At 51.2% G+C, this 57,671-nt stretch carries 53 protein-coding genes (1 of these 53 cut by a window edge); 25 read left to right on the plus strand and 28 right to left on the minus strand.

What is annotated here, in order from left to right; genetic code table 11:
- Positions 1-532 precede the first annotated feature (532 nt).
- The gene (locus IMCC3135_RS13090) at positions 533-1,057 is read right to left on the minus strand and encodes a redoxin domain-containing protein (RefSeq protein WP_088918026.1); all 525 of its coding nucleotides are present in this window, start codon (positions 1,055-1,057) and stop codon (positions 533-535) included.
- A gap of 275 nt (positions 1,058-1,332) precedes the next feature.
- On the opposite strand from IMCC3135_RS13090, the gene IMCC3135_RS13095 reads away from it, so the two are divergent.
- The gene (locus IMCC3135_RS13095; protein ID WP_088918027.1) at positions 1,333-1,980 is read left to right on the plus strand and encodes a glutathione S-transferase family protein; all 648 of its coding nucleotides are present in this window, start codon (positions 1,333-1,335) and stop codon (positions 1,978-1,980) included.
- Between the two features lie 190 nt (positions 1,981-2,170).
- Here the strand turns inward: IMCC3135_RS13095 and IMCC3135_RS13100 are convergent, their stop codons facing one another.
- The 3 genes from IMCC3135_RS13100 to IMCC3135_RS13110 all read right to left on the minus strand — a co-directional run bounded on the left by IMCC3135_RS13100 (position 2,171) and on the right by IMCC3135_RS13110 (position 5,324).
- Complete coding sequence (locus IMCC3135_RS13100) at positions 2,171-2,947, minus strand: alpha/beta fold hydrolase (RefSeq protein ID WP_157735959.1); 777 nt, start codon at positions 2,945-2,947, stop codon at positions 2,171-2,173.
- 265 nt (positions 2,948-3,212) lie between these two features.
- Positions 3,213-4,286, minus strand: coding sequence for a C4-dicarboxylate TRAP transporter substrate-binding protein (locus tag IMCC3135_RS13105; protein WP_088918029.1), 1,074 nt, complete (start codon positions 4,284-4,286; stop codon positions 3,213-3,215).
- A gap of 261 nt (positions 4,287-4,547) precedes the next feature.
- A complete protein-coding gene (locus IMCC3135_RS13110; RefSeq protein ID WP_088918030.1) occupies positions 4,548-5,324 on the minus strand; it encodes a beta-keto acid cleavage family enzyme in 777 nt (258 codons plus the stop codon).
- A gap of 378 nt (positions 5,325-5,702) precedes the next feature.
- Between IMCC3135_RS13110 and IMCC3135_RS13115 the strand changes: the two genes are divergently transcribed.
- A complete protein-coding gene (locus IMCC3135_RS13115; protein WP_257790427.1) occupies positions 5,703-6,605 on the plus strand; it encodes a LysR family transcriptional regulator in 903 nt (300 codons plus the stop codon).
- A gap of 12 nt (positions 6,606-6,617) precedes the next feature.
- Here IMCC3135_RS13115 and IMCC3135_RS13120 read toward each other — a convergent pair whose 3' ends face one another.
- From IMCC3135_RS13120 to IMCC3135_RS13130, 3 genes are read right to left on the minus strand one after another with little or no spacing between them, the layout of a single operon-like run.
- Complete coding sequence (locus IMCC3135_RS13120; RefSeq protein WP_088918032.1) at positions 6,618-7,934, minus strand: TRAP transporter large permease; 1,317 nt, start codon at positions 7,932-7,934, stop codon at positions 6,618-6,620.
- 39 nt (positions 7,935-7,973) lie between these two features.
- A complete protein-coding gene (locus IMCC3135_RS13125) occupies positions 7,974-8,483 on the minus strand; it encodes a TRAP transporter small permease (RefSeq protein WP_088918033.1) in 510 nt (169 codons plus the stop codon).
- Positions 8,484-8,494: 11 nt separating this feature from the next.
- A complete protein-coding gene (locus IMCC3135_RS13130; RefSeq protein ID WP_088918034.1) occupies positions 8,495-9,616 on the minus strand; it encodes an LLM class flavin-dependent oxidoreductase in 1,122 nt (373 codons plus the stop codon).
- A gap of 606 nt (positions 9,617-10,222) precedes the next feature.
- On the opposite strand from IMCC3135_RS13130, the gene IMCC3135_RS13135 reads away from it, so the two are divergent.
- Complete coding sequence (locus IMCC3135_RS13135) at positions 10,223-11,164, plus strand: p-hydroxyphenylacetate 3-hydroxylase reductase component (RefSeq protein WP_205738027.1); 942 nt, start codon at positions 10,223-10,225, stop codon at positions 11,162-11,164.
- Positions 11,165-11,198: 34 nt separating this feature from the next.
- Here IMCC3135_RS13135 and IMCC3135_RS13140 read toward each other — a convergent pair whose 3' ends face one another.
- The 6 genes from IMCC3135_RS13140 to IMCC3135_RS13165 form a co-directional block, all read right to left on the minus strand.
- On the minus strand, positions 11,199-12,686 hold the full coding sequence (locus IMCC3135_RS13140; RefSeq protein WP_088918035.1) for a carboxypeptidase M32: 1,488 nt from the start codon (positions 12,684-12,686) through the stop codon (positions 11,199-11,201).
- On the minus strand, positions 12,683-13,687 hold the full coding sequence (locus IMCC3135_RS13145; RefSeq protein ID WP_088918036.1) for an ABC transporter ATP-binding protein: 1,005 nt from the start codon (positions 13,685-13,687) through the stop codon (positions 12,683-12,685). Before IMCC3135_RS13145 ends, IMCC3135_RS13140 begins: the two co-directional genes overlap by 4 nt.
- The gene (locus IMCC3135_RS13150; RefSeq protein ID WP_088918037.1) at positions 13,684-14,649 is read right to left on the minus strand and encodes an ABC transporter ATP-binding protein; all 966 of its coding nucleotides are present in this window, start codon (positions 14,647-14,649) and stop codon (positions 13,684-13,686) included. The genes IMCC3135_RS13145 and IMCC3135_RS13150 overlap by 4 nt, the downstream gene beginning before the upstream one ends.
- A complete protein-coding gene (locus IMCC3135_RS13155) occupies positions 14,646-15,584 on the minus strand; it encodes an ABC transporter permease (RefSeq protein WP_088918038.1) in 939 nt (312 codons plus the stop codon). The genes IMCC3135_RS13150 and IMCC3135_RS13155 overlap by 4 nt, the downstream gene beginning before the upstream one ends.
- On the minus strand, positions 15,584-16,558 hold the full coding sequence (locus IMCC3135_RS13160) for an ABC transporter permease (protein ID WP_088918039.1): 975 nt from the start codon (positions 16,556-16,558) through the stop codon (positions 15,584-15,586). The genes IMCC3135_RS13155 and IMCC3135_RS13160 overlap by 1 nt, the downstream gene beginning before the upstream one ends.
- Before the next feature lie 154 nt (positions 16,559-16,712).
- Complete coding sequence (locus IMCC3135_RS13165) at positions 16,713-18,284, minus strand: ABC transporter substrate-binding protein (RefSeq protein ID WP_205738028.1); 1,572 nt, start codon at positions 18,282-18,284, stop codon at positions 16,713-16,715.
- Between the two features lie 183 nt (positions 18,285-18,467).
- Between IMCC3135_RS13165 and IMCC3135_RS13170 the strand changes: the two genes are divergently transcribed.
- The 6 genes from IMCC3135_RS13170 to IMCC3135_RS13195 are packed head-to-tail and all read left to right on the plus strand — an operon-like array spanning position 18,468 to position 23,836.
- The gene (locus IMCC3135_RS13170; RefSeq protein WP_088918040.1) at positions 18,468-19,484 is read left to right on the plus strand and encodes a GntR family transcriptional regulator; all 1,017 of its coding nucleotides are present in this window, start codon (positions 18,468-18,470) and stop codon (positions 19,482-19,484) included.
- Positions 19,474-20,175 (plus strand): creatininase family protein, encoded by a 702-nt coding sequence (locus IMCC3135_RS13175; protein ID WP_088918041.1) that lies wholly within the window; start codon positions 19,474-19,476, stop codon positions 20,173-20,175. Before IMCC3135_RS13170 ends, IMCC3135_RS13175 begins: the two co-directional genes overlap by 11 nt.
- Positions 20,172-21,203 (plus strand): ketopantoate reductase family protein, encoded by a 1,032-nt coding sequence (locus tag IMCC3135_RS13180; RefSeq protein ID WP_088918042.1) that lies wholly within the window; start codon positions 20,172-20,174, stop codon positions 21,201-21,203. Before IMCC3135_RS13175 ends, IMCC3135_RS13180 begins: the two co-directional genes overlap by 4 nt.
- Positions 21,194-21,949, plus strand: coding sequence for an SDR family NAD(P)-dependent oxidoreductase (locus IMCC3135_RS13185; protein WP_088918043.1), 756 nt, complete (start codon positions 21,194-21,196; stop codon positions 21,947-21,949). Before IMCC3135_RS13180 ends, IMCC3135_RS13185 begins: the two co-directional genes overlap by 10 nt.
- 37 nt (positions 21,950-21,986) lie before the next feature.
- Complete coding sequence (locus tag IMCC3135_RS13190; protein WP_088918044.1) at positions 21,987-22,892, plus strand: polysaccharide deacetylase family protein; 906 nt, start codon at positions 21,987-21,989, stop codon at positions 22,890-22,892.
- Positions 22,889-23,836 (plus strand): isoaspartyl peptidase/L-asparaginase family protein, encoded by a 948-nt coding sequence (locus tag IMCC3135_RS13195; protein ID WP_088918045.1) that lies wholly within the window; start codon positions 22,889-22,891, stop codon positions 23,834-23,836. The genes IMCC3135_RS13190 and IMCC3135_RS13195 overlap by 4 nt, the downstream gene beginning before the upstream one ends.
- On the opposite strand, the gene IMCC3135_RS13200 is transcribed toward IMCC3135_RS13195, so the two are convergent.
- Together IMCC3135_RS13200 and IMCC3135_RS13205 are read right to left on the minus strand one after the other, a co-directional pair.
- Complete coding sequence (locus IMCC3135_RS13200; RefSeq protein ID WP_088918046.1) at positions 23,806-25,284, minus strand: AMP-binding protein; 1,479 nt, start codon at positions 25,282-25,284, stop codon at positions 23,806-23,808. The two genes, IMCC3135_RS13195 and IMCC3135_RS13200, sit on opposite strands and share 31 nt — an antisense overlap.
- 338 nt (positions 25,285-25,622) lie before the next feature.
- Positions 25,623-25,832, minus strand: coding sequence for a TOBE domain-containing protein (locus tag IMCC3135_RS13205; RefSeq protein WP_088918047.1), 210 nt, complete (start codon positions 25,830-25,832; stop codon positions 25,623-25,625).
- Between the two features lie 1,042 nt (positions 25,833-26,874).
- Here IMCC3135_RS13205 and IMCC3135_RS13215 point away from each other — a divergent pair.
- The 9 genes from IMCC3135_RS13215 to IMCC3135_RS13255 are packed head-to-tail and all read left to right on the plus strand — an operon-like array spanning position 26,875 to position 34,717.
- On the plus strand, positions 26,875-27,789 hold the full coding sequence (locus tag IMCC3135_RS13215; protein WP_088918049.1) for a flavodoxin family protein: 915 nt from the start codon (positions 26,875-26,877) through the stop codon (positions 27,787-27,789).
- Positions 27,789-28,940 carry a beta-ketoacyl-ACP synthase III gene (locus tag IMCC3135_RS13220; protein WP_269467050.1) on the plus strand — a complete coding sequence of 384 codons (1,152 nt, stop codon included), beginning with the start codon at positions 27,789-27,791 and terminating at the stop codon, positions 28,938-28,940. Before IMCC3135_RS13215 ends, IMCC3135_RS13220 begins: the two co-directional genes overlap by 1 nt.
- A gap of 10 nt (positions 28,941-28,950) precedes the next feature.
- Positions 28,951-29,361, plus strand: a complete 411-nt coding sequence (locus tag IMCC3135_RS13225; RefSeq protein WP_205738029.1) for a DarG family dialkylresorcinol biosynthesis protein — start codon at positions 28,951-28,953, stop codon at positions 29,359-29,361.
- Between the two features lie 13 nt (positions 29,362-29,374).
- Complete coding sequence (darH, locus tag IMCC3135_RS13230; RefSeq protein ID WP_088921832.1) at positions 29,375-30,364, plus strand: BtrH-related acyltransferase DarH; 990 nt, start codon at positions 29,375-29,377, stop codon at positions 30,362-30,364.
- Positions 30,364-31,278 carry an ABC transporter ATP-binding protein gene (locus IMCC3135_RS13235; protein WP_088918050.1) on the plus strand — a complete coding sequence of 305 codons (915 nt, stop codon included), beginning with the start codon at positions 30,364-30,366 and terminating at the stop codon, positions 31,276-31,278. Before darH ends, IMCC3135_RS13235 begins: the two co-directional genes overlap by 1 nt.
- Position 31,279: 1 nt before the next feature.
- Positions 31,280-32,452, plus strand: coding sequence for an ABC transporter permease (locus IMCC3135_RS13240; protein WP_088918051.1), 1,173 nt, complete (start codon positions 31,280-31,282; stop codon positions 32,450-32,452).
- Positions 32,449-32,718, plus strand: a complete 270-nt coding sequence (locus IMCC3135_RS13245; protein ID WP_088918052.1) for an acyl carrier protein — start codon at positions 32,449-32,451, stop codon at positions 32,716-32,718. The genes IMCC3135_RS13240 and IMCC3135_RS13245 overlap by 4 nt, the downstream gene beginning before the upstream one ends.
- 5 nt (positions 32,719-32,723) lie before the next feature.
- Positions 32,724-33,866, plus strand: coding sequence for a beta-ketoacyl synthase N-terminal-like domain-containing protein (locus IMCC3135_RS13250; protein ID WP_088918053.1), 1,143 nt, complete (start codon positions 32,724-32,726; stop codon positions 33,864-33,866).
- Positions 33,863-34,717: a hypothetical protein gene (locus IMCC3135_RS13255; RefSeq protein ID WP_088918054.1), complete on the plus strand. Its 855-nt coding sequence runs from the start codon at positions 33,863-33,865 to the stop codon at positions 34,715-34,717. The genes IMCC3135_RS13250 and IMCC3135_RS13255 overlap by 4 nt, the downstream gene beginning before the upstream one ends.
- Positions 34,718-35,032: 315 nt before the next feature.
- Here the strand turns inward: IMCC3135_RS13255 and IMCC3135_RS13260 are convergent, their stop codons facing one another.
- Positions 35,033-35,893: a hypothetical protein gene (locus IMCC3135_RS13260; RefSeq protein ID WP_088918055.1), complete on the minus strand. Its 861-nt coding sequence runs from the start codon at positions 35,891-35,893 to the stop codon at positions 35,033-35,035.
- A gap of 312 nt (positions 35,894-36,205) precedes the next feature.
- On the opposite strand from IMCC3135_RS13260, the gene IMCC3135_RS13265 reads away from it, so the two are divergent.
- On the plus strand, positions 36,206-37,042 hold the full coding sequence (locus tag IMCC3135_RS13265) for a sugar phosphate isomerase/epimerase family protein (RefSeq protein WP_088918056.1): 837 nt from the start codon (positions 36,206-36,208) through the stop codon (positions 37,040-37,042).
- Here IMCC3135_RS13265 and IMCC3135_RS13270 read toward each other — a convergent pair.
- From IMCC3135_RS13270 to IMCC3135_RS13280, 3 genes are all read right to left on the minus strand, one after another.
- Entirely contained in the window at positions 37,028-37,216 is a 189-nt protein-coding gene (locus tag IMCC3135_RS13270; RefSeq protein WP_169727457.1) for a hypothetical protein, read from the minus strand. The two genes, IMCC3135_RS13265 and IMCC3135_RS13270, sit on opposite strands and share 15 nt — an antisense overlap.
- A complete protein-coding gene (locus IMCC3135_RS13275; RefSeq protein ID WP_088918058.1) occupies positions 37,206-38,801 on the minus strand; it encodes a fibronectin type III domain-containing protein in 1,596 nt (531 codons plus the stop codon). Before IMCC3135_RS13275 ends, IMCC3135_RS13270 begins: the two co-directional genes overlap by 11 nt.
- A 310-nt stretch (positions 38,802-39,111) precedes the next feature.
- A complete protein-coding gene (locus tag IMCC3135_RS13280) occupies positions 39,112-39,399 on the minus strand; it encodes a hypothetical protein (RefSeq protein WP_157735961.1) in 288 nt (95 codons plus the stop codon).
- A 289-nt stretch (positions 39,400-39,688) separates the two neighbouring features.
- Here IMCC3135_RS13280 and IMCC3135_RS13285 point away from each other — a divergent pair, with 289 nt between their 5' ends.
- Together IMCC3135_RS13285 and IMCC3135_RS13290 are read left to right on the plus strand one after the other, a co-directional pair.
- A complete protein-coding gene (locus tag IMCC3135_RS13285; protein WP_088918060.1) occupies positions 39,689-40,528 on the plus strand; it encodes a type IV toxin-antitoxin system AbiEi family antitoxin in 840 nt (279 codons plus the stop codon).
- Positions 40,529-40,549: 21 nt separating this feature from the next.
- Positions 40,550-41,464, plus strand: coding sequence for a nucleotidyl transferase AbiEii/AbiGii toxin family protein (locus IMCC3135_RS13290; protein ID WP_088918061.1), 915 nt, complete (start codon positions 40,550-40,552; stop codon positions 41,462-41,464).
- 367 nt (positions 41,465-41,831) lie between these two features.
- Here the strand turns inward: IMCC3135_RS13290 and IMCC3135_RS13295 are convergent, their stop codons facing one another.
- Complete coding sequence (locus tag IMCC3135_RS13295) at positions 41,832-43,418, minus strand: gamma-glutamyltransferase family protein (protein WP_088918062.1); 1,587 nt, start codon at positions 43,416-43,418, stop codon at positions 41,832-41,834.
- Positions 43,419-43,800: 382 nt separating this feature from the next.
- Here IMCC3135_RS13295 and IMCC3135_RS13300 point away from each other — a divergent pair, with 382 nt between their 5' ends.
- The 3 genes from IMCC3135_RS13300 to IMCC3135_RS13310 all read left to right on the plus strand — a co-directional run bounded on the left by IMCC3135_RS13300 (position 43,801) and on the right by IMCC3135_RS13310 (position 46,397).
- On the plus strand, positions 43,801-44,847 hold the full coding sequence (locus IMCC3135_RS13300; RefSeq protein WP_088918063.1) for an RNA-guided endonuclease InsQ/TnpB family protein: 1,047 nt from the start codon (positions 43,801-43,803) through the stop codon (positions 44,845-44,847).
- 222 nt (positions 44,848-45,069) lie between these two features.
- Positions 45,070-45,354 (plus strand): hypothetical protein, encoded by a 285-nt coding sequence (locus IMCC3135_RS13305; RefSeq protein WP_169727381.1) that lies wholly within the window; start codon positions 45,070-45,072, stop codon positions 45,352-45,354.
- Complete coding sequence (locus IMCC3135_RS13310) at positions 45,351-46,397, plus strand: PDDEXK nuclease domain-containing protein (protein WP_088918065.1); 1,047 nt, start codon at positions 45,351-45,353, stop codon at positions 46,395-46,397. The genes IMCC3135_RS13305 and IMCC3135_RS13310 overlap by 4 nt, the downstream gene beginning before the upstream one ends.
- A 42-nt stretch (positions 46,398-46,439) precedes the next feature.
- Here the strand turns inward: IMCC3135_RS13310 and IMCC3135_RS13315 are convergent, their stop codons facing one another.
- The 6 genes from IMCC3135_RS13315 to IMCC3135_RS13340 form a co-directional block, all read right to left on the minus strand.
- Entirely contained in the window at positions 46,440-47,111 is a 672-nt protein-coding gene (locus tag IMCC3135_RS13315) for a cysteine hydrolase family protein (protein ID WP_088918066.1), read from the minus strand.
- A gap of 28 nt (positions 47,112-47,139) precedes the next feature.
- Positions 47,140-48,942, minus strand: a complete 1,803-nt coding sequence (locus IMCC3135_RS13320; protein WP_088918067.1) for an ABC transporter ATP-binding protein — start codon at positions 48,940-48,942, stop codon at positions 47,140-47,142.
- A gap of 6 nt (positions 48,943-48,948) precedes the next feature.
- A complete protein-coding gene (locus IMCC3135_RS13325; RefSeq protein WP_088918068.1) occupies positions 48,949-49,893 on the minus strand; it encodes an acetamidase/formamidase family protein in 945 nt (314 codons plus the stop codon).
- A 2-nt stretch (positions 49,894-49,895) separates the two neighbouring features.
- Positions 49,896-51,521 carry an ABC transporter substrate-binding protein gene (locus IMCC3135_RS13330; RefSeq protein WP_088918069.1) on the minus strand — a complete coding sequence of 542 codons (1,626 nt, stop codon included), beginning with the start codon at positions 51,519-51,521 and terminating at the stop codon, positions 49,896-49,898.
- A 40-nt stretch (positions 51,522-51,561) separates the two neighbouring features.
- A complete protein-coding gene (locus tag IMCC3135_RS13335) occupies positions 51,562-52,482 on the minus strand; it encodes an ABC transporter permease (RefSeq protein WP_088918070.1) in 921 nt (306 codons plus the stop codon).
- Positions 52,483-52,552: 70 nt separating this feature from the next.
- The gene (locus IMCC3135_RS13340) at positions 52,553-53,455 is read right to left on the minus strand and encodes an ABC transporter permease (RefSeq protein ID WP_236994782.1); all 903 of its coding nucleotides are present in this window, start codon (positions 53,453-53,455) and stop codon (positions 52,553-52,555) included.
- A 493-nt stretch (positions 53,456-53,948) separates the two neighbouring features.
- Between IMCC3135_RS13340 and IMCC3135_RS13345 the strand changes: the two genes are divergently transcribed.
- On the plus strand, positions 53,949-54,389 hold the full coding sequence (locus tag IMCC3135_RS13345; RefSeq protein ID WP_157735962.1) for an IS1096 element passenger TnpR family protein: 441 nt from the start codon (positions 53,949-53,951) through the stop codon (positions 54,387-54,389).
- Between the two features lie 433 nt (positions 54,390-54,822).
- Here the strand turns inward: IMCC3135_RS13345 and IMCC3135_RS13350 are convergent, their stop codons facing one another.
- Positions 54,823-56,163, minus strand: coding sequence for an IS4 family transposase (locus IMCC3135_RS13350; RefSeq protein WP_088918072.1), 1,341 nt, complete (start codon positions 56,161-56,163; stop codon positions 54,823-54,825).
- A 408-nt stretch (positions 56,164-56,571) separates the two neighbouring features.
- Positions 56,572-57,671, minus strand: partial view of a type IV toxin-antitoxin system AbiEi family antitoxin gene (locus IMCC3135_RS13355; protein ID WP_088918073.1) — the 3' portion only. 46 nt of this gene lie beyond the right edge of the window; 1,100 of the gene's 1,146 nt are visible here — the last part of the coding sequence; its start codon lies off the right edge, out of view; the stop codon is at positions 56,572-56,574.

Genomic DNA, 57,671 nt, shown 5'->3' on the forward strand with positions numbered 1-57,671 from the left:
AAGCAAGAAAGGAGCTGCGCAGGTGCAGGGTGAGGGCAGTGCGGGTGCAGAGTGGGTGCAGAGTGGGCGCAGCGCGGGCGCAGCAACGCAGCAACGCAGTTCATGCTTACGGGGCTGAAAAGCTCGATCAGGTTGTATGTATTCGGAAAACGGTCACTTCCAGACGATCACATACCATCCATCGCTAATCAAGAGCACTGATTAGGAGCACCGAGTTGACGGAAGCGCTCCCACAGATGTCTGGCTATTCCGGCGTGATGTCGGCTCTTTAATCGATCATCAGAAGGAAGGTCTCAAGAGCGTCTTCACGCACTTCACCGATGAGGTGATCTGCAGTTTGATTGCAACACATGCCTGCTGAGAAGCCTTTGCGTCCGGGTATTTCTATTGAGCGCGTGTGAGACTGCTATTGCGCGTGCTCCGCGTTGGTGACGTACGGTTTTGTCTCTTTCCGATGCGTGCTAACTATGGATGTTCCAAAATGACCGAATTACTATGCTTCGGTCAGATTGGAAGATATTAATGAGTCAAATTATCCTGCGTAAGTACCACGAGCGGGGTAGTCATTTGCCAAGGCATAATCGACTTTTGTAAGCAGGTTTTTCAGATCTGGCCGTGCCCATGGCATGTTCGAGATATCGGCAAGGTATAGCTTTCCGTCTGGGCGAATCCAGAACAGGCCTGGTTCTGTAAATATATCGGCCTCTACATCTTTGAATGCCTTTGAAATCCACAGACCCCAGTTCTTGGCGTCATCAACAGAAACACTATGCGCGAGGCGAAGACTACCGAGTTCCCATTCTGCAGCAGCCTTTTCAGCCAACTCGGGACCATTCATGGAAGCAGCAACGACACTGAAGCCTGCTTCCTCATAGCCGCTCAACAATGCTGCTAGTCCTTGAAGGTAGTTCTTGCACACGGGGCAATGATAGCCACGGTAAAACAACACCATGGTGAAGTTTTTGGGTGTTTCTGCGGAAAGGTCAAATGTTCCACCACCTACCAACGGTAGTTTTAAACCTGGTACCGCTGTGTCTGGTGTTAATTTTTCGCTCATTGCATTTCCTTTCAAGTGATTAACAGATCGTTACTCTGTTATGGAATGGTAAATCTCGCGATTCACTAGGAAGTGTATAGCAGGGCACATGCAGCGGTATATTATAAAAATTGATATTGCCAATCAAATATTCTTTTAGAGAGTTTGAAATTAGCGCATCATGAGAAAATTATAACAAGGGTTTTTCAGGTCAATTATTTAGTACTTTATAATATGGCGAATGATAATATATAAAACTATTTGGTTGTGATAGCTACTTGAGTTAAAGAGTCATAATGATAAAATTATTCGGGCGAAGTACGTCTATTAATGTGCAAAAGGTCATGTGGGTTCTTGCAGAGCTCAATCTGAAATATGACCGGTTCGATGTAGGTGGGGCTTTTGGTGGGTTGAATGATGCTGAGTATATCGCTCTCAATCCACATCAAAAAGTTCCAACCCTTGTCGATGACACCGTCGTTCTTTGGGAGTCAAATGCAATTTTGCGTTATCTCGCAGATGCTTATGGGCGGGATGTCATCTTTGGGACAACCCCGGCAGCACGTGGTACATCGGATATGTGGATGGAGTGGTATCAAAACTCCGTCTATCCGAATTTTCAAGCAATTTTTCACCAAAAGGTGAGGCTGCGGAGCACCGAACGTAGTTCTGACGTTCTCGCGCGGGCGCAGGATGTCGTTTTCAAGCAATTTTCTCTATTCGATTCGAAGCTTGAATCAACAGAATTTATAAACGGGGATCATCTTACCTTGGGCGATGTGCCAATGGCGGCATGCCTGTATCGTTATTTTACGATGGATATAGAGCGGCCAGATTACCCGCAAATCGCACGGTATTATGAAAGTCTAACGCAGCGTTCTACCTTTAGCGAGAATGTGATGATCAATTATGACAGTCTGCGCACGCCAGAACTAACGGATTGATTGTCAGCTGACAAATCCAGTCAAATTGAGCATGACAGCAGACTCCCGAAGGGCGAGTTTGTCAGCCGCGCTGCCTGCGTTGTTCCCCCTCGCAGTACTCCAGTGCGCCTTCGTGTGAACGCCTTGCCATCACGGCTGACAAACTCGCTGAGTATTACCTTATTTCCCGATCGACCCACTAGATCTGTATTTAACTTAGTCCGAGAAAATCGCTAATTGCAGATTCCAGGCCGCTTGTATTGTTCACAGCGACAATATGGCCACATTCTGGAACAAGCGCGAACTTTCCGTCCAGTGTGGCATCTGCCATCTCTTGCATTGTCTGTGGGGCTGCACCTTTGTCTTCTGAACCAGCTACAAAAAGTACGGGTACTTTCATCGTGCCAAGATCCTTGAGATAATCGAGTCCTTTCAATGCCGCTGCGCAACCTCTGAATCCTTCCGGGTTGGTCAACAGGAAGTCGTTTCTGAGTTGCTCAACTGAGTCAGGTTGTGCTTCTCTGAAGGCGGGTGTTAACCAATTTGCAAGCGAGCCTTCCCAGAGTGCAGAAATGTCGTTTTTATCCAGTACTGCAATTCTGTCATCCCAGCTTTGTTTGAAGGGTGCTGGTGAGTCTGCACGGGCAGCAGTACAAACGATACGTTCAATGCGCTCTGGACGGCTCAGTCCCATGCCTAATGCAGTCATGCTGCCCAGAGAGCAACCCATGATGCTTGCAGTTTCTAATCCGTGCTGATCCATGACCGCAAATGCATCATTGACCAGATCGTCGAAAGAGTAGGGGGCTGCAGGTGCCGGGCTCTTTCCATGTCCGCGTGTGTCATATCTGACAACTTTGAAGTGCTTCTCCAGAGCGGGCAGCAATGGGTTCCACATATTGACTGTCGTGGAAAGACTGTTGCTAAGCAGCAGTCCTGGACCATCAGACAAGCCGGAGACCTGTGAGTGAAGATTGATAGTGGTCATGAGCATTCCATCAGGTGTTTGACCCACTGTTTGCAGGTCGTAAGTGTAGGCATGAGCTTTTCAGCCATGAGCCTTATTGAATTGATTGCGTGTTCTCGGTCTTTCCGGAGATGATCAGCAAACGCAATTGCTTTGATCAAACCGATTTTCATTCGCCTGCCTGAGACCAGGCTGGAATGAAAACCGCTACCCTGTTGAGTCAAGGGCAGCGGTTAGGGGGAGGGGAGGAAAATGAACGAATATTGTTGGTTATCGGAATTATAGATTATTCAAGATCATATTCAACTGGCCACTGGTGGCCTACAGTCTTGGCAGCCTCCAGATAGGATTTCATGACTTTTTGTCCCGGTAAACCACGTGATTCTGCATCAGCGACTTGCCTTTTAGGGAAATCCACAAGACTCTCAGCCCACTCCACACGGACCTCTTCGGGCAGGGTTTTTATGATGGCCCCGTTTTCTTTCAATTTGGTCAAGCCGATATTCTGGACGTCGTCCATTATTGCACCGTTTTGAGCTTCCCATTCAGCGCCAACTTCGACGATGATATTGCGAACATCTTCAGGCAAGGACTCCATCTTGGCTTTATTGGCGGTGAGCGCAATCACTGGCATCGCACCAAAGCCGATCAAGGTGTAATAAGGCGCAGGCTCATAGAGTTTGAAGCCATTGTAGGCAGATGGCGTCATCAGCCAGCCAGTGTAAACGCCGGTTTTCAGCGCTAGATAACCTTCTGGTAGCGTTGATTGAACAGGGATCGCTTCAACATATTCAAGCCAAGGCAAGTTTGGTCCGGCACCACCGATTTTGATACCTTTGAGGTCGGCCGTGGTGTCCCATTCTTCTTTGGTTCCAAGGTGGTAGTTGTCCCAGGTTCCAAGTCCCAGGAATACCTGGTTGTATTCATCTTCCATGACTTGTTCAAGCCATGGGTTCTCATCGTAAACCTGGCGAGCTGCGGCAATAGCATCAGACGACTTTTGTGGGCCAAATGCCAGATAGTAGGGGAAATTGTGAAGGAACAGCTTTGAAGTCTCGAAGCAAACGCAATACCCACCGAAATCAAGGATGCCTTGTTGTACTGATTCCAGTGTGTCTGCAACACTGGCAATAGAACCGCCATAGGCTTCAATGAACTTGACCTTGTGTTCTGTTTGTTCTGCAACTCGTTTTTCAACTTCAACGGCAAAGAAGTCGGACATGGTAGTCACATAAGGGGCAGGCCCTTTTGGGTGTCCCGAGCCGATTCGGAATGTGAAACTGTCGGAAAATGCCGGGGAGGCCATTAGAGTTGAGCCTGTCAGGACAGCACCGGCTAATATCGTGTTTATTATTTTCATTATTCCTCCTTAGTGAATTAAGGACCCTTTTACTGTTGTACTACACAGTAGTAAAGGCTACTGATAATTCCTTATACAAATATTGTTAAGACATGTCTATGCACTTGATGGCGAATATTTTATATAAAATATAAATAATTTTAAGTGCAGTCGTACCTGGTTTACATGTTTGGAAGTGTTTAACTCCATAAGCGCGTGGTGGACGGCTCATTGGGGTGGATATTCACAATCAAACGTTTAAAAGAGCTAGTGGTTGGGCCGCTAGAGACGTGATGATAGCTCCGCGACTCGTTCTGCATTGTCTTTTGCCAATGATCCATCGGCATTCCAGAGAGAATTTTCAAAGCCTATTCGCGCCTTGCCGCCTAGCCTGATTGCCTCAACGAGACAGTCGGTTTCCTCTTTGCCAAAGGCGCAAAGCATCCAGTCAAAGTTGAGCTCCTTCGGCGCGGCTTTCAACATGTCTGTATAGACTGAAACCAGGCTTGGTTTACTGATCTCGCTCCCATCGTAGTTACCCAGTACAAATAGCAGAATATGATGGTTACCAGGAACGTCGCCCTTGCCGACAGCGGTCAAAAAATCTTGCAGCTCTTGCGGAGAGTAAAGGATGTGTTGAATCTGGACATTGTTGTCGCTTGCCCATGCGTAAAATGTAGTCGCGTTTGACCAGTCTTCCGGCTTGCGTACCATCTCTCGTACAGCCACCGAAACATAGCGCGGTTTTAATGCACGCATCATGTCTTGCTGTTGTGTCGTCTCATACAAACCAGCGGATTCAGAGGTAACTTGCAGGTACATTTCTGGAACGGCTTGGTCGAGTCTCTCGAGCAACGCTCGATAATGCTCAGCATCTATGATATGTGTGCCCTCTGCATCACGGATGTGGAGGTGGGCGCCTTCTGCACCAGCTGCCTGGGATGCAACGACGGTGTCAACCAGGGCATCGTCAGTCAGGGGGATACTTGGATGGCTTTTCTGATTGCGCCTTGCACCGTTGGGTGCAACCATGATTTTAGGTAAAGGGGTCGGGTTCATCAAAGTCTACTCGGCTCACAATAAGTGTTAGTCATGCAGTTAGACAACGGGTTTTGCTGGTGAGGCTTGTGCGTGGTAACGCTAAGGGTGCGCTTTCACAACGCCAGTCAACATCCTTTGATTGCGTCGTCAGAAGGTGGTAAAAAGTCGAGGGTTGCTTGTGTCGTCAGATTCATCACGAAAGTCCTATGGGCGCGGTAAGTAGAGGTAAAAGGCAGCCATGGCAACTAAATTCGAATCCGACTGTTGTTGTGTTTTGTAGTATTTCAACTTTGCTGCTGTAAGACAACTTATATTATTCTATGCCTTCCAGTAGAAATCATGATAGCTTGGCCGTAGCTTCTCACCCAGGTAGGGCCCGTTATCAAAATTCAGCAACTGAAGTTCTTTGTGGCGGTTTATGAGGAGGGATCTTTTTCTGCTGCTGCAGTGCGGGTGAACGCGACACAGTCCGGGCTTTCAATGCATGTGCGCGAATTGGAAAAACGCTACGATGTCGTGTTTTTTCATCGAAGCTCCACAGGCGTTGAGCCAACAGAGACTGGTCGACAATTCTATAAGGTCGCAATTTCTGTCTTGAATGCCTCTGCAGTTGCTGAAGACAAGTTGAGAGAGTTGTCAGGTGTTTTGTCGGACCACATTACGCTGGGATTGATGCCTGCCTTTGCTCGAGCAGTGCTTGGCCCAACGCTGCTTAGATTCGCGCGAGAACACAAGCATGTTCGTGTCTCTGTGCAGGAGGCATACTCAGGTCAGCTGTCGCAGGATGTGGCCGAGGGCAAGTTGGATTTTGCAGTCGTTCCTTTCTACAATTCAGAGCTGGATTTGAATTCGACGACCATGGGTGTCGATCAGGAATGTCTGGCGACTTCTGCGCAGACCAGCCTGGTCTTGGGCTCTGAGGTCGCACTGTCTGAATTACCGCCATTGCGCATGATTTTACCTACCAAAGGTAATGCTCGCCGTCCACGGATAGAACACTATCTATCCGTAAATGGCGTTGAAATCGAAGAGACCATGGAGCTGGACACCATGTTGGGGACGCTTGATCTTGTTGCCAACTCCGATTGGGTTTCGATTCTTCCTGCGGTATTGAGTCCGCCTGATAAAGACGGTCGAAAACGACTTTTCACCCCTTTGGCCAACCCGCCTTTAACTGTGGAATATATGCGCATCACACATAAGGCACGACCACTGAGTAGAGCTGCTCAAGCCTTTGCGGATGTGCTTCAAGAAGAGCTGAACAACGTTCTTGAAGCAGATCCTTTAAGTGCCCGCTGAATCAAGGTGCAATTACATCAAGTTCTGCGGTAGCCATGTGGTCAGAAATGGGAAGGCAAGAATCAGAATGGCCACTACCAGTATCATGATCCAATAAGGAATTGATCCTTTGAAAATCATGCCCAACGTTACCGACTGATCGGGCACCGCAGCCTTTACTGTAAATATGAGCAATCCGAACGGCGGTGTCAAAAGCCCAGCCTCAATAACGAGGATGCCAAAGATTGCAAACGCGAGCTCATTGACTCCCAGCAAAGTAGCAATCGGTGCAAAGATAGGCACGGTCAACAAGATGATCGATGTTGAATCTATGAACATTCCCAACACCAGCCAGATAGCAAAAATCATTGCTATCAAAACCATGGGGTCTTCGCTGATGGCAAACATGGTTTCATGGATGACACTAACGGCTCCGCCCATGGCCAGGAAACGAGAATACATCGATGCGGTGATGAGAAGGATCATGATGGGTGCGGTGGTTTTACCCGCACTGTAGATTGCATCTATAATTTCCTTGCGACGCATACCCTTCAGCAGGCCTACGATGAACGCACCCATGGCACCAAAACCTGCTGCCTCGGTAGGTGTTAGAAATCCACCCCAGATACCACCGATAACGATTCCAATCAGACCTAATATGGCAGTACCACTTATCAACTCGCTTCTACGTTGCGAAGGGCTGATGTTTTCTTCAGTGGGTATTGGGCAAGGTGGTGCTACCTGCGGATTCATTTTCGCGGTAATGATGCAGTACAGGATGAAAAATGTCGCTAGCAGCAATCCAGGCAACAGGCCTGCGATAAAGAGTGCTCCTATGGAAATTTCCGTCAAAACTGCCCAGATAATCATGAGAATACTGGGGGGGATAAGCATGCCTAGACATGCACTGCCCGCGATCACACCCAGGGCATAGCTTTTCTTGTAACCCAATGCGACCATCTCGGGGTATGCGATTCTTGAGAATGTGGCCGCGGATGCAATTGATACGCCTGTAATGGCTGCGAAAATGGAGTTGCCTGAAACGGTGGCGACTGCAAGACAGCCAGGTATTTTTCGAAATGCCCGGTTGCTGATTGTGTAAATGTCTTTGGCGGCACCTGAGTGACTGACAAAGCCTCCCATTAGAACAAACAGTGGAATGACGATGAATATGTCTTTACGAAGTGCTTCATAGGCTGTTCCGCTAAGTACTGAAAATGCAATATCAGGACTTCCCAGTAGAAAGTAGACGCCTAATGCGCTTGCGGCACCCAACGCCACTGCTATATGCACACCGAGTAAAACGAGAATGAGCAGCAATGTCAGGATGCTGAAAATAAGTGTTGCCATGGTTTGGCTTCCAATATGGTTGTTTTATAGTTGTTATAATTAGTAGTTTATGAGTGCCTCATTTTCGGGTAGGGCACCACGCCAATCTGCAACCATCAGCGTCAAGTAGGCAAATGCAGCAAATGCCCCGGTTATCACGATCAAAAACCTTATTGGCCAGGTGTAGATACGAAACGAGCCTTCTCCTTCATATTCACTTATTCTGTAGGCATCAATTGCTTCTGGAAAAGAGGCGTAAGCAATTGCCGCAAATAATGCAAACCCAGTGATATATGCAATTGTACGTAGTAGCTTCTTTACAAAGGGAGGCATTAGGTCGCTGATCAGGGTCGTACGCAACATTGACCCCGAATAGATGGCCAACGGGACCTGCAGGAAAGTAACCGCGATAACCGAGTTTTGAAGTATTTCCTTTGTCCCCGGAAGAGGTTGCAAAAACACGATACGCCCAAAGACATCTACTAAAATGACCGCCGCAAGGATGAACACCCAAACCGACGAAAGGATGTGCATGGACTTCGCAACATTAAGAATTTGAGCCGTTTTCACGATTAGTGCTCCTATTTGTTTTTGGTTTCTGGCTTCCAATCCTCTTCATGCTTTGTTGCTTCTTGCAGGATTGGTAGAACCTTTTCACCCATCAAGATCATGGATTTTCGACCAAGATTAATGTCCGTCCAGTCATGACCGGCATAAACGAGATGTTTGAATGGTCCAATTTCTTCGCGAACGGCCAGAAGCTGATCAGCAACAGATTCCACATCACCATGAATGACCAATTGATCGAGGACATAGTCCAGCGTCACATCGTCATCAGGCATGTTTTGATCATGTTTGAACAGATTCAAGCGTCCGCCTTTTCTCATCTTGGTCAGCAACTGGGAATAGTAGTACACATAAGGACTACCAGGGTCGCGAGCGTATGCACGGGCGGTTTTAGCATCATCGGCAACACAGATATTTTTAGCAACACGCCAGTCTGCGAAAGAGGGGGTGAACCCACCTGTCAGACAACCTTCCACATAATTTGGCCAATGAGTCGCTGCCCATTTAGGTAACAGAAAGTTTCCGGAAATTGGTTGCCAACCGCGCGCGGCCATTGCTGTGACGCCCTTGGAGAATGGTGCAACAGCAGTACCGATGATAGGAGGGTGGGGAGCCTGGAATGGCTTCATGATATCCCCTTGCCCGATGTCGCGCACCATTGTGCGCTCCGTGGAAATATCCCAGAATTCGCCCTTCAGGTTGTAGGGCGCATTGCCAGCCCATATTTCGAGCACCATGTTGATGCATTCCAGAAACATGTCATTGCGGTTCTTGTCTATTGAACCGAACACCTCGGCATCGGACATCAGACCACCAGGCGAAATACCGAAATTCAGTCTGCCTTCGAGCATATGATCCAGCATGGCTACTTCTGCAGCGACGCGTGCCGGGTGAGAATTTGGCATATTCACTGTGCCAGTACCCAGACGTATCTGCTTTGTCTCATAAGCCAGGCTTGCAAGAAAGGCAACCGTTGACGTGACGATTTCAGCCTGATCGGTTGTGTGTTCGCCGCAATAGGCCTCAGCATAGCCAAGCGAATCGGCGAGCAAAAAGGCTTCACGATCTTCTTTGAGGCTTTGGGCTATATTTTTGCCGACGGGGTGGATTGGCATTGTGAAAAACGAAAGTTTCATATATGTCTCCTAGCGAGTGAGGTCAGTATCCTGAAACACGAGCATTGGAAGTACCGATAATTTCTTGTGTCTGCCATCAAGAAAATATATGGCACGAAGGCAATGAGGACGGAAAACGTGATCATTGACGACTAAAGGAAGCGCTCTTGTCTGCGATCTCTGAACTTGAAATCGGAAATATTCAGATTCAATCGTGCACGATCGAGGTTGGGTTGCCTCGGGCATGGACCGGTACTCATCTATATAGGAGAGTGCTGGCAAGGTGGTCTTTGTACGCTTGTTGATCCCGGGCTTTGCACGGCTATATCGGTGTGCTCGCAGCATGATGGGTTTGACATCAAGAAAATAGATACCTTGCATCAGAAAACATCAGTTTTTCAGCTAGTGATAATGCTGCACACTGCTTGAAAATAAAGGGTAAACCCCTTGAAGCTTTCGTTCTTTACGGTCCTGGTCGTTGTCTGGGCCATCAGCTCAGACACCCTATCTGTAGCGCTCCAGGGAGTCGCCAGTGCCAATTGAACGCGAGTGGGTGATGCAGAGATTGACTATTACTCAGGGACGTACTTACTAAACAAATCGCAAAATCCGACCTGGAGATCAAGTGTGACTACCACAAAAATACATGACGAAATAGACCCGAAAGCCTTTCGTCGGGCGCTTGGCAACTTTGCAACTGGCGTGACGATTATCACAACTCGCGCTGCTGATGGCTCTAACGTGGGCGTCACAGCCAGCAGTTTCAACTCACTGTCGATGGACCCTCCACTGATTTTGTGGAGCTCCATCAAGGAGACTCCCAGCTGCAAGGTATTCGAGTCTGCTAGTCATTTTGCAGTCAATATCCTTGCTTCAGACCAAATGGAGATGTCGAACCATTTTGCCCGCCAGCAGGAAGACAAATTTGAAGGGGTTCAATGGGAAGAGGGTCTAGGTGGCGCTCCGATATTTCCTGATTGTGCCGGGCGATTCCAGTGTGAATCCTATGACAAGCTTGATGGCGGTGACCATTGGATATTTGTTGGCAAGGTTGTGAAATTCGATGATTTTGGCCGATCACCGCTATGCTTTCATCAAGGCTCTTATTCCATGGTTTTCAGCCATCCCGAGACCTACCCGAATGCCGGGCAAAACGAATCAGACAATGCTGATCAAGGTCGATTGGGCAATCACGCATTCTTCTTGATGTTGCGAGCGGTGCGGGCTTATCAGGAGCGTTATCGCCCCAAGCTGGTGACTCTTGGTCTGAATCTGATTGAGTCGCGAGTCTTGTTGGTATTAAACGATTTTCCAGGACTGGGCGCAGAGGGACTCGTTGTTCACCTGCACACGCCGATGACTGAGGCACGCGAAGCATTACTCAGTTTGTGTGATCGCGGCTTGGTGGCGGTCAAAGGAGAAGGATACGTTTTGACCAGTTCGGGACAGTCAAAAACCGACGAATGCTGGAATCTGGCAGAAGCGCACGCGAAGGAGACGTTCGAACGTTTCAGCAGTGCCGAAGTTGACACTTTCACTGACATCCTGCGGCAGTTGATTAGTCAATAAAGAATCGAGTCATGAAGCTTTCTGATGCCGATGACTAAGAAAATTTTCCCTTCAGATACGCCAGGTAGGGGGAAGCATCATTGGCCTTGAGGCCTGATGCTTCCAGTATCTGGGCGCGAGTCTTGCGGCGGCCCCATTGCCAGACCTTCTCCGTCAGTGCCTCATTCAACGGTGCAGTATCAGCACTATTCAAGGCGTGCCGAATCTGCGGGGATTGTTCATCGAGATGCGCCATCAGCTGGGCGGCGGTGGCATTGCCGATCGTGTAGGTAGGGAACGAGCCCAGATAGCCCGAGGACCAGTGCACATCCTGTAGGCAGCCATTGGCATCATCATCAATAGCAACTCCCAGATCGTTGTGCATGGCTTCGCGCCAGACATCGGGTATGTCGGCCACCGAGAGTGAGCCATCCATCAATCCCATTTCGATCTTGACGCGCAGCATGATATGCAGATCGTAACTCAGTTCATCGGCCTCCACCCGTATGGCTCCGGGCTCGACTCGATTCACTGCTGCCAGAAATTCATCCACGCTGACATCACGAAGTTGGTCGGGGAAAGTATCTCGCAGGCGGACATAATGTTTTTCCCAGAACGGTGCGCTTCGACCAACATGGTTTTCGTAAAGGCGTGACTGGCTTTCGTGCATGCCGAAACTCGTACCACCGACGGCATACAGACCGATCATGTCAGTTGCAAAGGCGCTGCGCGTCAACTCGGGGGCGATGCCTTGCTCGTAGAGCGCATGACCCACTTCATGGATGCTGCCAAAGATGGACATGGGCAGATACTGTTCGGGCCAGCGTGAGGTAATGCGGACATCATTTCGGGTAAAGCTGACTTCAAACGGATGTACCGTGGTGTCAAGTCGACCTCGTTCAAAATCGAACCCCAGGGATTGCGCCGTGCCGGTGGCGAATGCCTGTTGTCCTGCCTGTGGGTAATGGCGATAGAGGAAATCGGTACGTGGAACAGGGCGGCCGCGTGCCGTATCGAGGATAGGGAGAATGCCTGAGCGTAGCTCATCGAAAAAGCAACTCAGACTCGCAGCGGTTTCGCCAGGTTCATATATCCGGACCATCGGGTCATAGGGGTGTTTTTCATAGCCCAGTGCGTCGGCCGATTGTCGTGCAAGATCCACGACTTTCTCAAGGTGCGGCTGGAACAATGAGAAGTCGGAGCTGGCCCGCGCCTTCGCCCAGGCAGCACCGGCCACAGTTGCACTTTCAGATTGTGCTTTCAGCAGCTCGGCTGGCAATCGGCGATGATAATCGATGGCCTCTTGGGCTACCGATGCGGATGGATCATCTCCTGCCTCATCAACTGCGGCTTGCATGGCAGGATCGATAATCATGCTGCGAGCCAGACCCATCAGCGTGGCGATCTGCTGTCCGCGAGTTGTCGCACCACCAGCAGGCATCTGGGTACGTGCATCCCAGTTCAGGGTATTGACCGCGCACAGTACGTCGTTCAATCGTGCCAGCTGATCGGTCAGCTTGTTCGTTGTCAGATTTCTGCTCATTCGACACCGCCATCGTTCAGGTGACAGGCAACGGTGCGCAAATTGCCGGCTTCTGCCAGGCGTGGCACTTCACTGCGGCATCGCGCGCCTGCCAGAGGGCAGCGAGGGTGAAAGGCACAGCCCGAAGGTGGATTGATAGGCGACGGTATTTCACCTTTGATGGCTTCGAACACACGTTTACCGGTACCTACGGTGGGTACCGATGCAAACAAGGCCGAGGTATAAGGGTGCAAGGGGTTTTCATACAGCTCTTTTGCCGGAGCCAGTTCGACCAGGCGTCCCAGATACATGATGGCAACCCTGTCGCAGACATGGCGAACCACGGACAGATCATGGCTGATGAACAGGGCAGTCAGCCCCAGATCGCGTTGCAGATCCATGAACAGGTTCAGTACCTGTGCCTGTATCGATACATCCAGTGAGGCCACAGCTTCATCCAGAACCAGCAGTTCAGGTTCCATGGCCAGAGCGCGGGCGATAGCGATGCGTTGACGCTGGCCGCCGGAGAACTGATGCGGCAATCGATCTGCATAGGCGCCTTCAAGGCCGACTTGTTCGAGCAGGCTGCGTACGCGTTCAGGTACCTCCTTCGCCGGTATGATCTTGTGATAGCGCGGTCCCTCTGCGATGGTTTCACCGACTTTCATACGTGGATTGAGGCTGGCAAACGGGTCCTGGTGGATCATCTGCACCTGTGTTGTCAGCTTTTCCACGGTGCCTTGCTGGTCTCGTATGACGGGCTTGCCATCGAGCAATACGCTACCATCGCTTGGAGCATAAATGCCGGAAACAACCCGGCCTAATGTGGATTTACCGCAGCCAGACTCACCGACAACACCCAGCACTTCACCTCGTGCCACATCCAGCGTGACATCGGTCAGGGCGTGGACGACAACGGGTTCTCCGCCCCCGGTCAGTCGCCCGGCGAGGCGCTCTGCCAATCCGGGTTTACGGGTGAAGCGTTTTGAGACCTGATCGATTTTCAGTAGTGGCTCGCTCATGAGCCCTCCAGAGGGTGGTGACATAGAACGATCTGAGCGTTTCGGTTATCAATGGGTGGTTCGCTGCTGCATAGTTCGGTGGCACGGTTGCATCGTGTACGGAAAGGGCAGCCAGAAGGCAGTCGTGACAGCTGTGGCGTGGAGCCCGGTATTTGTGGCAGATGGCCTCCGGGTTCATGGCGGGCCGGGATAGAGTCCAGCAACCCCTGGGTATAGGGGTGGCGCGGATTCCCGATGACCTGCTCGGCCGTACCACGTTCGACAATGCGACCTGCGTACATGACGCAGATATCATCAGCCAGGCTGGATACAACAGCCAGATCATGGGTTACCCAGACGATGGCGGTACCCAGTTCATCGGCGAGTCTGCGAACCTCAGCCAGTATCTGCCCCTGAATGGAGACATCCAGTGCTGTTGTGGGTTCATCGGCAATGATGACACTGGGCCGGTGCAGTAGTGCCATGGCAATCGCCACGCGCTGACGCATGCCGCCAGAGAGTTGATGGGGGTAGGCTTTCAGACGTTCTGCGGGTGAGGGGATGCCGACGATTTCCAGAGCCTTGCGAGACTCTTCCAAGGCCTCACGTTTTGGCATCTTGCGATGAACACGTACTGCCATGGCCATCTGATCGCCAATACGCAAAACCGGATTCAAGGTCATCATGGGATCCTGGAATACCATGGCCAGCCGGCTTCCCCGCATCCGGCGCATGTCGTCGGGTAACAAACTGCGCAAGTCGATGCCGTCCACGATGACGGATCCTGCGACCACCTTGCCCGGTTCGTCGACCAGGTCGAGGATGGAGAATCCGGTGACGCTCTTACCCGATCCACTTTCACCAACAAGCCCGAGAATTCGCCCCGGCTCAACCGAGAAGCTGACATCGTTGACCGCCGTAACGCTTCCTGCGCGCGTGTCGAAACGAGTGGTCAGGCCGTTGACTTCCAGCGCGGCATTCATCGGCTATTCCTCGGGTCAAGTACTGTGCGGATCTGATCACCGACAAGATTGATTGCCACAACCGTGATCATCAGAAAGATTCCCGGATAGATGGATAGCCAGTAGCGACCGGCATGGATGTACTTGAAGCCGTTGGAGATCAGTGAGCCCAAAGAGGGTTCAGTCAATGGCAGACCGACACCCAGAAACGACAGAGTGGCTTCGAGCGAGATCGCGCTGGCCACTTGCACGGTTGCCACGACGATCAGGGGGGGCAGTACATTGGGTAGCAGGTGGCGGAACATGATTCGTCGCGTGGGCAGTGGTGTCGAACGCGCCGCCTCTATATAGTCCTTGCGCCGCTCTACCGATGCGGCCCCATGGGTGGTCCGGGCGAAATAGGCGTATTGCGCCACAACCAGTGCCAGAATGATCTGCGGAACGCCTTGTCCCAGCATTGCCACCAGCACCAGAGCCAGCAAGATGGCAGGCATTGATAGTTGCAGATCGACGATTCGCATGAGCAGCGCTTCGAGTCGACCGCCGAAATACGCAGCACTCAGTCCGACGGTAATGCCCACTGCCAGAGCAAGGGTGCCAGCAGACAAGCCGATTACAAAGCTGGTGCGCAGGCCGTAGAGAATAGCTGAGAGCATGTCGCGTCCGGCGTTGTCAGTCCCCAGCAGGAGCGTATAGCCACCGCTTCCTGTTTCACCGGGAGGTAGAAATGCATCGGCCCATTCCAGTGTGGAAAGATCATAGGGGTCCTGAGGTACCAGGTACGGTGCACCAAAGGCACCGATGGTCAGGGCCATAATGACTAACAGAGCTAATAAGGCAACTCTGGACTCACAGAAGTCGAACCAGAAATTACGCAGACGCGTAGCCATTGTTTCCCGATCGATAGCAGCTGATGGTTCGCCCGCGTTGCCACTACCTGTTGATGTGTTGCTCATCAGGAATCTCCTTTGAGTCGCACACGTGGATCAAGGCGTGCGTAGATCAGGTCAACGATCAGGTTGATCATCACGAACAGAATCACCACCATGACCAGATAGGACACCATGACGGGGCGATCGAGTTGCAGAATGCTGTCGATAATCAGCTTGCCGACCCCTGGCCAGTTGAACACCGTCTCGGTGACAACGGCAAAAGCCAGTGTTGAACCCAGTTCAAGGCCAAAGACTGTCACGATGGGAATCGAGATATTGCGCAGGATATGACTGAAGACGATTTGCCGGTCGGGCAAGCCCTGAGCGCGGGCGAATCGCACGTACTCGGCGCCCATTGCCTCTACCATGCCGGCGCGAGTCAGCCGTATCAGCAATCCCATCTTGAACAGTGAGAGATTGATGGCAGGCATGATGACATGCGCCCAGCCATCGGAGGTGGCCAACGAGGTGTTGAACCAGAGAAATTCTGCCACTTCTCCGCGCCCTCCTGAGGGCAGCCAGCCAAGTTCGACGGCAAAGCCCATGATCATCAGCATGCCGATCCAGAAGGTGGGTACCGAGAAACCCAGAACAGAGAGTGCCATGATCAGCTTGGCGCCCAGACTGTTGGGCTTGTAACCGGCATACAGTCCAGCTGGAATACCGATAAGCGATGCAATGACGACCGACACCAGGACCAGTTCGACGGTGGCTGGCAATCTGGAAAATACAAGGTTGGTAACCGATATATTGTAGATCATCGATCGGCCAAGGTCGCCGTGGAAAACGTTGCTGACAAAGGTGAAATACTGTTGCCACAACGGTTGATCAAGGCCATATTGCCGGATCAGCTTGTCGCGTATTTCCTGGGTGGCACCGGGATCGATCATGACATCGATCGGGTTGCCGATGGCATAGACGCCAACGAACACGATTATCGACATGGCAAAAACCACGACGACTGCTTGTGACAATCGACCGATCAGATATCCGAACATTGAAACCTCGCGCTCTTTCCGGTGCTTGTGATGATGGGCATTGGGCAGGTGGGATCAGAAGTTGAGCGCCACGTTTGTCGTAAAGACAGAACGGGTACGAGTTTGAAAAAAGAGGATAGAGGCGCGCCCATATCGGGTGCGCCCCCGGGCACTTCTACTCAGGCGTGATTTCGTAGGCCCGGGTTTCCTGGTCGACCCGTGGTGGGAAGTCCAGTGTGCCGGCCTTTGATGCCCAGACGGTTTGCAGGATGACGGTGGGGATCAGGGCGCGATCTTCCATGGCGATGTAGGAAGCCTCTTCATAGAGTTCGCGACGCGGCTCGGCGTCCAGTAACTGTGAGCCTTCATCGAATACCTTGTCAAATTCAGGGTTCGAATAGCCACTGCGATTGAAGTTTCCAAAGCCTTTTTCAGCATCTTTGCTGCGTACCATTGCACCGTATGTATAGGCGGCTTCGCCTGTCAGGGTGCCCCAGGCGGACATGGTCATGGTGTATTCCTCACGAGCTGCAGCAGGGAAATACACGGTGCCGTTGAGTGCCTGTGCATTGACTTTCAGACCCAGTTTTGACCACATTTGAGCCAATGCTTCACACACGACGGCATCGCCTGGAACGCGGTTATTGGTGCAAGTAAAATCGATTTCAAAACCATCCGGATAACCGGCTTCGGCGAGTAATGACTTGGCTTGTTCAATGTCGTATTCACGCTCGCCCAGTTTGTCTGAATAGCCAAAGAAGCCTTCAGGCATGAGCTGGTTGGCTGGTGTTCCCAAGCCTTCGAGAACGACGCGTACCAGTGTCTTGCGATCGATAGCGTAATCCAGTGCCTTGCGTACTCTCAGATCCTGTAGTGGGTTGCCGTCTACCTCTTTACCGTTGACCTTGATAGGTTGGGGTTCTTCATCTTTAACCGAAGGCGCGATATTCAGAATGTAGATAGAGTCGGAGACAGATGTCTCCAGGCTGGAGTCGTTCTGCATCGACACATAATCGGTTGCCGGTACGTAATTGATCAGATCGACCTGGCCGGATTTGAGCGCAGCAACGCGTGCTGCATCGTCAGGGATTTCCCGGCGCGTAACTTTCTCCCAGGCTGGGGTTTCTCCCCAGTATCCCTCATAACGCTCCATCACCATGTCGCCCTTGGGCTGCCAGCTGATGAACTTGTAGGGTCCTGTGCCAATGGCTTTTTCGCCTGAGTTGAATTCTTCGTTACGTGCGTCCATGCCGGTTTCGGATGGCACGACAAACAGGCGAGTGAAATCGTTGGGCAGAGAAGGGGCGCGACCTTTCGTCTTGATATGTAGCGTGTAGTCGTCGACCACCTCAACCGAGTCAACGTACTTGGTGTACAGCGTCATTGGCATGGGGCCTGTGACTTCTGGAATGCGTTCGATGGAAAATTTCACATCGTCGGCCGTGAAGGGGCTGCCATCATGAAAGGTGACGCCTTCGCGTAGCTTGAATTCCCAAGTGGTGTCATCAATCGCCTCCCAGCTCAGTGCCAGGCCTGGCTTGAGTTGCAGTTTGTCATCGACGTCTACCACTGTATCGAAGACATGACGCAAGGCTTCGGCCTGACTACCCAGAGTGGACCAGTGCGGGTCAATGGAATCAGGCCCGGCACGCAGGCCGATCATGAGATCTTGCGCCATGACACCGGGGGCTGCAGTCAATAACGCTAGCGCTGCAATGCCGGGTCTGAGAGTGGTCTTCAACATCATGCTTCTCCGATTGTTATGGACAGCTGTAACACTAAACTGTGATCATATAAGGGTCAAGGCATAATTCAGGATTAATTACGCATTAAAATTCACAAATCGAATGGTTAATGCGGAATATAGCGCCTAAGATCAATCAATCAGATCTTGTTGATACTAAAATTGATATGCTACATTGATACGATAATGACTCAAAATGAATCACAAGCAATAGGCAATGCACTAAAAAGGATCACGGATGCTATCGACGTTAATTCGTCGGTTCCCGTTTCTGTGCAGCTGCGAGGTGCTCTGGAATATGGCATCGCTACTGGCGAACTGCCAGCCAGTTCGCAGTTGCCGTCGGTGCGCCGATTTGCAGCCTATCTTGGTTTGTCACCGGTAACCGTCAGCGGTGTGTATGCGGTGTTGCAAGAGCGTGGGCATATTGAGGGTCGTGTCGGCTGTGGCACCTTTGTGGTGGATCGTGGCAAGCCTTCGGCTTCAGAAGCACTGCAAATGGCCAGGTTTGAAAAACAGCTCACCGAACTGATTTGCGCGGGGGAGGCATTGGGTTTGTCGTGTCAGGACATCGCGTTCAGGGTGTCTATAGCCAGTGCCCGTCAAACGGTTACGCCGTTGCGTGTGCTGATGTTGGCAACTTTTCGTGAGACCACCGAAGCCTACGCCGAGGATTTGCGACAGTTTCTCGACAGTGGTGACGAAGTCGTGGCATGGAGTGTTGATCGGCTTGAAGAAGGCGATCCGCCTGTGGCGGACCTGGTGTGCTGCCCGCATACCATGACCGGGGAGGCCAGCCGCCTGTTTCCGCAGTTACCGGTTGTCGGACTGACACTGATTCCCAATGGAGAAACTCGGGTTGCCCTGGCAACGATGCCACCTGAGGCAACGGTGCTGGTTGTGTCCTTCTTCGACGATTTTCTTGCACTGATGAAGAGCGGTGTCGCGCGGTTCGCCCCGCATGTCAATGAAATCATTGCGGTGCCGTGCAGCGATAGCAATCTTGAACAGGCACTCAAAATGGCCGACGTGGTCATCTATTCGAGCGGTGCCGGTTATCTGCGAGACACGTTGCGAGCGAATCAGAACGCCATTGAATACAGACATACTCCGGACAGCAATTCGGTTAGACGCGAGTTGTTACCGGCCATTGAATCTGCGCGCTCCTGCGCAGTGCCCAAGGAGATAGACCGTGAAGATTAGTGACTGCAACTGGTTCGAGGTCGAACGCTGGCTTGAAACCGATGACCGTTGTGTGTTGCCGCTGGGCAGTACCGAGCAACATGCGTATCTGAGCCTTTCTGTTGACTCGATATTGTCGGAGAAAATGGCGGCAGATGCAGCAGAGCCGTTGGGAGTACCTGTGTTCCCGGCAATCCCCTATGGCCTGACGCCTTATTTCATGGCATTTCCCGGTACTGTCTCACTGAGTCTGAGCACTTATGCAACTGTGGTACGCGAGGTTCTGGACAGTCTCTATGCGACAGGTTTCAGGCGTATTCTCATTGTCAACGGGCATGGCGGCAACAGTCCCGTGCAGCCGGCCTGCGCCGAGTGGATGCAGGCAAATGAAGGTGCCCGTTGTCGCTTTCATGATTGGTGGCGAGCCCCTAAAACCTGGGAGGCTGTGCAGTCCATTGATCCTGTCGCTTCACACGCCTCATGGATGGAGAATTTTCCCTGGACTCGTCTTGAAGATCGACAGATGCCCAGTGAGCAAAAGCCCTACGTTGATTTCGATCGCTTGCGTGATCGCAATGCCCAGGGTGTACGCGAATTGATCGGTGACGGTAACTATGGTGGCTTCTACCAGCGCCCTGATGAAGAGATGCATCAGTTATGGGATGTGGCGGTTAACGAGACGCGCGAGCTGATGGAAGGCGACTGGCTATGACGACAGGTGTTGGTGGCGATCCGATACTAATCTGGGGCGCCGGTGCCATAGGTGGCATTTTGGGTGCCTATTTTGCCAGAGCCGGACAGGCCGTGCAGATGGTCGATATTGTCGAAGACCATGTCACGGCAATGAGCACGGATGGCTTGCTGATAGAAGGGCCTGTGGAAGAATTCAGACAGGTTTTACCGGCGGCCACCCCTGAGACTCTGACTGGTAGCTATCGACGTGTGATCCTCGCTGTCAAGGCTCATCACACCGAACTGGCACTTGATATGTTGATGCCACACTTGGCCGAGGACGGTTATATCGTCTCTGCGCAGAATGGTATGAATGAGCGGCAAATCGCCTTGCGCGTGGGAGCGCATCGTACCGTGGGTTGTTTCGTGAATTTCAGTGCAGACTGGCTGGGGCCCGGACGCATACTCTATGGTAATCGCGCAGCAGTGGCGCTGGGAGAGCTGGACGGTAGCATGAGCTCCCGTTTGCAAGAGATGCATAGTCTGTTCAGTCTGGTGGAACCCAAGGCTGTCATGACAGACAATATCTGGGGGTACCTGTGGGGCAAGATGGGCTACGGATCATTGCTGTTTGCAACGGCGTTGACGCCTGAATCCATGTCCGATGCCATGGATCCGGCAGTGCATCGGCCGGTTTATGCCATGCTGGGTGGGGAGGTCATGCGATTGGCTGCGGCTGAGGGTGTGCAGCCTATTGGTTTCAACGGTTTCGATCCGCTGGCATTCAGCACCGTAAATACACAGCAGATTGATAAATCGATTGATACGATGGTGGCGCACAACCGCAAGACTGCCAAGACTCATTCGGGCATTTATCGTGATCTGGCCGTGCGCAAACGCAAGACCGAAGTGGATGCTCAAATTGGTATTCTTGTTGAGATTGGTCGCTTGCACGGGATCGCAACGCCTGCGCTGGAATGCCTCTACGATATGATTCGCGATATTGAAAACGGCAAGCGGGAGCAATCCACCGAATTGCTGGATAGGATGGTGCCACTATGCAGCTGAATCTTGATCAGCGAGTATTTGCAGTTACCGGTGCTGCGCAGGGAATCGGTGCGGCGATCGTGGAATCGCTGGTGGCAGAAGGGGCCATTGTTGCCGCAATCGATATTGATGCTGATGGTCTGAGCCGGCTCGAGATGCTGCAGGGTGTGACCTGTCACAGCGGCGATCTGGGCTCGCCCGACAGTGCGCATGCCATCTGTAAAGAGATCATTGATCAACATGGCCATGTCGATGGACTGGTGACCGCTGCAGGCGGCGTGCGAGGTCAGATTGGCAGGCCATTGGAAGAGATCACGCCAGCGGATTGGCAGGCCATTTTTGCGGCCAACGTGGATGCTGCCATGTGGTGTGCACAAGGCTTTGCACCTGCCATGAAGCAACGTGGCTGGGGGCGAATCGTGACCATATCGTCGGGGGCTGGATTGAAACCCAGTCTGACGGGCATACAAGCCTATGCCTCGGCAAAGCACGCCCTGGTAGGTCTGACCCGGCAGCTTGCACTGGAGCTGGGGCCGGCGGGTATTACTGTCAATTCGGTTGCACCCGGCTTTGTCCTGTCCAATCCTTCAACTGAGCGACAGTGGCAAGCTTTCGGGGCCGAGCGACAGGCGCAGATTGTCAACAGTATCCATACACGCAGGCTTGGCCGGGCGGAGGATATTGCTGATGCCGTGACGTTTCTATGCTCGGACAAGGCTGGCTGGATCACGGGGCAGATACTCCAGGTGGACGGAGGTCATGCATGAGATTTTGGGAAGTGTTGCACAGTGAAGGAGATCGATAATGACTGAGCCTCATGAGTGGGATGAAGCGACATGGCGTCAGAAAGTCAATGCCGTCAGAGCAGGGCGCTCTTTGTTGCCCAAGACTTGGCCCGGTGGCGCCCGGTGTGCCGTGGCCTTGTCCTTTGACAGTGACCATGAGACCAATGAGCTGCGTGATGGTGCTCAGTCGGTAGCGCGACTTAGTTGGGGAGAATACGGATCAAGACGCGGCATTCCGCGTATCCGGCGTGCGCTTGATCGCCACGGTGCCAAGGCCAGTTTTTTTGTGCCAGCAGTATCAGCCTTGTTGCATCCCGAAGAGCAGCGTGCATTGGCCGATGAGGGTCATGAGATTGGCCTGCATGGCTGGATTCATGAGCTGAATACCAAGCTCGATGCAGTTACCGAACGAGAGCTGATGCTGCGCGCCTCTGACACCTTGGAGAAGGTGTGTGGCGTGCGCCCGCAGGGAATGCGAACGCCTTCCTGGGACTACAGCCCGAATACGTTGAACATTGCACGTGAAATGGGATTGTTGTATGACAGTTCGCTGTTCTCCGATGATGATCCGTATGAAATCATGGCTGAAGGCAAGCCGACAGGTATTGTCGAGCTACCGGTCGAGTGGATTCGTGATGATGCGGTGTATTTCATGATGAACCGTTTCGGTGCGCAGCGACCGTATACGCCGCCTGCTGATGTGCTGGATATTTTCCTGCGCGAATTCGAAGGTGCAAGAGAGGAGGGCGGACTTTTTCTGCTGACCATGCATCCGCATGTCATTGGCTACCGCAGTCGGATCTTTATACTAGAAAAATTGCTTGAACATATTGTAGCGACGGGTGATTGCTGGATAGCCACCCATGCCGAGATCGCCAGCTACTGTCTGGCTGAATCTGAACACTCAGGAACCCCATCATCATGACTCGTTTTTCTCTGGCAGTACACGGCGGTGCCGGCACGATCAATAAAGCCACTCTGACCCCGGAGCTGGAGGTTCGTTACCACGAGGGTTTACGCACCGCTCTGCGAGCCGGGCATGCCATCTTGAAAGACGGCGGTAGTGCGATGGATGCTGTTACCGCAGCGGTGTGTGCTCTGGAGGATGAGCCGCTATTCAATGCGGGTCGAGGAGCCGTATTTACCAGTGAAGGTGTGCAGGAAATGGATGCTGCCGTCATGGATGGCAAAACACGCGAAGCGGGAGCTGTTGGTGGGATCTTCGGGCCTCGAAATCCGATTCTTGCCGCACGAGCCGTGATGGAGAGTACAGAGCATGTCATGTTGATCGGCCCCAATGCCCTGCAGGTTGCCAGAAACGCTGACTTACCTTTTGAAGAGGCGCCGTATTTTTTTACCCAGTCACGCTGGGATGCTCTGCAGTCGACATTGGCGATGCGTGCGACGGGGCAGGTGGACGATGATCCTGCCCGACGTCACGGTACCGTGGGTGCCGTCGCTTGTGATGCGCAGGGTAATCTTGCGGCCGCAACCTCGACCGGTGGCATGACCGCCAAAGCGCCGGGGCGAATAGGAGACACACCTATTATCGGTGCAGGTACCTATGCTGACAACAAGACCTGTGCGGTGTCAGGAACCGGGCATGGCGAGGTGTTTATCCGCTTTACCGCTGCCGCAGAAATTGCCGCTCGCATGCGGCATGCGGGAGAGTCTCTGGAGACGGCTGCAACTCATGTGGTGATGGAAGACCTGGGCAAGAACGACGGTTCAGGTGGGCTGATTGCGGTTGATGCTCAGGGTCATATCGTGATGCCCTTCAACTGCGAAGGTATGTATCGGGGCATGGTCAATGAGAACGCAGATTTTGAGACCTTTATCTATTCAGAAGCGGGGCAGGTCGAAACGTGATGGTCGACCCTTGAGCGGTTGTTCACTTGATTCAACTTGCCACTGACTGCATTTCGTTGTGGCGGTCGAGGATCATGTTGAAGCTTTACGGGCAAGGTGCCCTGAGACTCAAAGTATTGCTTCAGCGGTGCACGAATTTTATCAAACGCTTCTCTACGGGACTGTATGTCATCGCCTTGTGTCCGGATTGATAGTTCTTGCGCTCCGATCTGGTTGATCTGGAATCCGAATTCATTTGCCATTTCCTCTATTACGGTGTTCAAGGCAAGTGGCAAAATTGGAATATGGTCGGCCTCATTGGCAGGCAGCCATAAAGTGTCATCGTTGCGACCCTCAATGCTGAGGGTAGGTAGGGGATTTCCACAGTCACAGGCGTCGGTATGCAAGGTTATGCTGTCGCCAATATCATAACGAATGATGGGCTGTAGTCGACTGGCCAGGTTTGTCACCAGCGTGGTTGCCGATTTCTCACCTGCTGGTAGCACTTGCCTGTTCTCGTCCACCGGTTCCAATATGAACCAGTCAGTGTTGATGTGCAGCCTTCCATGATCGCAGCCAAAGGCCATATTCATCGCTTCGGAGGCGCCGTAGTCCTCGACGATGTTGCATCCGAACGCGGCCTCTATCTTTCGTTTCTGTTGTTCCCCGAGTTGTTCGCCGCCACTCCACAGGCTATTGAGGGATAGTTTCAGTCTGCCAGATTTCTGTTCATTGGCAAGCACTGCCAGCATGCTCGGGTAGCTGGACATAAACCCTGGCTGCCAATCATTAAGCCTTTCAACCAGGGTGGCAACAGGTTGAAGAATCGAAAAGGTTCGAGTTCGACTGGAAAGCCATGGGTTCAGTCGTGCCGCCCATTTCCAGTAAACGGTTCCTGCAAAATGGCCTTCCAGGGCGGCAATCATGGCCATTCGATCTGAATTCAAAACCAGATGCCATGGGTCGGTAGAGGCAGAAGCGTGTCCACTCTGCTGATACCTGACGGATATCAACGATTGATAGATAGACATTGCGTTCTTGTCCTGCACGTAAATACCCGGTTCGCCACAGGTGCCACTGCTGGTCCAGACAAGGTAGTTATCAAGATAGCGTTCGCCAATGGTGTCCGTGGACGACAGAAAATGGTTTACGGACTTCTTGTCTATTCGTCGATCGGTTGCCCATTCATCGAAATGATCCATGAGTGTGGAGCGAGCGACAGGAGGATAGGCTTCCAGAGGTGAGTCTGTGGGTATGGATGAATAGTATTTTGCGTAGAAGGGAGAGTGCTGCCGAGAGTGCGCTAGCAACTCAGAAGCACGTTTAAAACCTTTTTTTCTGGCTGAGGCTGCGCTCACAACCGGTTCGGATTGCAACCGGTATACAGCCTGCCAGCAACGTATACCGTCTGCCCAATCCGTCATGTAGTCGAGTGGTGTTTGCATCCTGTCGGATTCCTTCGTCTTCATGCGTGACACCGGAATCGCCTGAATAACAGGGATTGCGACAACCCCAAGTGAGCGAATACCCGGCTGGATTAGAACCTTAAGCTCTTCAGCTTGCCATGATATTGATGTCGATCAAGTGGCATTACCGATAAACAGGCAGTGCAGGGTTACATGTGGCGTTTCAAAATATCCATGACAGGCAGTGGAAGTATTCGATATTGAAGCGACTTGAACGCTGGTCAGCGGCTCTACAGAGAGCTGACGGTGATATAGCCGCCCGGATGTGAACAAGTCCGGGCGATTTCTGACGTCAGGGGATCAGCAAGCACTAATGAGCTGTTGATCAAAAGAGCGCTGAATCAGTCGACACCGATCATGACGTTGCTGGCCTTTGTCAGTGCGTACACTTCCTTGCCTACTTCCAGCTCAAGGCCTTCACAGGATTTTTTGGTGATGATGGATGTCAATAACACGCCAGGTGCGATTTCCACTTCCACTTCGGCGTTGACAGCACCGATTTCAATCGATGTGACTTTGCCTTTCATGACGTTGCGTGCACTGAGTTTCACTATGTATATCTCCAGGATGTGAATTGCCGGATAGTCAATCTACCCGGTCAACAGCGTCAGTATAATGCAGCGATAAAGCTATAGACGAAAGTTGTCGGGATCCGCTCACTTCAGAAATTCACCGGATGTTGCTGGCAGTCTTCAGCGACTTCTTTCATCAGAGCGCTGAGTGTGGAGCATGCGTCAGTATTCAAAATATGCCAAAATATTGACACGTTCAGGCTAGCCAAAGGAAGCTCAAAAACACAGATATCTTTCCAGAACGAGTTAGAGCTCGACAAGAATGCTTGCCTGAAATGGTCTGCAGGGATAAATCGGCAGGAGTTATTAGTCGTGGAATTAGCGGAGTAACACGGTGCTACGAAGCTTCTTTGCCATTGTAGGGAAAGAGCTGATCCCCTGGTTCCAAAACAGATAAATTCGAATAGCCAGAAGTGTTGGGCAAGCGCGCTCGCAAGTATTCCCGACTCGGTTACACTAGCTCTCTGGAGTTCAGGAAGAACAATCAACCCGTTGCTATGACAGCATGACCCTGGTGTCTATCTGCCAAATCGGGGAAGTTTCACGTTGTAAGTGCTGAAGATTCTCTTTTTCGAGATGTGTGTCTCACTTGGGAGTGTCAGATCAAGTAGGTGAGCCAGGATATATAAGCCAGGTCACACTCCACTGTTAGCACCTATCAAGGCTGAAATGGCATAGAGGCTGTTTGTCAACCTGACTTCGGACGCACGCCATCCGAGTTTATCTCTTTTTCAGGGCCATAGTCAGGGAGTCAGAACCAATGCCAAAGTCTTGCAAAAGCAGTCTGCCCGGGGCTGAAGTCGTGCGCGGCGAAGTTCTGGAGAAGTGCCTCCGGCGTAGCTTGATAGCTCGGCTCGCACAAGAACCAATCCGACTGTATAGCTATGTGTTATTGAGATACTCAGAATACAGCTGTATGTACGCTTTCTATAAAAGCGACCTTAGGGTCGTTTTTTTATATGTCAAATAATATAAATAAAATATCAGGTTGTTACTGTATTTATTATGAGTTGAAGGAATTATGAAAAATGTATTAGTTATTTATTACTCGCAAAGCGGTCAGTTGTCAAAGATGGCTGAATCAGTAACGGCCTCGCTTAATGAGAGTGAACACGTAAAGGTTGATTATTGCCCTATAAAGCCTGTAACTGCCTATCCTTACCCATGGCAATTTTATCCATTTTTTGATGCCTTTCCTGAATCCATATATATGAATGGCTGTCCTGTGGAAGCAATCGAGCCGCAAGAAAAAGAATATGATCTGATTATCCTGGCTTATAGCGTATGGTTTTTATCACCGGCTATTCCAATAACGGGGTTCTTGAAAACAGAACAAGCCAAACAGTTACTTAAGGGCAAGCCAGTAATTACCTTGATTGCCTGTCGTGATATGTGGGTGATGGCCCAGGAGAAAATGAAGTTATTGTTGGTAGATCTGCAAGCTACTCTCATTGATAACGTCGTTTTAACTGATCAAGGTGGATCGCTTTACGCGTTTGTGACCACTCCGCGTTGGATGTTTACGGGCAAGAAAAGTCCGTTTTTATTTTTCCCAGCTGCTGGTGTGAGTGACCATGCGTTTCAGGACAGTCGTCGCTTTGGAGATCGATTACTTGTTGCGTTGGAAAATGACGAAGAAAAAACAGGTAAACCCTTGCTTACCAACATGGGGGCAGTATCGGTAGATGGCAAACTAATTGGTAGTGAGAAGGTAGGAACTCGCTCATTCATGATATGGGGGAATCTTATTAAAAAATCAGGTAAGCCGGGATCGGTTGCAAGAAAAGTGGTGATAACCATTTATGTGGTATTTCTTTTCGTACTGATATTGACCGTTGTACCTTTGAATATACTAATTCGTCGTCTGATTTATCCGTTTACCAAAAAATCGATAGAAGAAAGTGTCCGCGAATATGAGAAGCCGTCTGGACGATAATGATGACTAGAAACGTATATATTAACGACATTCAAGCTTTCATGCCTAACGAGGCGGTTAGCAATGATGATATGGAAGCGCTCTTGGGTCAGGTAGGTGCGCGACCTTCACGTGCTCGTAAGATGATATTGCGTTCCAACAAAATTACCTCCCGATACTATGCGATAAACAAAGAAACAGGATTGGCGACACATACGAATGCGCAGTTAACCGCTGAGTCTGTCCGTCAGCTAAATACTGAATCATTTAGTATTTCTGATATTGAACTACTTGCCTGTGGAACCTCAGTACCAGATCAAATGTTACCTAATCATGCCTTGATGGTGCATGGCGAGCTTGGAATTCCTAGCTGCGAGGTTGTTGCTACTTCGGGAATCTGCTTGTCGGGAACCATGTCGCTTAAATATGGCTATATGTCGATTTTGAGTGGATTAAGTAATAACGCGGTGGCAACGGGGTCTGAAGTGGCATCTGCAGTGATGCGTGCCAATAATTTCAAAGAGGAAGTTGAAATTAGAAGTGAAGCATTAGAGTCTAAGCCGGAAATTGCATTTGACAAGGATTTTTTGCGTTGGATGCTTAGTGATGGAGCCGGTGCTGCATTGATGAGTGCAAAGCCTAATGAAGAAGGACTGACAATAAAAATTGACTGGATAGTACAAAAGTCCTATGCCAATGAACATGATACTTGTATGTACGCTGGTGCGGAAAAGCAAGTAGACGGTAGTTTGAAGGGCTGGATGGCATATGACAGCAAGGAATGGTTAAACCAATCTATCTTTAGTATAAAACAGGATGTTAAGCAGCTTAATGAGAATATTGTTGACTACACAGTGACCAGGCCGCTTAAGGAGTTGGTTGATAAAGGCCAGGTAGATGCGGATAGTATTGACTATTTTCTGCCACATTATTCTTCTGGTTATTTCCGAGACAAGCTCTACCAAGGGATGCAAGAAGCAGGGTGCGATATCCCACAAGACAAATGGTTCACCAACCTGGCAACAAAAGGCAATACGGGGGCTGCTTCAATTTATATTATGTTGGCAGAGTTGTTTCATTCAGGAAAGTTGAAAAAGGCCGACAAGTTGCTTTGCTATGTTCCTGAGAGTGGCCGGTTTTCTACAGCATTCATGCAATTAACAATTGTGTGACCAGGGGTTGATGATGGAAATTAATGATGTTCCGCAAGATGCCATTTCTACCTATGCTGAGAACAAAAAGGCTGTCTACGCAACGGACAAAAACGGTCAGTATGCAGTTGTCAGCTCTTCGGGCTGGGATGTAGAAGAGGAGGTAACAAAGCAGGCGTTGACAGAGCTACAACGGCAGGCTGATTTGGCCTATCAAGCCGTTGTTTCAGGTTCCAAGTCGCCACTTTATTATCATATGTATGCGCAACGTATGGATGTGACGGTCTTGGCTCAATCCATGGGCATGTTCAAATGGCGGGTCAAACGCCACTTGCAACCGGATACTTTCAAATCTCTCTCTGCCGGTATGTTTGCCCGTTATAGCGATGCATTGGGTCTTGATGTTGAGCAGCTGAAAAAATTACCTGAGTTGAAATATTAATAGAATGGAAACAATGCAATTCAAACATCAGCATGCAGCACATTGCGAAAGTGGTGTTATGTCATCTATGTGCACTAATCATGGTCTAGTGCTTTCCGAAGCGATGGTGTTTGGTTTGTCTAACGCACTCTCTTTTGTTTATTTGCCCTTCGTGAAAATTGGTGGCATGCCATTAGTTGCCTATCGTTCTATGCCGAAGTCGATTATTAAAGGTTTGCAGAAAAATATTGGCATGAAAATGAAAGTAGAAAAATTTTCAAACCCGGAGCAAGGCGGCAAGCGGCTTGATGAGTTACTTGCACAGGGTAAAATAGTCGGAGCGCAAACCTCGGTCTTCTGGTTGCCTTATTTTCCTGAAGAGATGCGTTTTCATTTTAATGCTCATAACCTCATGATCGTTGACAAGACTAACGATACTTATACGATCAGTGATCCGGTGTTTGAGCACCTGGTTGAATCAGATAGTAAGTCTTTGTTGAAAGCACGGTTTGTGAAAGGGGTGATGGCACCCAAGGGTGCGTTGTATTACCCCACATTTGTGCCCGAGAGCATCGATTATCAAAAAGTACTGCCAAAGTGTATCAAGAAAACTGCCAAAACCATGCTTAAAACACCAGTGCCTATTGCTGGTTTGAAAGGGATGCACACACTGGCCAGACATATACGTCGGTTGGAAAAAAAGGATGAACATTCCAACAAGTTATTCCTGGGCAATATAATTCGCATGCAGGAAGAGATCGGTACTGGTGGTGCGGGATTTCGGTTTATCTACGCCTCCTTTTTACAGGAATCAGGCGAATTGATTAATAATCAGGATTTGATCAAAGCTTCACAAATGATGACAGCAACGGGAGATGCATGGCGTGAGTTTGCCCTGCTGATTGCCAAGTCAATTCGGTCGAAAAATAAAAAAGCGATAGATTACCAGGCTATTGCTGAAAAATTGGAGTCTGTTGCTGATCTGGAAAAGAAGGTATATACATTTTTATTACAGGCGTTCTGATGATCAGAATAGACAAGCTCTGTAAAAAGTACGGTAAGAAGAAAGCTCTGGATGATCTTTGCCTGGAGATTAAGGGAAATACGATCTTTGGTCTTCTTGGGCCAAATGGGGCAGGAAAAACGACACTTATCTCTGTTTTGAATGGCCTGACGACATTTGATAGTGGAGAGGTGTCTGTTTTTGATAAAGCGCTATCTAAAAATATCAGAGAAATACGCAGGCGTTGCTCTCTGATCCCTCAAAGTCTGGCTTTTTACGACAAATTATCCGTTAAAGAGAATCTTGACTATTTTTCTGCTATTCAGAAAATATCACCTGCAGATGTAAAAAAGAATATCAGTTATGCGGTTGAAGTCAATCGCCTGGGTTCAATGTTGACGCAGAAAGCGTCGACTTTGTCAGGTGGTCAAAAGCGTCGTTTGAATATTGCTATTGGATTATTGAACAATCCAGACATTCTTTTTTTGGATGAACCTACCGTTGGTATTGACCTGGAATCACGTAACGAAATACTGGAAATGATTCGCTCGTTCAAGCAGCAGAATAAATGCGTGATATATACCTCTCATTATATGCCTGAAATTGAAAAGATATGTGATCAGGTTGCGATTATTAATGACGGACATATTGTCAAGCAGGGAAGCATTGAAACAATGCTTGAGGATGAATCCAACAATCAGGTGATGATTGAAATATACGAAACGCCCCTAGCTGTTCTTCAGGAGTGCAGTGAAAAATTCTCTCTATTGACGGTGCTCGATAGCCAGAGGTTGCAACTGGCTTCTAAATCCACGAATGATGTTTCACAGTCAATATCTGTATTGGAAGGCAATGGGGTCAAGATCAAGCGAATAAATTACGTGACCAGCACACTTGAATCTGTATTTGTCAATTTAACATCGAGAGGGATATAGCATGTTTAAAGCGATGTTAATCAAGGAGTATTTGCTGGTTTTTCGAGACAAGCACGCATTGGCCGCTTTGTTTGTCATGCCGGCTGTTTTTATCCTGATCATGTCTCTGGCGCTGAAGGATACTTTTAATGAGGAAAGGTCGGTGCTTTCAATGGCCATCGCTGACCAGGCTGCTAATGACAGTAGTAGGCTGTTTGTTGATTCCATTCAAGGCAACAAACAACTCAATAGCAAATTGCTTGTAAGTGATGATACTCATGATGTAGAGCAGCAAGGCGTGCAGTTTGTGATTGTGCTTCCTGATGGGTACGGGGTTGAGCAAGACAAGAAATTACAGATACAGGTCGCCTCTGATGTTTCGCAGGCGGTTTTGCTTTTATTTAAAGCACAGGTCATGCAAATCATCATGCAGCAAAAAATGGACTCACTTCACGCAAGGCAGGTGGAACGCGCGAGCCAGGCAGGTTCGCCGATTCCAGAGGCTAACTCATTGAGTGAGAAGGATCTTATGAACATTCAATACGTCAGGTTGGATGAAGATGTAAAGCCGACATCAACTCAGCAGAGCGTGCCTTCATGGATTGTATTTGGTCTGTTTTTTGTCGTGATTCCCATGTCGACCATATTCATCAGTGAACGTAAGCAAAATACATTGATGCGTTTGACTGTCATGAATGTCACGATTCCCGCACTGTTTGCTGGAAAAATAATACCTTACATGATTATAAATCAGCTGCAGGTATGGCTGATGATTGCCGTCGGCATGTATGTGGTGCCCATGTTCGGCGCTGATGCTTTAACGTTGGGAGGTTCGTTGCCCGGGTTGATTCTTCTGTCGCTCGCACTGAGCCTGGCAGCTATTGGTCTGTCTATCTTGATTGCAACTGTTGTTGATAGTGTTGAACAAGCGACTACAATTGGCGGAATTATCAATATATTGCTGGGTGCTATTGGTGGGGTGATGGTACCTAAATATATAATGCCTGAGTTTATGCAGAATTTTGCAAATATATCCCCTATGTCGTGGGGCTTGGACGGTTATCTGGACCTGTTTTTACGTAATGGAAGTTTGGCTGATGTTGCGAATGAGATATTGGCATTAACCTCATTTGGTCTGCTTTTGCTTTTGTTAGCGGCTATCATTTTTAATATTAAAATAAGGACGGTTTCATGATTGGATCACAAGATGATGCGCTTAAATTACGGTTAAAGACAATGATCATTGAAGAGTGTGAAAAAGAAGAATTCACACCTGATGATATTAGCGACGAAGTGTTACTGTTTTCTCCCGAAAGTGGTTTGGAGCTTGATTCTGTTGATGCCTTGCAATTGTCCATGAGTTTGCAGCAAGAGTTCAATGTTCGTTTGACTGATCCCAAGGCATTTCGGCGGGCTGTTACCAGTATCAATGGTCTCGCTGATTATTTGCAAGCTGAGTAAGACTAATGATCACTATTTTGGGCGGTGATATTATTTGTGCTCTGGGTGATAAGCAGCAGCGTCTGCAACATCTTGAAAACGGTACCTATGAAACCGTTGAAAAACAGATGGATGTTTTTGGTGAGATGCGCAGTTATCCCTACTATCAGCTGGCTGGTAGGCCAGTATTGCCGGAATATTTCGATCCGATACCCATCATCATTCCACTTATACAAACTCTAATTGACAAGCACGAGATCGATGCTGATGCATTGGGTCGCTGTGGTTTGTTTTTGGGTTGTTCTGCAAATGATCTGTCTATTTCTCACTCAATCTGGTTGAATGCAAAAGATTCTACGTCAGTTGAATTTGATGAGAAACGAGTAGGGAATGGAGTCTATGCAACCCGTTTGATAGAGCATTTCGGACTGAATGAATTGTCTCTTACCTATAACACGGCGTGTACTTCCAGTGCCAATGCTGCGCTTGATGCTGCAACGATGCTAGAAGCCAATGTTATTGATTATGCCTTGGTCATTGGCTTGGAGACGTTTGCCAGTCTTTCATTTGAAGGTTTTGCTTCGATGCAATTACTGGCTGATGATCAAGTGTCTCCATTTTCAAAGGATCGTCAAGGCATGGTATTAGGTGAGTCATTGGCTGCTCTATTCATGAGCCGTGATGATGTATGTGAAAGTAGTTGGAAATATAGAGGTGGTGTTAATCGTAGCGAAATCGCTAGTGTTACCGGCGCCAAGTTGGATGGCAGTGGTATCAAGGAGGTGATTGATCTGACGCTAGCCAGTTGTCAGCTTCAGGCGGGACAAATAACGTCGATAAAGACGCATGGTACCGGTAGTCCGATGGGGGATCTAGCAGAAATTAGAGGGATGCAAAGCGTATTCGAACAGCAACCAGATTTCTTTTCTTTTAAACCTTTTATAGGTCATACCCTTGGTAGTTGTGGGGTAAGTGAGATGTTACTTTTGATAGAGTGTGTTGATCAAGGGTTTATTCCAGGGACGCCCAATTTCGAAAATATTGATCCAGATCTGCGATGGGCGCCGATGGAAAAAAGCAAAAGTTGCGAAGCAGGAAATTTTTTACTTAACTATTTTGGATTTGGCGGTAACAATGTTTCCATGGTTGTCGAAAAGGTAGCCTTGTGATCTATATCCAGCAAACTGCAATAGTTAATCACAACGAACCAGAACAAGTTGATGTAAAAGCTCTTTGCAGAGAAGTTGCTGCAAAACATGTTCGTCGTACAGATCGCTTTATTCAACTCGGTATTTTGGGTGTTGAGAAGATCCAGAGAAAGCAGGACGTCAAGGAGAATACGGCTTTATATATAACGTCTGGTCAGGGGAATATTCCTTTATTCAAGTACTTGTGTGATCGTCAATTGGTGGATAAAACCCCACCCAAGCCTGTTGATTTCATTAACTCATTGAGTAGTTCGGCGGGTTTTTATATTTCCCAATACTTGGGGTTGAACAGTAAAAATACGAATATATTCAATCATGGATTTGCTGTGGAAATGGCACTTACATTGGCCGATTGCGAATTGAAGCTGGGCAAGGAAGAGCAGATATTGGTAGGCGGCATTGATCAGTTGTTTGAGCCTGAAGATATTGCCAGGCAGTATCTTGGATTAAAGCCTGATGTCAATTTGGGGGAAGGCAGTAACTGGATGCTGCTCAGTAACGAGAGTAAGGGTTCGCTCGCTTCTATCAATGTTGTCATTCAAGCGATGACTGTTAGCCAACTAGAGGGATATATCGATAATATTGGTAATGATGCTCAAGTTGCGTTTTCACTGCGTTGTCCCGAGGCAATTATTGAAAAATTGCTGGCGGGAAATACATTGGTCCGATTTTGTTATGAGTCCCAGGTCAATTTTTATGAAACAGTTGTGCTTTATGCGCTTAATCATTTCGTGCAAACTGAAAAGGGCAAGTTGATATTTATTGATTATTTTGAAGGCACTTCAAGATTGATTGAGCTGGATGTTTATTGAATGAAGCAGAAGATAACAATGAGATGATCGCCTGCAAATCAGAAATTGGCGTTTTAGCAAGAGCGTCTGAATGAGGCATAGACCATGTACTTGCCTTCTGCTGTGGTGCATGAGGCGTTCGGGCGGTTGGTGGTATCGTTGCCTTGACGTGATCCTGGCGGCAGACTGATCGTTCATGAAGCAATTTTCAGGAATTGATCGATAACGTCGCAAGCCGTGATGACAAAGGAGTCCCCCCAGTGCATATCCTGGAGGGACTCTTTACTGATCATATGCACGGCAACACCCATCGACGACAGGTGGTGCCGCCAAGAACTACTGGCGAGTGAGCAGGGCTGTGAAGTTGTTGGCGTCACCTTCGGCACCGAATCCGTTCAACACCAGTTGGCTGCTAGTACGGTTGAAGAACAGCACACCCTCGCGGTCGAAGTCATTCCAGTTGTAATCGATCGCCAGATACAGGGAGGAGTCCGCAGCGGCTTCGACAGAACCTGTCAGAGGGATGCCATCAACACCATCGGGAATGCTGCCACTGGCGTAATCAGTGAATCCGCTGACTGTACCATCTGCTGAGATGGTCATTGAAAGCACCAGATTGTCGTCTTCACTGAAGGAGGTGAGTGCGACCCAGGTACCGGCAATGTCTGCCACGCTGATGGCACTGACGTCATCGCTACCGGCGAAGGTCAGCGAAAAGCTGCCGGCATCGCCCGTGTTGTCCAGTTGCTGGCCATCATTGGTGACAGCGAGGTTGTAGGTAACGGAATCCGCTCCAGCGTCGAACGTCGTGATGGCCGAAGGCACATCACCCACCAGCGTGAAGGAATCGCCGTGTGCCGGATTATCACTGTCACGATGGATAAATCGGCTTGCCGCATCACCCACACTGCCAAAGGCAGCTTCGTAGTTACCGCTACCAGCGCTGTAGCTGTAGATATCATTGTCTGGCTCGATCACGACTACCGCTTCGCCGAAGCCGTTGTTGCCGAACCACACACCAGAGGTACCGCCGTCCACGTTGTCACCACCGGTTCCATTTCCGGTATCAGTTCCAGTGTCAGTTCCGGTATCAGTTCCGGTATCAGTTCCGGTCGTGCCACCATCGGAGTCATCGCTGCTTGAACAGGCTGTCAGACTGGCGATCAGCAGCAGTGGCAGAAGGGTTCTTACTTTCATATCAGGCTTCCATTATCTGTCGAAACGACCATGCAATCGTACCGCATCCAGAACCCTGTCTCACAACGACGCCCCACAAACAGGGCATCATTTTACGCCTCATGCTATGCAAGTATCATTTCCACGGCGTTCCTCTACTTCATTGGCCTGGGAGTCTGTCCGAGAAAGCTGATCTGCTATGCAATATTCTGCGCAAGTCAGGCCGCTACCCGGCAAATCGTGAATTTTGTGTTGCGCGTAGTCTCAATTAAAGCGTAGTACACTCACGCCACTCACCGGATCGTCGGCAAGCTCAATCCAAAGGAATTCCTTATGCGTTTCGCCCTGCATGGCATGTGCTCCCTGCACAGCAATATTGTAAGTGACATTCGTTTGGCAAAAGAATCAGGCTATCAGGGCCTTGAGATTCACACCGAGAAGCTCTGGCGGTATATACAGGCTGGTTTCACCAGTCAAGATTTGAAATCCCGACTCAATCAAGCTGGCATCACCCCGACTGCTATCGACATCATTGGCTCGGTGGAGGCCTCTGACAAGTCCACACAGGCCGAGGTGTTCAAACAAGCCGAGACCTTGTGTGCTTTTGCCCAGGACATTGGTGCCCCCACTATTCAGCTGAACGCCTTTGAAGCACTGAACGGTTTATCGGTTGAGGAGAACATTCAGATCACGGCTCGCAACATTCAACAGATTGCCGATATCGGCAAGCAGGCCGGCATTCGCTTTCAATACGAAGGTGCAGCCTGGACACCCATTGCCAAGCTCAGTGATTATTACCGACTGCATGATGCGGTTGGGCGCGATAACTTTGGTTTCGTTCTGGACACCTGGCACTTCTGGGCAAGTCGCGGTGCCACCCCTGAAGACATGGCAGGCATTGACAAGAGTCTCATCTATAACGTGCACCTCTCCGATGGAAAACGCCCAGCAGTCAATGAACCCTGGGTTGATGAAAAAGAGCTGCGCGGCTACCTTCTGGGTGAGGGTGAGATCCCGCTTCAGGAGTGGGTAGATGCCATTGAAAGCACCGGTTACGAGGGCTTCTATTCTGGAGAGTTTCTCAACGACCAACTGTGGGAAGCCGACCACTACGAAATTGCTGAGAGCATGCTGGCAGGCATGAAATCACTGCTCTCAAGCAAAGTCTGACAGATAACGGGATCCTTGATCTTTGGCTATGGTCGAACCCAGCGACAGGGCTGCCGCAGAAACGCCAGCGGCACCTGCCGCCATGAAAAAGGAGCGGCGGGACTGATTCGAGCTCAGTGAATCCAGCGGGTCGTTGAACCGTAGCGGCTTGAAATCGGCCCATTCATCGGCCAAGCACATGTTGCCAGACAGTCCATTCTGGCAACCAGGATTGCTGGAATTCTTCCACTTCAGTGCCGTTCACCAGTTGAATGTTGACTGTATCATCGTCGCCAGTTCCGGCATTCAGGATCAGTTGACTGCCGTCCTCTGCTGAAATATTCAGTATGCCAGAGCTGTAATTCCAGTCGGTACTGTCGCTTAGTAACTGATTGTGGTTGAAAGAGCTGGGAGTGTTGACATGAATGAGCTCATTGTTCGTAATCTGCGAACGAAGATCAAAGCTTCCAGAGAAGGAAGTGTTGAGGAATGGTGTGGAGTGCATGAGATGGGCGAAAGTGTATTCCAGGTTAGCGTTCTGCAGCTGTAATTCACTGTCAGGGGTAATAACTGAAATATTCATATCCACGGCGCTGTAGAAGCCGGGGGTTGGATGTATTGCTCCGTCCAGGCTGCCAGAGAATTGGAATTCCGTATTCAAGTCCGAAGTGATTGTCATCCCGGAGGAAGATACCCTGTCGGTATCGCCATAGTATTCATGTACATTGAAGTTTCCGTGGTACACGGCATCGTCGATGCGACAATCGTCAAACTCGATAGTGAACGGTCCTTCGAACAAGGCCTCACCGCCGTTGATACAGGCATAGGGGTTACTGGCACTGAAGTCTTGATTAACCAGGCTTCGCAGCTCGGACATCGTATTGTTGGCAAGATCGGAAAGCTGCTCGCGATATTGCCTACCAAAATAGAGGCCTAATACCTCCGCCAACAAGGCTTCGTGATTGTCCCGACTAATCGTCGGAAAGGGCAGGGCCTGCGCCTCTCCGGGTGTGATGATAGGGACACTGCGTGAGGCGGATTCAGTCCCATCGGCATAAATAGCCTGAACGCGTATTATCGTTGTGCTGCCAGCTGTAAAATCATCCGAGAACCAACTGGTGCCGTTCGTCTCAGTGACTGACTCAGCACCCTTGCTGACTCGGTAGCTAATGCCGCTTCCCGGCAATCTATCCCAGAATACTTCTGCAGCTGTTTGGCTGTAGACATCAGATCTCAGGCCAGTGATGACATCTTCTGGCGCCCCCGGGTTGCTGATTGTAATCGTTTCTGACCGTGGCCAATTCTGCCAGAGCCCATCATTGGTCGCGACCAGGAAATAATCCCCGAACTGCTCAGGTTGCCAGTTGGTTGCGTCTCCGGCTAGAGATTCGATAAAGGTGCCATCACCCTGGTGTACATTAATGCTGAGAGCGGAAACCGCGGGCCAGGCGAGTTCGATGAAATTGACAAATGGCATGGGGGCTCCGCTGGTGGAACCATCCTGTACCGTCACGGCATCCGAACGTGGCCAGTCCCTCCAGTCACCTTCGTCTGCAGCGACCAGGTAATATTCGCCGGCCTCAGGCGCCGTCCACGAAGTAGCACTTCCAGGTAACGACTCAACGTACGAGCCGTCTCCTCTGTGTATGTTGATGGTTGAGGCTGTCAGAGAAGACCAGCTGAGTTCACTGCCGTCTACGTCCGGTGTGGTCAGGTTGGCCCATGCTCCCGTCGTGACTGACGCTAATGTTGTTACCAGCAATACGAAAGGGATTCTCATTGCAACTACCTCGCTGATTACTTGTCCTTTCCAATTGAACGGCGCTGCATCTCTGCATGTCTTCTATACTATTCAGAACCCAAACTCAGTGAGATGCAAGCCAGGATTGCGCATGCCTGCAGGTAAAAGTACCCCTGTTGCAACCAGCTTGGACCGGTCGGCCACGTTTGACACAAGGTCATGGGAGAGGCTGTAGCGGACAAACTCTGCAAACCCGGCATGGGAGACTTCGCCAGCTAACGGTTATCCCCAAATCCTGTGGATAACCATGTGGATGAACCGCGTATAGATCGGTGGATCAGTGTTGCTGTCATGCTTTCGTCTTGCGACGCTTTGCCGAGCAGCGTTTGCAGGCGTAGTGTTCGGCAGTTTCCTGAATCGTACTGCTGCCAATATGCTCGAACTGCTTCGAGGCACCCACCGTGTAAGCAGAGAAGTCAAATCCGGACATCCACCGACCACGCTCCCGAATCATACGATCAGACAGCTCGTTGCAGTAGTTCCATACCTGATTGACTTCAGTCGCCATGCTGCGCAAAAGCGGCGCGTGGCGATCTTTTACCTTGACTTTGAGAACCTTGATGCATGTTGATTTCACGGCTCGATTGTATATCCGTTCCGCCCCTATTCACCCAGAAGGGCCAACAAAAACTGGCTATATATACAGCATTCCAATTCCTCCCCGCCCTGAACGACGGGGTATCCTTGGAATTTAAGGGATGAATGGGTTTGCTAAGGTTTGGAATTGTGCGCATATACGGCGAATGCCGCCGTGAAAAACACATTTGGTAAACTATTTGCTACTATGTTGGTTCATCAATCATCGTATTTACGGCGAATATCGCCGTAAATCATGTTGTTCATAAACTTGTCGAGGAATAGGGTGTTTGTCTAAAAGTACGGTTTCATCCAATGAGGCGGCCAAAGGTGCTTATAAGCCGCTACTCAGGAAGCTACTTCCCTATGGCATGCTCGCGACTAAAAAGTGGCTGGCAGAGAATGGCGTAAGCATTCATGCGTTGGATAACGCCGTCAAAACGGAAACCTTGCTGCCTCTGGGGACCGGTGTGTACAGTCAGTATTCACGATCGCTTGGCTGGGAAGGTGTCGTGGCCTCGTTGCAGCGAATGGAGACATCTGATGCCGTGAAACTCCCGCCTGTTGTCGTGGGAGGATTGTCGGCACTGGCTCTGGCCGGGTTGGCGCACTACCTGTCATTGGGCGGCAAACCGCATATCCATTTGTATGCCCAAGGCAGCCTACCTGCCTGGTTGACGCGTTTGTCGTTGTCCATGGAATTCGAAAGACATGGGACGAGCAGGCTATGGCCGGTATGGTTGTTACAGGACAAGAAGTTTATGAAAGTGCATGAGTGGCAAGAGGGTTTGCCACCGGTATATTTCTCCTGTCCGGAAAAAGCGATACTGGAAGTTTTGATGGACCTGCCAGATGCGGTTACTTTCGAGCATGCTGATGAATTGATGCAGGGCCTGGTAAATCTGTCTCCCAGAAAGCTGGACGAATTGTTGAAAGCATGCAAGAGCGTGAAGGTCAAACGATTGTTTTTGTGGCTGGCCAAACGTCATGGCTATGCCTGGTGCGACAAGCTGAGTTCGGCCGATTATGACCTGGGTTCCGGAAAACGCCTGGTGATGAAAGGTGGCAAGTTGAATACCGAATTCTTGATTACTGTTCCGGCGCATATGGCGTCGAAAACTCAAGAGTGAACAATTAGCTGAAGGTCACGGATGAATAGAAGCAGTACGTATTACAAGCAAGTTCAGTTGGTCATGCAGGTGCTCCCTTTTGTTGCCAGGCAAGCTTGTTTTGCGCTCAAAGGGGGAACGGCAATCAACCTTTTCGTACGAGATCTGCCGCGTCTATCGGTCGATATCGACTTGGTGTACTTGCCAATGAAAGAGCGGGCTGAAGCGTTGCAGGAAATATATGAATCACTTGATGCCATCGGTGATGAGGTGCACAGTGCCTTTAATGATGTCGAGTTGACAAAAGCCTATCGATCAAAATCAGATGCGTTGAGACTTGTAATTTCAAGCAATGGTGTTCAGATCAAGGTGGAACTCTCACCGGTGTTGCGAGGAACAGTATTTGAACCGCAACTCAGAGAGGTTTGCGAAGCCGTTGAGGAAGAATTTGGCTATGCCGAAGTACCTCTCGTTTCTCTGGCTGATCTATATGCAGGGAAAATATGTGCGGCTCTTGACAGGCAGCATCCGAGAGACTTGTTCGATGTCAAGTATCTACTGGAAAACGAGGGTCTGACTGCGCCGATACGTAAGGCATTGCTCGTGTATCTGGCGAGTCATAGCCGACCAATGGCCGAATTGCTTACGCCAAATTTCAAGGATATCAGCACCATTTACGCAGGTGAGTTCGTGAACATGACTGAGAATGACGTGCCACTGGAGGAGCTATTGGCTGTTCGAGAAAACTTGGTTGAGAAAATTCACCAAGAGCTGACGGACAGTGAAAAGTCCTTTCTTCTATCGTTCAAGAGTCGCGATCCGGATTGGTCTTTGCTTGATCTCGAAGGTATCAGCGAATTGCCCGCGATAAAGTGGAAGCAGCGAAACCTGATGAACATGCCCGACGAAAAACATGCCCAAGCATTCAGGAAATTGCGATCAGCACTGGGTTTCTGATATAGCCTGTTTTCGAGAAAGCACTGTTGTCAAGGGCATGTCTAGTGGGTCGATTGGGAAATAAGGTAATGCTCAGCGAGTTTGTCAGCCGTGATGACAAGGCGTTCCTACGAAGGCGTACCGGGGTACTCCGAGGGGGAACAACGCAGACAGCGCGGCTGACAAACTCGCCCTTCGGGAGCCTGCATGCGCCTGGGACGACGAGAACCAAGAGCCATAAAACGAAGACCCAAATCGCGCAAATTGTTGGATATCTCACGATCAGCCGCGTGAACATACTGTCTTATGTAAGAGCAGTGGTTGCTTATTTGAGTGCAATTGCACTAACTAAGGCCTGCCAAGCCTTGCCAGCTGTAAGTGATGAATCCTAAAAGCTTAATGCAGCCCCGTCCGCACGAGGATCGGTGGCGCATTCCATCAGACCATCGGGATGCAGAACCACAGCCCCTGCATGGCCTGTCAGATCGGAATACTCTGGCAATATCTCTACCTGGTGCCCGGCGTCCTGCAACTCTCTGATCATCGCCTCTGAGAAACGAGATTCGAGCTTCAGGCTGGTGGTGTTATCGCCCCAGGTCTTGCCCAACAACCATCGAGGTTCTGTGATGGCTTGTTGCAGATCCATGCCGAACTGTGCATAGCGTGTGAAAAGCGCCGCTTGTGTCTGCGGTTGCCCTTCGCCACCCATGGTGCCATAGGCCATGACTCGCCCGTCGTTGAGAACGGATAGCGCAGGGTTCAGCGTGTGAAACGGAAGCTTCCCGGGTCTGAGTTGATTGGGGCCTTCTGCCAGTGAGAATCCGGCTCCCCGATTCTGGAATACAACGCCTGTGTCAGGACAAAGCAATCCGGATCCGAACTCCCAGAAAACACTCTGTATGAAGCTGACCACTGTTCCTTCGCCATCAGCCGCACCCATCCAGATGGTGTCGCCTTGGGCCGGCTCATGCGGCCAGTTCAGGGCCGTTTTGCGATTGATTTCAAGCGCTAACTTATCCAGAAATAGACTCTCGAGCCATTGTGCGGCCGACTCACTCATATCGTTCGCATCTCCCAGCCCGGCGTTGCGTACCAGGAAGGCTTGCTTGGTGGCTTCGATCAGCCCGTGCACATGGTCAAAACTCTCAGGTGCCTCTACGTTCAACCGATCGAACAGGCCCAGAATCATCAATGACGACACCCCCTGTGTTGGCGGTGTCATGTTGTACATCTCACCCAGGCTGGTTGTCAGATTCAATGGTTCAACTAAAGCTGCTTGATAATCATGAAAGTCCTGCAGTCTCAGAGGGCTACCTTGGGCTTCCAGATAATGCGCATGCCGGGCGGCAATGTCACCTCGATAATAGCTGTCCAGGCCTTCTCGTCCCAACTGCTCCAAGGTGTTGCCAAGCGCGCTCTGTAACATTTTACTGCCGCTTGCGTAGGGCGCTCCTTCGTCCAGGTAGACATCGGCAAATCCCGGCACGCAGGCGAGTGAGTCCATCTTTGCCGCTGTGCAGTCTGCCTGATTGCCTGTGACAGCTATTCCTTCCCGTGCATAGCTGATGGCGTTGGCCAACAAGTCCGGCAAGGGCATGCGCCGCGCCGCTGGTATCAGTTCCAGTGCACGTTGCCAGCCCCCGACGCTGCCAGGTACCGTCAATGCGGCAAGCGGACCTCTGGCCGGTATATCGTGTTCATGTCCATGGGAGCGATAGAAGTCCACGGTGGCAAGTGCTGCGGCCTGGCCACAGGCACGTATGCCAATCGGTGGTTTGTCCTTCTGCTTTATCAGCCAGAATCCGTCTCCACCAATACCGTTCATGTGTGGATAGACCACGGCTATCGTGGCAGCTGCGGCTACCATGGCTTCCACTGCCGTGCCGCCAGCATCAAGCACTTGCTGTCCCGCCAGAGCTGCTGAGCGATGCGGGGCGGAGAAAGACCCGTTGAAACCTAATGCAGATTTGAGCACTTCACCATCCTAGTTGTTGAGGCAACCACGTCGCCATGGCTGGAAATTGAAAGACGAGTGTGAACCGCATATAGATAGCCAGAGCTCCGTTTTCGTTGCCAGGGCGCTGGTTCAGTAAAGCGCGCCAATGCTGTGAAAACGTGCCCAAGTATTAACGGTTACTCTGGGCTGGCAGGATCAGGCCGGTCATCCAGTCTGGCAAGCCATCATCAAAAGCGCTCAAGTTTCTTATTTTTGCTGCCCACGGATTGGAAATTTCATCCTTTCAATTCCAAGGATACCCCGCCGTTCAGGGCGGGGAGGAATTGGAATGCTGTATATATAGCCAGTGATTGTTGACCTTTCCGGGTGAATAGGGGCGGAACGGTTATACAATCGAGCTGTGAAATCAACATGCATCAAGGTTCTCAAAGTCAGGGTAAAAGATCGCCACGCGCCGCTTTTGCGCAGCATGGCGACTGAAGTCAATCAGGTATGGAACTACTGCAACGAGCTGTCTGATCGTATGATTCGGGAGCGTGGTCGGTGGATGTCCGGATTTGACTTCTCTGCTTACACGGTGGGTGCCTCGAAGCAGTTCGAGCACATTGGCAGCAGTACGATTCAGGAAACGGCCGAACACTACGCCAGCAAACGCTCCTCGGCAAAGCGTCGCAAGCTGAGGTGGCGCAAGAGTTTTGGCGATAAACGCTCGTTGGGATGGGTGCCCTTCAAGGCTCGGGCAGCTCACTGGAAGCACGGGCAGGTCTTCTTTGCAGGTTCTCACTTCAAGGTATGGGACAGCTTCGGTCTTGCCAATTACAAGTTCAGGGCAGGTTGTTTCACTGAAGATGCTCGCGGTCGATGGTATTTTTGCATCTGTGTCTCGGTTGATCGCACGTGTCCCAAGGGGCAAGATAGTATTGGTATCGATCTTGGTCTGAAAACCGTGGCCACCTGCAGCGATGGCACCGTGCTGGAGGGACGTTGGTATCGCCACCTGGAAGGCAAGCTTGCCAAGGCCCAGCGGGCAAGACGCAAACGGCGCACCCGGGCGATTCACGCAAAAATCAGGAATCGCAGAGCAGATGCCCTGCATAAATTCAGCCGCAATCTGGTCAATCGATGCGGCGAGATCTACGTGGGAGATGTCAGTAGCTCGAAGCTGACAAAAACCACGATGGCCAAGTCTGCGCTTGACGCAAGCTGGGCCAGCTTCAAGACAATGCTCGACTACAAGAGCCAGCAGGCCGGTATTGTCTATCGAGAAATCAATGAAGCCTATACCACGCGAGCGTGCTCCGAATGCGGAAGCCTGTGCGGACCGCAGGGAATAAGAGCTCTTTCGGTAAGAGACTGGCAATGTGTTGAATGTGGTGTTCAGCATGATCGTGACGTTAACGCGGCTCGAAATATTCTCCGTCTCGGCGCAGGACATTGCGCTCCTTAGTGGGAATCCTCTTTTTTTTAGGGAGAGGAGGATGTCAATTCAACTGGAAAAATTCAACTAGAACTACAAACGCCTGCTAAAATCATCGATAGTAAAGGCTGCCTAGAGCAGTCAATATCGATATCTGCTTGGCATATCCAATCAGGTGCCGCACAGCCACAAGACGGGAGACAGAATCATGATTCTTCCGGGTGGGCCAGCTGCGATGAGATGCATGGGGGAATGGATCCTAGCCAGTACAAAGAAGATGCGCTGACCTTGCCGTTCATGAAGTCCGTGTCGGACAAGTACAAGGGTGGTCTCTATGGCATGATCGTGGTACCGGAAGAGACCAGTTTCGATGGCGTGATGGCGCGGCTGAAACTTGCCACGGATGATGATGGAGTCGCAGAATTGAAGCAGGCCAGAAAACTCTTTGATGCTGAAACCGTCGCCAAGAAGTTCCTGGTGCAAGAGCTGGGTAAGAAAGTGGCCGATCACTTGAAGGTTATGGGGATGAAGGTATGAGCATCGAGCCTCAGGTAGCGCTTGAGGCCCTGGTTGCCGATATTGCTCAGGAGATCGAGGCGGCGCGGGGCCAGGTACGTCAGGCAGTCAATAGTGCCATGGTGCAAAGCTATTGGCAGATCGGGCGTTTGATTGTCGAGCATGAGCAGCAGGGTGAGAGCCGTGCGGCCTATGGCAAGCAGCAGCTTCAGGCTTTGTCAGTGCGGTTGACGGCGCGACTGGGCAAGGGGTTCGATGTCACTAACCTACGGAATATGCGACAGTTTTACGAGGTTTTCCCAATTCGCGACGCAGTGCGTCGCGAATTGAGCTGGACACATTATCGCCGACTGCTTCGCATTGAAAACAAGCAGGCTCGTGCTTGGTATTTGCAGGAGGCTGTCCAGCAAGGCTGGAGTTCCCGTGCACTCGACCGACAGATCAGCAAGCTCTACTACGAGCGTTTGCTGGCCAGTCAGGATAAGCAGCTTGTCGAGACCGAAGCTGAAGAGCATACGCAACAGCTAACGGAGAGCGCAAAGGACTATCTGCGGGACCCCTATATTCTGGACTTCCTGAATCTGGATGACAAAAGCTATCAGGAAGCCGACCTGGAAAAGGCGATCATCTCCAACCTGCAGCAGTTTCTGTTGGAACTGGACAAGGGCTTTGCCTTCGTTGAACGCCAGCAACGTATTCGCTTTGATGATGAAGACTTCTATCTGGATCTGGTGTTCTACAACTTCAAGCTCAAATGCTTTCTGCTGATCGATCTGAAACTGGGCAAGCTGAAGCATCAGGATGTTGGCCAGATGGACACCTATGTGCGCCTGTACGATGAGCGTCACAAGGGAGCTGACGACAACCCCACCATCGGGCTGGTGCTGTGTAGTGAAAAGAGTGAGGCGGTGGTGAAATATTCGGTTCTGGCTGATCAGCAACAATTGTTCGCTGCCAAGTATTTATCCTATTTGCCTAGTGAGGAGGAGCTTGCACGAGAGCTGGAACGTGAGCGGGCAAGGGCGGTGAGGCAATTGTCGAAGCAGAAGGCGGGCGATGAGTGAACGAGCGGAGGATATAGAGGCGACAATTGTTGCCTGAGTGTTTCAAGGCCTCCAGAATTCTGCCAGCTCATCACTTTTCACCACATGACAGTAGATCATGTTGATGATTTCCAGCTCATGATGATGTAATTGGTCGGTGGCCGCTGCACAGGCATCTTCCACCACCACTACACCGAAACTCTCGTCGGCCAGACTACGTACCGTGGATGAGACACACTGGTCGGTGAAGATACCGGCCACAACGACGTCCTTGATGCCCATATTGTGCAGGATCAACCGAAGATTGGTACCCGTCAGTGCCGAGTCGGTGGTTTTCAATACCGTGATCTCATCGGCCTGCGGCTGCAATGGATCAACAACCTGGCTGTCGGGTCTGTCCTTGGGTAACAGCAGATAGTTGAACCCAGGCTTTTTCTGGCTCAGTGAACGGTCCCGTCCATCATCCTTCAGGCAGGCGATACGCGCGAATATCACCTCGACACCCCGAGCCCTGGCATCTTCTATCAAGCGTGCGGTATTGGGAATGACTGTCTTGTTCATTCGCTCGAAAAACGGCTGCCAGCGTGCCGCTTCGATGGGGTTCTCAGGCACTTCCAGGTAGGTATTCTGAATATCGATGACCAGTAGCGCTGTGCTCTGCGGCTGCAATTCGATATCCTCAGGCGGCTCGGCGTGTTCGTAATAGAACGATCGATAAGCAGTTTTCCACGACATCAGTAATTCTCCAGTGTTGTTGATCAGGTTAACCGGCTGCGACGGCTACCCAGTGATTATTGCCTCTGTCCAACAGGGTCTGTCGATTGGGAACCATGCCTTCGGGGTACAGGACAGACACCAGATCCTCTTCTGTGCGCAGAAACGGAGGGCGCTGATGATTGGGGTCAGGGATAGGCACCGCTGAGAGAAGACGTTGGGTATACGCATGCCCCGGGTTGCCCAACACGGTCGCGGTAGGACCGCTCTCGACTACTTGTCCTGCATACAGTACGGCGACCCGATCACTGACCTGTTCCACTACCGCCATGTCATGCGAGATGAACAGATAACTCAAGCCCTGTTCTTCCTGTAGTTCACGCAGCAACTCCAACACCTGGGCCTGCACAGAAACATCGAGTGCCGAAACACACTCGTCTGCCACAATGACTTTCGGGTTGAGGGCCAGTGCTCGTGCAATGCAGATACGTTGTCGTTGTCCACCGGAAAATTCATGTGGATGACGTCGCATGGCATCCAGAGGCAGCCCCACTCGCTGGAAAAGCCACGCCACCCTATCTGTCAGTTCCGAGCCGCTTGCCAGAGCATGTATCAGCAAGGGCTCAGCCACTTGATCCCCGACCGGCATGCGCGGATCCAGTGAGGCGTAGGGGTCCTGAAAAATCATCTGTACATCGCGTCTTACGGCCCGTAAGGATTGGCGACTGAGGCCGCGGGTGGCACGGCCGTTGATTCTGATTTCCCCCTTAAACGGTAGCAGCGACATCAAGGCCTTGCCGATGGTACTTTTGCCACTGCCGGATTCGCCAACCAGCGCCAGCGTCTCACCGGCATTGATTGACAGGGATACGTTTTCCACGGCGTGCACGTTCTGCTGCACCCGATTGAACAGCCCGCCTCGCACCGGAAAACGCACTGACAGATCATTCACCTCTACCACGGTTGCCTGGCTGGCGGCAGGATTGGTAATCCGAGCATTGAGGGCCGTGCCAAGACGTGGAACGGCGGCCAGAAGCGTGCGGGTATAATCCGTTGAGGGCTGTGCGAACAGTTGTTTGACCGGCGAGGTTTCCACCGACTTGCCAGCACGCATGACGATCACCCGATCGGCAATCTCCGCCACCACCCCCATATCGTGAGTGATCATGATGACGGCTGTCCCGGTGCGTTCCTGCAGCTTGCTGATCAGGTCCAGTATCTCGGCTTGTACCGTCACATCCAGTGCCGTGGTCGGTTCATCGGCAATCAGGATATCCGGTCGGCAGGCCAGGGCGATGGCAATGACCACGCGTTGTCGCATGCCGCCAGAGAGTTCGTGCGGGTATTGCTTGAGTCGGCGTTCGGGTGCGCTCATGCGCACATCCTTGAGCAATTCCAGAGCCGCAGCTGCGGCTTGCTCGGCACTGATCGCCTGATGCGCTCTCAACACTTCGCTTATCTGCTCACCGATGCTCATGATGGGATTCAGCGAGGTCATCGGTTCCTGAAAGATCATGGCAACTCGTGTTGCCCTGAGCTTGCGGTACTGCGATTCTGGCAGATCCACCAGATCCTGGCCGTTGAGCAGAATCTGACCGTGGGTAATACGCGCCGCAGGCTTGGGCAGCAGCCCCATGATGGCCATGGCTGTCAGTGATTTGCCAGAGCCTGATTCACCGGCCAGACACAGCACTTCATTGGGCATCAGCGTAAAGCTGATGCCGTCCAGAACCGTCTTGCCGCCGGTGGCCGTAGCCACTTGAATTGTCAGGTCTCTGACTTGCAGTATCGGTTCTGGCGCCGTATCAGGGACGTCAGCACCGAGCTCACCGGCAGAAAGAATTGAGTTCATGAGAGTCTATTCGAAGACGATGCGTGGGAAATAGAATGACACTACCCAGTTGGGTTGATCCACAATTTCCGAGATTCGCAGATCACCACAGACAGAGCACAGCAGGTAGGCATCGGTTGCGGACAGGCCACGTGTGGCGCACAGGAAGTCGATCATGCCGGAGAGTGCCGCTCGAGCACCTTCCATCAGATCACTGCCAATGCCAGTAGTTACCTCATAACCGGCGCTATCCAGATGGTTTGTGACAGGCCCGGGGGTAGTGAAGCGCGGCATGGCCAGAGGTTGTTGCTTGACAAGATCCAGCTTCAGTGCAACCGACATGGGGCTTTCAATAGCGGTGCCACACACCTCACCATCGCCCTGAGCGGCATGGGTATCGCCGATGGAGAACAGGGCACCTGCTACTTCGACCGGCAGGTACAGCACCGAGCCTGCGGCCAGGTCGCGGATATCCAGATTGCCTCCCACGCGTCTGGGTGGTACGACAGAGTGCAAGCCTGGTTCAGCTGGGGCGACACCGATGGTGCCTGCGAATGGCTTCAACGGCACCTTCGCCTCACTGGAGAATAATGCCGGGAGCAATGCGTCTGCCTGATAATTCCAGATTTTCAGGGCAGGGTCGGTGAACTGGTCGGCCAGTAGTCCGAAGCCCGGGATATTGGCTGTCCAGCCAAACCCGGAAGGTTTATAGGACAGCAACTCAACCCTCAGCACGTCACCAGGTTCAGCGCCGTCAACAAACACCGGTCCCGTGACCGGATTGACTTTGCCGAAATCCAGCGAGACCACATCATCGACCGTGCTGTTCGGGGTGAGCTGACCGGCCGAACTGTCCAGACATTCGAACTCAAGAGAGCTTCCTGGTGCAACGCGCTGCACCGGTTTGATGGAATGGTCCCAACCGAAATGATGGTGAACACCATGAATGGTGTACTGAGGGCTGTTGCACATGATTATTGAGCTGCAGTTGAGTAGACGTAGTCGTAGTTCACCGGTACATGGACCGGATCCACGAAGATGGCATCTTCACCGCCTACCGCCGGTGAGCGCATGGTGAAGCGTTGTTCATTGAATACCGGTACCCACGGTGCATCTTCCATGATCGACAGGTAGATCTCGCGCCACAGCTGTTCACGTTCGGCAGACTTTGCCGCATCGGTCATGGCATCAGCCTCGACAGCCTTGGCATCCAGCTCCTCATTGCAGTACCAGGACCAGTTCCAGCCACCGGGTACCGCACCGGCACAACCCAGAATCGGGCCATAGAAGTTGGATGGATCCGGAAAATCGGCAATCCAGGCCATGCCACCCGACCAGATCATGGGAGCCTGATCGGCCTCACCACCCGCTGCAATGACATTGGCCTGTGCCAGTGACTTGATTGAGGCGTTGATGCCAATGGCTTTCAGATCCTGCTGGATGGATTGTGCAATACGCGGGTTTGGATCCGTGTTGTAGACATAAAGCTCGGTTTCGAAGCCTTCGCCAAAGCCTGCCTCTTTGAGCATGGCCTTGGCAGCGTCGGGATCATAGGCATAGCCTTCATAATCCGGAGCGTAGCCCGGCATGGTAGGCGGCAGTGGCTGATTGGCAACCACGGCGCGACCGTTGATGACACGGACGATGCGTTCCTTGTTGATGGCCATGTTCACAGCCTGGCGCACGATCTTGTTGTCAAATGGCGGCATTTTCACATTCATGGTGATATAGCCGGTCTGCAACTGACCACCTTCGATGATGAAGTCCTTGAATTGCTCATCGTTGGACACTTCCACGAATTTGGCAGGCGGTATGCCATCACCCGGGATGTCCACTTCGCCTTGTTGCAATCGCAGTAATGCCACAACCGGCTCCTGACCGACCTCAAAGGTTATCTGATCCAGGTTTGGCAGACCCTCTTTCCAGTAGTCTTCGTTACGGGAGAAGATCAGGTGCTGACCCAGTGTCCAGTCTGTCAGCTCAAACGCGCCGGTGCCCACCGGGTTCTTGCCAAAGTCTTCACCGAACTCTTCAACAACCTCTTTGGGTACGATGGATGAGAAGTTGATGGCCATGACATGCAGAAAGGTGGCATCGGGTCGCGACAGGGAAATGCTGATGGTTTTGGGATCCACCACGCTGACGCCCGACAGGCTTTGTGCATCACCGGATGAGACCTCATCAAAGCCTGCGATGGAGGCAAAGAAGCCAGCTCCCGGGCTTTGGGTTGCCGGGTTGGTGACTCTATCGAGCGAGTATTTGACATCGTCAGCACTCATTGCCCGGCCGTTGTGAAACGTCACGCCATCGCGCAATACAAAGGTGTAGGTCAGCCCGTCGTCTGACAGGGTGTAGCTCTCAGCCAGATCGTTGATCAGCTCGGTGGTACCAGGCTTGTAATCCATCAGGCCATCAAACAGGCTCTTTATCATGGACCAGTTTTGCCAGTCGTAGCCAATGGCAGGATCCAGAGTCGACACATCATCTTTATAGGTGACGATCATGCTGCCGCCATTGGCTGCATCGTCCGCGTGTAGGGCGAGGGGAGCTGTCAGACCCAGTACGGCGAGAGCCACTGGCCCGAGTACGTGCTTTTTCATGAATGAACTCCGTTATTGATGAAAGGGATTGGAATGAACATCAGCGAATGCGGATCCGCGGATCGACGAGCGGTGCAACCATGTCGGCCAGCAGATTGCCGATGACGATGGCGCAGGCAGAGACCAGGGTCACGCCCATGATGATCGGTATGTCAACGCGCTGAATGGCCTGCCAGGCCAGCTGACCGATACCCGGCCAGCTGAAGACACTCTCAACCACCACGATGCCACTCATGAACAGACCGATATCGATACCGATCATGGCGATGATGGGCAGAATGGCGTTGGGTATGACGTGTCGGAAGAGAATACGTCCGCGTGACAGTCCTTTGGAACGCGCGGTGCGTATATAGTCCTTTTCAAGCACATCGATCATGCTTGAACGCATCATGCGCGCATACCAGCCCGCGCCCAGAATACCCAGAGTCAATGCCGGCAAGATCAGATGGGCAAAGGTGCCGTATCCGCCGATAGGGACCCAGTGAAGCTTGACCGCAAACACGTACAGCAGCAGTATGCCGATCACGAACTGCGGCGCTGAGACGGAGGTAAACGAGACGAGAGTAAGAATTCGATCGGTGCGGCTGTTTCTCCACAGTGCGGATATGACGCCCAGTGTCAGACCGATGATGAGTTCGCACACGATGGCGCCTGCCATCAGCAACAGGGTTGCCGGCAGGCGCGAGGCAATGAGTTCGGACACCTCTGTTTTCTGTAGATAGGAGCGTCCGAGATCCCCCTGCAGCAGGTTGGTCAGATAATGCCAGTACTGCTGATACAGAGGCAGGTTCAGTCCCAGTTGCTCGCGGATGTTCTCGACCGTCTCAACCGTGGCACTTCTGCCCGCTATCTGTCTGGCAGGGTCGGCAGGCAGTAGATACAACAATAGAAATGTCACCAGCGTGATGCCAAGTAGAATCAGCAGCGACTCCATGATGCGCCTGAGCAGATGAATACTCATGCTGCAACCTCTGCACAAAAGCCCGGGACATAGCGTGTAATGACAGTGACATCCTGATCGTTGCAGACTCTCATCCGTGTCTGCCTTTCAGGGTTGGATCAAGAATGTCGCGAAGCGCATCGCCAACGAGGTTGAACGCCAGCGCCATCAGTAGGATGGCGGCACCCGGAATGAATACGAGCCAGGGAGCCGAGGTAAAATAGGTCTGGTTCTCGAAGATGATGTTGCCCCAGCTAGGCGTGGGTGGTTGCACGCCAACCCCCAGATAGCTCAGCGTGGCTTCCAGCAGCACCGTCGTGGAGATACCCAGCGTGCTGAATACGACAATTGATGACAGCAGGTGCGGCAAGACATGCTTGAGCAGTACTCTCATGGGCCCAGAACCCATGGAGATCTGTGCCTGGATGAAATCGCGTTCAGTCAAGGAACGCGTTTCGGTATACACCACCCGGGCCATCTGCACCCAGTTGACCATCGCAATCACCATGGCAACAATCCACAGACTCGGTTCAAAAATCGCAGCCAGTACGATGGCCAGCAATAGAGCCGGAAATGCCATCATCAGATCGGTGAATCGCATCAGAACCGCAGCGGTCAATCCGCCAAAGTAGCCTGCCGCAACACCAACTGCGGTACCCAGTATGGCGGACAGGCCATTGGCAACAACCCCTATGATCAATGATGTTTGAGCCCCTACGATCAGACGGGAGAAAAGGTCGCGCCCCAGCAGGTCTGTGCCCATCCAGTGTTCGGCACTGGGAGCGATGGGCGCACCTTCTATCGTCAGGCCATCGAAGGGCTGGTCGTTGGGATCAAACGGTGTGATGTACTCAGCCGTCAGGGCGCACAATACAATGATGGCAATCAGCATCAGACCGAAGGCACTACCGGGCCGCATCAGTAGTTGCCGGAACAGGCCGGGAGGCTCGCTGGTCTGGGTTGAGTTCAGTTCCGTCAGCATTGCGCTTTTCATGATGCGCTCATGGCCACGTTGGATACTTTCCAGGCCAGAAAGGAATGCAGATTCAGAATGAAGAGGGTCATTGGGTTCAAGTTTTTCCTGGCTTGCATTGATGTGATGTCGGTGCATCCAGGCACTGAGGTATCGGTATCGATACTGGTATGGGTGCATGCTGTATGCCACACGTTACATCAGTGTAATATCCAATAAAAACAATAAGATGGAAGTTTTGCGTTTTACGCTAAGCACTGTTTAAGTGCACTTGTCGGCGTGTGCGCACTTCAATAGTCCACGTTTAAATGGGTCCGACTTTGGTGATTTGGGAGCGGCAAAGGCCTTGGACTGCAGCATGATGTTTGAAGGCTATACGTTGCGCTGGAGCATTGACCAAGAGCGCCCAATGGCAAAGAAAGCACCATTTTTTAACCCTATACAAATCGGCCACATGGAATGGTATCTTCCTTCTACAGTTCTATCTCTGTCGAACACTAACTTGCGAGGACATATGATCTTTACACTGAAAGTCACGCTGCTCGGTGGCATGTATGCAGAAAGCGAATGCATCAGAACCATTGAGATTGACTCATCCTCGACGCTGGATGATCTACATCTGGTTATCCTTGACGCCGTGGGTTTCGACAATGACCACCTGTATGAATTCTACGTGTCGCGAACGGAACGCAGCCGGGACCGAAGGCGATATAGCAGTTTCGATGGGTATGATTTCGAGGATGACGAAAATTCCGATGAGGTGACTCTGGAAAGTCTCTTCCCATTGGAGAAGAGCAAAAACCTTTATTATCTGTTTGATTTCGGAGACAGTTGGCGCTTCAGGATTACCAAAAGCCGAAAGAAACCGACCAATCCTGAGAAAGGTGTCCGGTATCCTCGGATCGTTGAACGCGTTGGTGATGATCCGGAGCAGTATCCAGCGTTCGAGGATTGAACTCTGCCTGAAACAGCCGCGACGACTACCCTGGTTCTGTCCCGGATGAACTGATTGAAGCAGAGAATGGCTTCAATGCCTATCAAGCATCTGTCCAGATAGCTAACGGTTATCCCCAAAACCTGTGGATAACCATGTGGATGAACCGCGTATAGATTGCCAGGGCCGAGTTCCTGTCATGCTTTCGTCATTTTGTACAAAGTATGCGCACCCGGGGGCGGTGCTTTTCTGCTAGAGCGTAGTTGTTGTCGTAACGACTCTGTGAGGCATGCTCGGAATGAGCCACCATTGCCCGGTATTCGATAAGCACATCACCCGGCAGAGAGTGCTGTAGCCGTCAGGCCTGAGGCTCCCCATGGAACAGGTGATCGCTGATGGCGTGGTCCAGATAGCAGGCTGTCGGGGAATAGGCCAATGGCACTCGGTTAAGCCATCATCGCTCGTATCTGTGAGCGCAAGCGCGTGCTGCTGATCGCGGCATGTCCAACAATGGCCTCGGTTTCGGTCGCCTTTTTACTGCCCGAGGTTCTTTGCGTCCCGGTCGATTTCCTACCCGGCGACTAGCGATGGCCTTGAGCAGTTGATCCCATTGGTAGGGATCCAGCTGGCAGCCGCTCAGTGACCATGCACTCCACAGCTGCACGGTGTGTCGAAAGCTGATCGACCGAGGTTCGCATCCGCAAAGAGTAGCCGCCTCATTCATCAGTAGCCGCGTCAGGTTGTAGGCCAGCAGGTGTACTGACAACTCTTTTTTGATCATCTCGGCCGTACGGCAAGTCAGTATACCGGCCTCCAGGGCACACTTGAGCGAGCGAAAATCCGTCTCGACGTTCCAGCGTAGTAGATACAGTTTCACGATCTGCTTGTCGCTTATCAACTTGCTGTCGGTGAGGGTGGTCAGGAACACTCTGGGCTGATACCCACGTTGGCAATTGACAACCTGACGCACAGTAATTTGTTTTGGGCACAAGTGGAATGTCTCCAGATCCATCCATTCAGGGCGCACTGGACGTTTCAGTACCAGCTGCGTGCAATGTTTGCCTGGGCGAGTGCGACTTCCATTGATCTCGAACACACCGTCGCAGCCGATGTCCTGCACCATCATGAATGTCCAGTACGTCTCATAGATAGCATCGCCCACGAGCACGTCATTCGCACGCAAGCTACGCGAAAGAATACGCATCTGCGACAGTTCTCCGGTTGCCTTACCTTTGGCAGCTCCGATCGTCGCATCAATGATCGCGCCGGTAGCCGCGCACGAGAGTGCAACCATGCGAGCTTCGGGGAAGCCCAAACCCTCTTCCTGGCTGGACGGCTGAGGGAACTCTCTTTGGTTGTCCGGGGTGTCAGGCATTGTGGTTCCTGTACCATCGATGAGCAGAGCGCGTCGCTCGTTCCAGAGTGATTTGATTGGGGCGTTGTCGCTGACATGCTGCCCTACAACCTTGTAGAGTGACTCAACCAAGTCGCTCGGCAAGCGAACACGCGCCTCACAATAGGCCGCTGTTGATGTGCTCGGCGGGCGTAATCCATGTTGCAGACAGCGAACAATGCGCTCGTTAACCGCACGTTGACAGGAGCTATCATCACTGAGAACCTGCGCAACGAACATCGCCAGTGTTTCGGTCGGCGGATAGGTCCGTTCCCGGTGTGTAGGTAAATGAGCCTCGATGGTGCCGAGAAAGCGATCGTCTGTAATCAGATTGAACACGCCAGTGGAGTTCAAAGTTGCTCGTAGGTCTTGCTCGGACGGTATGGCTCGGGTAGTGTGCATGGTGGCCGGTTTCGGTTACGTTGATTGTTTCGCAACCTGAAACGTACACGCCGGAACCGGCCACTACAACCTTCCCAAAAATTTCTTTCAGATCAAGCCCTTGCTGCTAACCGAGTGCCATTGGGGAATAGGCCTTCTTGGTCTTTTGCAAGGTGATGAATAGCAGGTCTGCCGACGGAATTATTGAAGCGTGACTGCATTCCTTGTGTCAAGAAGCCAAACCACTAATGAACACTGTCAGGTGTTTCAAATTGTCGCCCGCGTTGCCTGTCTCAATTTCTTCAGCAAGTCTTGAAACGTTTCGATTGTCGGGGTTGTGTCGTAGCTTCAGTACTTCTGCCGCTGTTCGATCAGTTGAGTTGTGTTGCCACATCGCTGACGTGGGATAACGTATCGACAGTCTCGTTGTCAAGTTGCCCTGTCAGGTTCAGTAATGTACTCATCGCGTAGTCGTTGCGCTGTTTCAAGGTTTCTAGGGTCGCCTGTTGCGATCAAGTCTGCGTAGACGATAATAGGGTTTGCGAGACCGACGGCGGTCTCTGCATTTTCCAAGAGAGGCTCTGTGGTTTCCTTTGGCAATTCCTGATTATTGTCGCGAGCCAAGCTTCTCTGCGCGGAGGTATTCCAGAAAGGGGAGTAGAGATAGACCAGAACGTCGTTGTCTTGCCCCTGCTCTCTGGCTTTGCTCAGGCGTGAGTCTCGAATGAGTTTGGCAAGGTTGTGTTTAGGTATATAGACGGTTGCAACCTGTGGTTTTAGATGATTCGTGTAGATCGCCGCTGCGGTTTCACCGCCCCAGTAGCCTTCGTACATCTGGATATTGGTGTGCTTCCACCAGTGAGGGTCTTTTGCGGTGAACTTGCCCAGCGAGTGTTTGTGCTTGAGTTTCTCGGGCCATGCGGATACCCATCGATCCAGCAGCTTTTCGTAGTTTGTGATGCGACGTCTGCCTGTGCTGGCATCAATACCTAGATAGTGGCCTGCTTTTAGCGCGTTGATCACCCAACCTACCGTACCGACAGCCACTGCGGATACGCGGGCGATTTCACGGTAGGATTTGGCTACCAATGATGGGTCTTCCAGAAATGCGTAGGTGACCAGAAGACCTTTTGGCTCAAAGGCCCTGTTGATCTGGCTAGGTACAGAGTTATCAGAGAGCTTGAGTTGTTTCTTACCCGTGATAAGGACGTAGACAGGTTGCTGATTGATATAGGCGTTTCCGCAGGTGTCGATGAATTGAACACCTGCCTCTTTCAATTTTTCCGCCATCCTGGGATTGATGTAGTCGGCAGCCAGCAAGCCTGGTTCTGGGCCAGGTAGGCGCTTGATCTGGTTGATCAGTGAGCCAAGATTGACATTTTGAGCATGACGTTTGACTTCTACGCGATACTTTTCACCAGTTTCAAGCAGGCGTAACTCTGCATCTGGGATCCGCGCGGTGGTTTTTCCCGGTAGTGTCGTTGTGTCCAGAATCTCTGCTTCTAGGCCGGCATTGCTGTTCAAGGCCT

The organism is Granulosicoccus antarcticus IMCC3135 (assembly GCF_002215215.1).
In the GTDB taxonomy this organism is placed as follows: domain Bacteria; phylum Pseudomonadota; class Gammaproteobacteria; order Granulosicoccales; family Granulosicoccaceae; genus Granulosicoccus; species Granulosicoccus antarcticus.

What these genes read in the sequence shown, in the direction of transcription:
- IMCC3135_RS13090 (WP_088918026.1), bottom strand. Translation starts at nt 1,057, where the DNA reads ATGAGCGAAAAATTAACACCAGACACAGCGGTACCAGGTTTAAAACTA.
- IMCC3135_RS13095 (WP_088918027.1), top strand. Translation starts at nt 1,333, where the DNA reads ATGATAAAATTATTCGGGCGAAGTACGTCTATTAATGTGCAAAAGGTC.
- IMCC3135_RS13100 (WP_157735959.1), bottom strand. Translation starts at nt 2,947, where the DNA reads ATGACCACTATCAATCTTCACTCACAGGTCTCCGGCTTGTCTGATGGT.
- IMCC3135_RS13105 (WP_088918029.1), bottom strand. Translation starts at nt 4,286, where the DNA reads ATGAAAATAATAAACACGATATTAGCCGGTGCTGTCCTGACAGGCTCA.
- IMCC3135_RS13110 (WP_088918030.1), bottom strand. Translation starts at nt 5,324, where the DNA reads ATGAACCCGACCCCTTTACCTAAAATCATGGTTGCACCCAACGGTGCA.
- IMCC3135_RS13120 (WP_088918032.1), bottom strand. Translation starts at nt 7,934, where the DNA reads ATGGCAACACTTATTTTCAGCATCCTGACATTGCTGCTCATTCTCGTT.
- IMCC3135_RS13130 (WP_088918034.1), bottom strand. Translation starts at nt 9,616, where the DNA reads ATGAAACTTTCGTTTTTCACAATGCCAATCCACCCCGTCGGCAAAAAT.
- IMCC3135_RS13140 (WP_088918035.1), bottom strand. Translation starts at nt 12,686, where the DNA reads ATGAGCAGAAATCTGACAACGAACAAGCTGACCGATCAGCTGGCACGA.
- IMCC3135_RS13145 (WP_088918036.1), bottom strand. Translation starts at nt 13,687, where the DNA reads ATGAGCGAGCCACTACTGAAAATCGATCAGGTCTCAAAACGCTTCACC.
- IMCC3135_RS13150 (WP_088918037.1), bottom strand. Translation starts at nt 14,649, where the DNA reads ATGAATGCCGCGCTGGAAGTCAACGGCCTGACCACTCGTTTCGACACG.
- IMCC3135_RS13155 (WP_088918038.1), bottom strand. Translation starts at nt 15,584, where the DNA reads ATGAGCAACACATCAACAGGTAGTGGCAACGCGGGCGAACCATCAGCT.
- IMCC3135_RS13160 (WP_088918039.1), bottom strand. Translation starts at nt 16,558, where the DNA reads ATGTTCGGATATCTGATCGGTCGATTGTCACAAGCAGTCGTCGTGGTT.
- IMCC3135_RS13165 (WP_205738028.1), bottom strand. Translation starts at nt 18,284, where the DNA reads ATGATGTTGAAGACCACTCTCAGACCCGGCATTGCAGCGCTAGCGTTA.
- IMCC3135_RS13170 (WP_088918040.1), top strand. Translation starts at nt 18,468, where the DNA reads ATGACTCAAAATGAATCACAAGCAATAGGCAATGCACTAAAAAGGATC.
- IMCC3135_RS13180 (WP_088918042.1), top strand. Translation starts at nt 20,172, where the DNA reads ATGACGACAGGTGTTGGTGGCGATCCGATACTAATCTGGGGCGCCGGT.
- IMCC3135_RS13185 (WP_088918043.1), top strand. Translation starts at nt 21,194, where the DNA reads ATGCAGCTGAATCTTGATCAGCGAGTATTTGCAGTTACCGGTGCTGCG.
- IMCC3135_RS13190 (WP_088918044.1), top strand. Translation starts at nt 21,987, where the DNA reads ATGACTGAGCCTCATGAGTGGGATGAAGCGACATGGCGTCAGAAAGTC.
- IMCC3135_RS13195 (WP_088918045.1), top strand. Translation starts at nt 22,889, where the DNA reads ATGACTCGTTTTTCTCTGGCAGTACACGGCGGTGCCGGCACGATCAAT.
- IMCC3135_RS13200 (WP_088918046.1), bottom strand. Translation starts at nt 25,284, where the DNA reads ATGAAGACGAAGGAATCCGACAGGATGCAAACACCACTCGACTACATG.
- IMCC3135_RS13215 (WP_088918049.1), top strand. Translation starts at nt 26,875, where the DNA reads ATGAAAAATGTATTAGTTATTTATTACTCGCAAAGCGGTCAGTTGTCA.
- IMCC3135_RS13220 (WP_269467050.1), top strand. Translation starts at nt 27,789, where the DNA reads ATGATGACTAGAAACGTATATATTAACGACATTCAAGCTTTCATGCCT.
- IMCC3135_RS13225 (WP_205738029.1), top strand. Translation starts at nt 28,951, where the DNA reads ATGATGGAAATTAATGATGTTCCGCAAGATGCCATTTCTACCTATGCT.
- darH (WP_088921832.1), top strand. Translation starts at nt 29,375, where the DNA reads ATGCAATTCAAACATCAGCATGCAGCACATTGCGAAAGTGGTGTTATG.
- IMCC3135_RS13235 (WP_088918050.1), top strand. Translation starts at nt 30,364, where the DNA reads ATGATCAGAATAGACAAGCTCTGTAAAAAGTACGGTAAGAAGAAAGCT.
- IMCC3135_RS13240 (WP_088918051.1), top strand. Translation starts at nt 31,280, where the DNA reads ATGTTTAAAGCGATGTTAATCAAGGAGTATTTGCTGGTTTTTCGAGAC.
- IMCC3135_RS13245 (WP_088918052.1), top strand. Translation starts at nt 32,449, where the DNA reads ATGATTGGATCACAAGATGATGCGCTTAAATTACGGTTAAAGACAATG.
- IMCC3135_RS13250 (WP_088918053.1), top strand. Translation starts at nt 32,724, where the DNA reads ATGATCACTATTTTGGGCGGTGATATTATTTGTGCTCTGGGTGATAAG.
- IMCC3135_RS13260 (WP_088918055.1), bottom strand. Translation starts at nt 35,893, where the DNA reads ATGAAAGTAAGAACCCTTCTGCCACTGCTGCTGATCGCCAGTCTGACA.
- IMCC3135_RS13265 (WP_088918056.1), top strand. Translation starts at nt 36,206, where the DNA reads ATGCGTTTCGCCCTGCATGGCATGTGCTCCCTGCACAGCAATATTGTA.
- IMCC3135_RS13275 (WP_088918058.1), bottom strand. Translation starts at nt 38,801, where the DNA reads ATGAGAATCCCTTTCGTATTGCTGGTAACAACATTAGCGTCAGTCACG.
- IMCC3135_RS13290 (WP_088918061.1), top strand. Translation starts at nt 40,550, where the DNA reads ATGAATAGAAGCAGTACGTATTACAAGCAAGTTCAGTTGGTCATGCAG.
- IMCC3135_RS13305 (WP_169727381.1), top strand. Translation starts at nt 45,070, where the DNA reads ATGGATCCTAGCCAGTACAAAGAAGATGCGCTGACCTTGCCGTTCATG.
- IMCC3135_RS13310 (WP_088918065.1), top strand. Translation starts at nt 45,351, where the DNA reads ATGAGCATCGAGCCTCAGGTAGCGCTTGAGGCCCTGGTTGCCGATATT.
- IMCC3135_RS13315 (WP_088918066.1), bottom strand. Translation starts at nt 47,111, where the DNA reads ATGTCGTGGAAAACTGCTTATCGATCGTTCTATTACGAACACGCCGAG.
- IMCC3135_RS13320 (WP_088918067.1), bottom strand. Translation starts at nt 48,942, where the DNA reads ATGAACTCAATTCTTTCTGCCGGTGAGCTCGGTGCTGACGTCCCTGAT.
- IMCC3135_RS13325 (WP_088918068.1), bottom strand. Translation starts at nt 49,893, where the DNA reads ATGTGCAACAGCCCTCAGTACACCATTCATGGTGTTCACCATCATTTC.
- IMCC3135_RS13330 (WP_088918069.1), bottom strand. Translation starts at nt 51,521, where the DNA reads ATGAAAAAGCACGTACTCGGGCCAGTGGCTCTCGCCGTACTGGGTCTG.
- IMCC3135_RS13335 (WP_088918070.1), bottom strand. Translation starts at nt 52,482, where the DNA reads ATGAGTATTCATCTGCTCAGGCGCATCATGGAGTCGCTGCTGATTCTA.
- IMCC3135_RS13340 (WP_236994782.1), bottom strand. Translation starts at nt 53,455, where the DNA reads ATGAAAAGCGCAATGCTGACGGAACTGAACTCAACCCAGACCAGCGAG.
- IMCC3135_RS13345 (WP_157735962.1), top strand. Translation starts at nt 53,949, where the DNA reads ATGATCTTTACACTGAAAGTCACGCTGCTCGGTGGCATGTATGCAGAA.
- IMCC3135_RS13350 (WP_088918072.1), bottom strand. Translation starts at nt 56,163, where the DNA reads ATGCACACTACCCGAGCCATACCGTCCGAGCAAGACCTACGAGCAACT.